This window comes from Shewanella sp. DW31 (assembly GCF_015767295.1).
GTDB classification, from domain to species: Bacteria; Pseudomonadota; Gammaproteobacteria; order Enterobacterales; family Shewanellaceae; genus Shewanella; species Shewanella oncorhynchi.
The window spans coordinates 1-57671 of the sequence record NZ_JADWMP020000009.1 but is presented as its reverse complement, the minus strand read 5'-3'; the positions used below and the strand labels follow the sequence as shown (position 1 = coordinate 57671).

Annotated in this window: 46 protein-coding genes and 1 tRNA gene (1 of these 47 running past the window's edge); 24 read left to right on the top strand and 23 right to left on the bottom strand. The window is 45.5% G+C overall.

What is annotated here, in order from left to right; translation table 11 throughout:
- The 3 genes from GWI56_RS09660 to GWI56_RS09650 form a co-directional block, all read left to right on the top strand.
- Window positions 1-703 carry the final stretch of an insulinase family protein gene (locus GWI56_RS09660; protein ID WP_198572772.1) on the top strand. It extends 2087 nt beyond the left edge of the window, so the window shows 703 of its 2790 coding nt (coding positions 2088-2790); its start codon lies off the left edge, out of view; its stop codon occupies window positions 701-703.
- Window positions 704-987: 284 nt separating this feature from the next.
- Window positions 988-5220, top strand: a complete 4233-nt coding sequence (locus GWI56_RS09655; RefSeq protein ID WP_198572771.1) for an EAL domain-containing protein — start codon at window positions 988-990, stop codon at window positions 5218-5220.
- Window positions 5221-5329: 109 nt separating this feature from the next.
- The gene (locus GWI56_RS09650; protein WP_198572770.1) at window positions 5330-5737 is read left to right on the top strand and encodes a hypothetical protein; all 408 of its coding nucleotides are present in this window, start codon (window positions 5330-5332) and stop codon (window positions 5735-5737) included.
- A 332-nt stretch (window positions 5738-6069) separates the two neighbouring features.
- Here GWI56_RS09650 and GWI56_RS21710 read toward each other — a convergent pair whose 3' ends face one another.
- The 3 genes from GWI56_RS21710 to fadI all read right to left on the bottom strand — a co-directional run bounded on the left by GWI56_RS21710 (window position 6070) and on the right by fadI (window position 10086).
- Entirely contained in the window at window positions 6070-6270 is a 201-nt protein-coding gene (locus tag GWI56_RS21710) for a hypothetical protein (RefSeq protein ID WP_212601698.1), read from the bottom strand.
- A gap of 379 nt (window positions 6271-6649) precedes the next feature.
- Window positions 6650-8770, bottom strand: coding sequence for a fatty acid oxidation complex subunit alpha FadJ (gene fadJ, locus GWI56_RS09645; protein WP_198572769.1), 2121 nt, complete (start codon window positions 8768-8770; stop codon window positions 6650-6652).
- Window positions 8771-8775: 5 nt separating this feature from the next.
- Window positions 8776-10086: an acetyl-CoA C-acyltransferase FadI gene (gene fadI / locus GWI56_RS09640; RefSeq protein ID WP_198572768.1), complete on the bottom strand. Its 1311-nt coding sequence runs from the start codon at window positions 10084-10086 to the stop codon at window positions 8776-8778.
- A 262-nt stretch (window positions 10087-10348) separates the two neighbouring features.
- Here fadI and GWI56_RS09635 point away from each other — a divergent pair, with 262 nt between their 5' ends.
- The 16 genes from GWI56_RS09635 (at window position 10349) to GWI56_RS09560 (ending at window position 28903) form a co-directional block, all read left to right on the top strand.
- A complete protein-coding gene (locus GWI56_RS09635) occupies window positions 10349-11305 on the top strand; it encodes a MoxR family ATPase (RefSeq protein WP_028761051.1) in 957 nt (318 codons plus the stop codon).
- Between the two features lie 24 nt (window positions 11306-11329).
- On the top strand, window positions 11330-12283 hold the full coding sequence (locus GWI56_RS09630; RefSeq protein ID WP_198572767.1) for a DUF58 domain-containing protein: 954 nt from the start codon (window positions 11330-11332) through the stop codon (window positions 12281-12283).
- A 2-nt stretch (window positions 12284-12285) separates the two neighbouring features.
- A complete protein-coding gene (locus GWI56_RS09625) occupies window positions 12286-12930 on the top strand; it encodes a DUF4381 domain-containing protein (RefSeq protein ID WP_198572766.1) in 645 nt (214 codons plus the stop codon).
- On the top strand, window positions 12924-13943 hold the full coding sequence (locus tag GWI56_RS09620; RefSeq protein ID WP_198572765.1) for a VWA domain-containing protein: 1020 nt from the start codon (window positions 12924-12926) through the stop codon (window positions 13941-13943). The genes GWI56_RS09625 and GWI56_RS09620 overlap by 7 nt, the downstream gene beginning before the upstream one ends.
- Entirely contained in the window at window positions 13943-15955 is a 2013-nt protein-coding gene (locus GWI56_RS09615; RefSeq protein WP_198572764.1) for a VWA domain-containing protein, read from the top strand. The genes GWI56_RS09620 and GWI56_RS09615 overlap by 1 nt, the downstream gene beginning before the upstream one ends.
- Window positions 15949-17670, top strand: coding sequence for a BatD family protein (locus GWI56_RS09610; RefSeq protein WP_198572763.1), 1722 nt, complete (start codon window positions 15949-15951; stop codon window positions 17668-17670). Before GWI56_RS09615 ends, GWI56_RS09610 begins: the two co-directional genes overlap by 7 nt.
- Before the next feature lie 72 nt (window positions 17671-17742).
- Complete coding sequence (locus GWI56_RS09605; protein WP_006085483.1) at window positions 17743-18306, top strand: sigma-70 family RNA polymerase sigma factor; 564 nt, start codon at window positions 17743-17745, stop codon at window positions 18304-18306.
- Window positions 18299-19003, top strand: coding sequence for a DUF3379 domain-containing protein (locus GWI56_RS09600; protein WP_113940703.1), 705 nt, complete (start codon window positions 18299-18301; stop codon window positions 19001-19003). The genes GWI56_RS09605 and GWI56_RS09600 overlap by 8 nt, the downstream gene beginning before the upstream one ends.
- 157 nt (window positions 19004-19160) lie before the next feature.
- Window positions 19161-20612 carry a sodium/proline symporter PutP gene (gene putP / locus GWI56_RS09595; protein WP_105253092.1) on the top strand — a complete coding sequence of 484 codons (1452 nt, stop codon included), beginning with the start codon at window positions 19161-19163 and terminating at the stop codon, window positions 20610-20612.
- Window positions 20613-20964: 352 nt separating this feature from the next.
- Window positions 20965-22281 (top strand): porin, encoded by a 1317-nt coding sequence (locus GWI56_RS09590; protein ID WP_198572762.1) that lies wholly within the window; start codon window positions 20965-20967, stop codon window positions 22279-22281.
- 101 nt (window positions 22282-22382) lie between these two features.
- A complete protein-coding gene (locus GWI56_RS09585) occupies window positions 22383-22769 on the top strand; it encodes a VOC family protein (RefSeq protein ID WP_028761061.1) in 387 nt (128 codons plus the stop codon).
- A gap of 143 nt (window positions 22770-22912) precedes the next feature.
- Window positions 22913-23629 carry an SIMPL domain-containing protein gene (locus tag GWI56_RS09580; protein ID WP_131525290.1) on the top strand — a complete coding sequence of 239 codons (717 nt, stop codon included), beginning with the start codon at window positions 22913-22915 and terminating at the stop codon, window positions 23627-23629.
- A gap of 176 nt (window positions 23630-23805) precedes the next feature.
- The gene (locus GWI56_RS09575; RefSeq protein ID WP_198572761.1) at window positions 23806-24819 is read left to right on the top strand and encodes an efflux RND transporter periplasmic adaptor subunit; all 1014 of its coding nucleotides are present in this window, start codon (window positions 23806-23808) and stop codon (window positions 24817-24819) included.
- A 35-nt stretch (window positions 24820-24854) separates the two neighbouring features.
- Entirely contained in the window at window positions 24855-28121 is a 3267-nt protein-coding gene (locus tag GWI56_RS09570; protein ID WP_198572760.1) for an efflux RND transporter permease subunit, read from the top strand.
- A 43-nt stretch (window positions 28122-28164) separates the two neighbouring features.
- A complete protein-coding gene (locus tag GWI56_RS09565; RefSeq protein WP_105252075.1) occupies window positions 28165-28377 on the top strand; it encodes a DUF2892 domain-containing protein in 213 nt (70 codons plus the stop codon).
- Between the two features lie 109 nt (window positions 28378-28486).
- Window positions 28487-28903 (top strand): rhodanese-like domain-containing protein, encoded by a 417-nt coding sequence (locus tag GWI56_RS09560; RefSeq protein ID WP_198572759.1) that lies wholly within the window; start codon window positions 28487-28489, stop codon window positions 28901-28903.
- Window positions 28904-29476: 573 nt separating this feature from the next.
- Here GWI56_RS09560 and GWI56_RS09555 read toward each other — a convergent pair.
- A complete protein-coding gene (locus GWI56_RS09555; RefSeq protein WP_198572758.1) occupies window positions 29477-31390 on the bottom strand; it encodes an alkyl sulfatase dimerization domain-containing protein in 1914 nt (637 codons plus the stop codon).
- A gap of 1369 nt (window positions 31391-32759) precedes the next feature.
- On the opposite strand from GWI56_RS09555, the gene GWI56_RS09550 reads away from it, so the two are divergent.
- Window positions 32760-35216 (top strand): S8 family serine peptidase, encoded by a 2457-nt coding sequence (locus GWI56_RS09550; protein WP_198572757.1) that lies wholly within the window; start codon window positions 32760-32762, stop codon window positions 35214-35216.
- Window positions 35217-35299: 83 nt separating this feature from the next.
- Here the strand turns inward: GWI56_RS09550 and GWI56_RS09545 are convergent, their stop codons facing one another.
- From GWI56_RS09545 to GWI56_RS09500, 10 genes are all read right to left on the bottom strand, one after another.
- Window positions 35300-35845, bottom strand: a complete 546-nt coding sequence (locus GWI56_RS09545; protein ID WP_028761068.1) for a YaeQ family protein — start codon at window positions 35843-35845, stop codon at window positions 35300-35302.
- A 176-nt stretch (window positions 35846-36021) separates the two neighbouring features.
- The gene (locus GWI56_RS09540) at window positions 36022-36933 is read right to left on the bottom strand and encodes a bifunctional precorrin-2 dehydrogenase/sirohydrochlorin ferrochelatase (protein WP_168824282.1); all 912 of its coding nucleotides are present in this window, start codon (window positions 36931-36933) and stop codon (window positions 36022-36024) included.
- Between the two features lie 19 nt (window positions 36934-36952).
- A complete protein-coding gene (locus GWI56_RS09535) occupies window positions 36953-37312 on the bottom strand; it encodes a rhodanese-like domain-containing protein (RefSeq protein WP_131523169.1) in 360 nt (119 codons plus the stop codon).
- Window positions 37313-37440: 128 nt separating this feature from the next.
- Entirely contained in the window at window positions 37441-37758 is a 318-nt protein-coding gene (locus GWI56_RS09530; protein ID WP_028761071.1) for a DUF2007 domain-containing protein, read from the bottom strand.
- 234 nt (window positions 37759-37992) lie between these two features.
- Window positions 37993-38940 carry a protein translocase subunit SecF gene (secF, locus tag GWI56_RS09525; RefSeq protein ID WP_198572756.1) on the bottom strand — a complete coding sequence of 316 codons (948 nt, stop codon included), beginning with the start codon at window positions 38938-38940 and terminating at the stop codon, window positions 37993-37995.
- A 12-nt stretch (window positions 38941-38952) separates the two neighbouring features.
- Complete coding sequence (gene secD, locus GWI56_RS09520; RefSeq protein ID WP_173496405.1) at window positions 38953-40803, bottom strand: protein translocase subunit SecD; 1851 nt, start codon at window positions 40801-40803, stop codon at window positions 38953-38955.
- Between the two features lie 17 nt (window positions 40804-40820).
- Window positions 40821-41153: a preprotein translocase subunit YajC gene (yajC, locus tag GWI56_RS09515; RefSeq protein WP_007649452.1), complete on the bottom strand. Its 333-nt coding sequence runs from the start codon at window positions 41151-41153 to the stop codon at window positions 40821-40823.
- A 27-nt stretch (window positions 41154-41180) separates the two neighbouring features.
- The gene (gene tgt, locus GWI56_RS09510) at window positions 41181-42305 is read right to left on the bottom strand and encodes a tRNA guanosine(34) transglycosylase Tgt (protein ID WP_006082277.1); all 1125 of its coding nucleotides are present in this window, start codon (window positions 42303-42305) and stop codon (window positions 41181-41183) included.
- 161 nt (window positions 42306-42466) lie between these two features.
- A complete protein-coding gene (queA, locus tag GWI56_RS09505; protein WP_198572755.1) occupies window positions 42467-43504 on the bottom strand; it encodes a tRNA preQ1(34) S-adenosylmethionine ribosyltransferase-isomerase QueA in 1038 nt (345 codons plus the stop codon).
- Window positions 43505-43566: 62 nt separating this feature from the next.
- On the bottom strand, window positions 43567-43776 hold the full coding sequence (locus tag GWI56_RS09500; RefSeq protein WP_131523167.1) for a hypothetical protein: 210 nt from the start codon (window positions 43774-43776) through the stop codon (window positions 43567-43569).
- Between the two features lie 208 nt (window positions 43777-43984).
- On the opposite strand from GWI56_RS09500, the gene GWI56_RS09495 reads away from it, so the two are divergent.
- Window positions 43985-44608 (top strand): acyl carrier protein phosphodiesterase, encoded by a 624-nt coding sequence (locus tag GWI56_RS09495; RefSeq protein ID WP_198572754.1) that lies wholly within the window; start codon window positions 43985-43987, stop codon window positions 44606-44608.
- 75 nt (window positions 44609-44683) lie between these two features.
- Window positions 44684-45355 (top strand): pseudouridine synthase, encoded by a 672-nt coding sequence (locus GWI56_RS09490; RefSeq protein WP_028761077.1) that lies wholly within the window; start codon window positions 44684-44686, stop codon window positions 45353-45355.
- 98 nt (window positions 45356-45453) lie between these two features.
- Here GWI56_RS09490 and GWI56_RS09485 read toward each other — a convergent pair whose 3' ends face one another.
- Complete coding sequence (locus GWI56_RS09485) at window positions 45454-45894, bottom strand: hypothetical protein (RefSeq protein ID WP_131523165.1); 441 nt, start codon at window positions 45892-45894, stop codon at window positions 45454-45456.
- Between the two features lie 352 nt (window positions 45895-46246).
- On the opposite strand from GWI56_RS09485, the gene GWI56_RS09480 reads away from it, so the two are divergent.
- Window positions 46247-47626 (top strand): Gfo/Idh/MocA family oxidoreductase, encoded by a 1380-nt coding sequence (locus GWI56_RS09480; RefSeq protein ID WP_198572753.1) that lies wholly within the window; start codon window positions 46247-46249, stop codon window positions 47624-47626.
- A 171-nt stretch (window positions 47627-47797) separates the two neighbouring features.
- On the opposite strand, the gene GWI56_RS09475 is transcribed toward GWI56_RS09480, so the two are convergent.
- From GWI56_RS09475 to GWI56_RS09445, 7 genes are all read right to left on the bottom strand, one after another.
- Window positions 47798-48322: a CIA30 family protein gene (locus tag GWI56_RS09475; protein WP_198572752.1), complete on the bottom strand. Its 525-nt coding sequence runs from the start codon at window positions 48320-48322 to the stop codon at window positions 47798-47800.
- Between the two features lie 75 nt (window positions 48323-48397).
- The gene (gene sstT / locus GWI56_RS09470; RefSeq protein WP_028761081.1) at window positions 48398-49624 is read right to left on the bottom strand and encodes a serine/threonine transporter SstT; all 1227 of its coding nucleotides are present in this window, start codon (window positions 49622-49624) and stop codon (window positions 48398-48400) included.
- A gap of 171 nt (window positions 49625-49795) precedes the next feature.
- Window positions 49796-50695 (bottom strand): chemotaxis protein CheV, encoded by a 900-nt coding sequence (locus GWI56_RS09465; protein ID WP_028761082.1) that lies wholly within the window; start codon window positions 50693-50695, stop codon window positions 49796-49798.
- A 139-nt stretch (window positions 50696-50834) separates the two neighbouring features.
- Entirely contained in the window at window positions 50835-51305 is a 471-nt protein-coding gene (locus GWI56_RS09460) for a dual specificity protein phosphatase family protein (protein WP_028761083.1), read from the bottom strand.
- A 72-nt stretch (window positions 51306-51377) separates the two neighbouring features.
- Window positions 51378-52661 carry a DEAD/DEAH box helicase gene (locus GWI56_RS09455; protein ID WP_113941008.1) on the bottom strand — a complete coding sequence of 428 codons (1284 nt, stop codon included), beginning with the start codon at window positions 52659-52661 and terminating at the stop codon, window positions 51378-51380.
- Window positions 52662-52708: 47 nt separating this feature from the next.
- Window positions 52709-53266, bottom strand: coding sequence for a methylated-DNA--[protein]-cysteine S-methyltransferase (locus tag GWI56_RS09450; RefSeq protein ID WP_198572751.1), 558 nt, complete (start codon window positions 53264-53266; stop codon window positions 52709-52711).
- A gap of 45 nt (window positions 53267-53311) precedes the next feature.
- Window positions 53312-55009, bottom strand: coding sequence for an Ada metal-binding domain-containing protein (locus tag GWI56_RS09445; protein WP_198572750.1), 1698 nt, complete (start codon window positions 55007-55009; stop codon window positions 53312-53314).
- Between the two features lie 172 nt (window positions 55010-55181).
- On the opposite strand from GWI56_RS09445, the gene GWI56_RS09440 reads away from it, so the two are divergent.
- Entirely contained in the window at window positions 55182-57011 is a 1830-nt protein-coding gene (locus GWI56_RS09440; protein WP_113941006.1) for an ABC transporter ATP-binding protein, read from the top strand.
- Between the two features lie 584 nt (window positions 57012-57595).
- Here the strand turns inward: GWI56_RS09440 and GWI56_RS09435 are convergent.
- Window positions 57596-57671 (bottom strand) — tRNA-Glu (locus GWI56_RS09435).

Here is a 57671-nt window from a genome sequence, read left to right as displayed (position 1 = left end):
CTTAGTTTCGACGCCGAGCGCCGAGTCCACCAGAGAATTAGTGAATTTAACAGGCCAAGGCACGTTACTGAGAGAACTCGCAGTAGATCATCAAGATAGCGCAATTATTGTGTATTACCAATCTGCCGTGGCAACACCCGAAAAAATGGCGCTATTTAGCTTACTAAATCACACTATGTCGTCCACCTTCTTCCATGAGCTGCGTACTGAAAAACAGCTGGGCTATATGGTAGGCACAGGTTACCTGCCGCTCAATCGTCATCCTGGACTTATTTTCTATATTCAGTCACCCACAACTGGGCCACTGCATTTATTAGAAGCCATCGACGAGTTTATTGCCGACTTTAATTATGCAGTGATGCAAATCACCAACGAAGAATGGGAAAGCACAAAGGTAGGTCTGATTAATCAAATCATGGAGCACGACGCGAACCTCAAAACTCGCAGTCAACGTTATTGGGTCAGTGTCGGCAATAGAGATTATCAATTTAACCAAAGAGAACTCGTCGTAGACGAAATCACTAAGCTCACCCGCACTGATTTACTCAAATTCATGATGCGTAAAATGCGTACTAAGCACAGCGATCGCTTAGTGTTATTTAGCACAGGTGAACAACACAGAACCCAAGCAGCGCTGATGTCAGACAAAATGATCACGGATCTTAAAGTTTTTAAGCAAACGGCAGAAAAGTTTAATTTCTAAACAAAAAACACTTTTGCTCACACATTTGTGAGCAAAGTTAGGTAAACAAACAGAACCGCTACAAATCAGTCCAACTATAGTCGTATCTTTCAGTGTTGGACGTAATCCTGATGTAAAACATGGCTAGCCCATGTTCTACCACTCCATCACTGAACAATTTTACTGCATCTACATGCTGTTAAAAGGATTTTCTGCAGACTCCACTTTGACAAACCGCTCACTTTCTGGAAAAGTGATGTAACACAATTGTTTCATGGCATCCTCGGATAATAAGAACAAACACTATGCCTAAAGCACTCTTGAGAATTTTCTTTCTTCTAGCTATTTTCCTATCGACCGCAGAAGCGCAACAATTACCAATCGCTTTAAAAACTGAGTCTTATGGCGTCCCAGAAGGCCTATCCCAGAGTACAGTCACATCAGTCATTGAAGATAATGATGGTTACATCTGGATTGGTACTTTGAACGGATTAAATCGATTCGACGGTGAAGAATTTAAGCATTTTTTTGCACATGATCACTCTGGTCTCTCTAGTTCATTTATTCAAAGCCTATTATTTGACAATAAAACAATGTTAGTTGGAACTGACAATGGTTTAAATGTTTACGACTCAGAACTTGAATCCTTCAAAAAACAGGAACAAATAAATGAAGCCATATGGTCTATAAATGACAATGGTGAAATTTATACTATAGGTACTAAAAACAAGATCATTGATATTAGAAAAGATAATTTAGAAATAATAAAAACATATCAAGATGAAAGCTTTAGCTTCATAAAGAAAGCAATTAAGACTAATAACGGCTACATTGTAAGAAATCATGATGGTAGAATTATTCATTATCACGAAGATTCAACAACTACTATTTTATCCCTACAATCTGTAGACATAGTAAAAGGCAAAAGTGGAGTTTATATTTTAACATCAGATGGTATTTATAAAAAAATATCAGAAGACATACCGAAATTTCTTGCTGGTGAGTATACAGGTCTAGCAGTGATTGATGGTCAAGTAATACAAACAAACCTTGAATCATCAGAGGTTACATCAAAAGGTTATGTATTAGAAAAGAAAGAAATCACTAATCAAGTTCAAGCCTATAGGACGAATAACTATACAATAATTCCTTCATTAAATATGGGATTCATTCTAATCAGAGACAGCAGCAATGTTGTAAAGTCCCTAATAAACCCTATCGGAAACATCTGGTCAATAAGCTTATTAGACAATGAACAAATTGTGACATCTGATGATAGTAGTGAAGTAGAAATATATAATTCAAACTTTATCTTCAAGGATAAAATAGACACAGAAATATCAGGACCTAAATATATTATAAGGAACAGAGACTCTTTCATCATTGGAGGTAACAATGGCCTTTATGAGTTTAATGGGGATTTAAAAACAACACTATTAAGCGATAGTATTGTCACTCTATTTAAAAACCAAAAAAGAACCGAGTTAATTGTAGGAACAAGTAAGTCAGACATATACATAATTGATCTACTAGATAGAAAAAAAATTCGTAAACTATCACTAAAGAATAAGCACCCAATATTCCAAATTCAACAGACTCTGGATGGCACACTTCTACTTGCTACTCAAGGTGGATTGGTAAGTATAGATACTAACGGCAACGAAAAAACAATTTTTGATGATGATTTTGTTTATTGCATAACTGAGACACCAAATGAATATCTTTTTGGAACTAGAACTTCAATCTATTCGACTAATAAAGAAACGTTAGAAATCAATAAAATTTATAACTCAAACAAACCAATTTACTCAATCGCAATTGATAATAGTAATGACTTTATGGCATCTTCCATAAATGAGTTAATTTTAAGCAGAAATGGGAAATTACTAACACTAACGACTGACTATGGTAGTCAAGAAGAATACAATAATCAGAGTGGGATATTCTGGAATGGCAGTTTCTTTTTTGGTGGAATAACTGGCGTTAGTGCCATAAATAAAGCCAATGCAATATCTTATATTGAAAACAATGTTATAAACACCAATATCAGTGAGCTTTTAGTATTTAATAAAACTGTTAATATAGGCGATAACCCACTAGAAAAAAGTATATCAAAATCAAAAATAATTGAATTAAAATATTCAGACTATCCATTTACATTGAAGTTCAACTCTCCGAAGTCAAGTCATAAAAATATTGAGTACTTTTATAACCTAAATGGCCTATCTGATACATGGATTACTGCAAAAGGTACAAACTCTGCAACCTACACAAACCTCTCACCTGGTCATTATATTTTTAATGTATTTGGTGAAAACCCTGTCACCGGAGCAAAAGGTCCAGTAAACTCCCTTAACATTTATATATCGCCTCCATGGTGGCTATCTTATTGGGCAAAATTAATTTACTTCATAACTACATTGCTAATAACTTTTTTTATTATTAAAGCTATATTACGAAAAAGAGAAGTGCAACGCCAAATAGCGCTCAGCGAAGAAAGATTAAAACTTTCCCTTTGGGGAAGTGGTGATGAAATGTGGGACTGGGACATAGAAACTGGCAATATTTTTCGCTCCAATATCTGGGGAGCTCTTGAATTTCCCCGTGATGGGCATCGTTCTGGAAAATCGGATGAAGAGAGTAATATACATCCTATGGATCAGGAACGTGTTCGTGAAGCGCTTAATAAGCATTTTTATGGTGAAACAGATCATTTTGAAGCCGCATATAGGGTAAAAGGCAAAGACGACAATTGGGTATGGATCTTAGACCGTGCCAAAATTGTAGAGCGGGATGACAAAGATAATGCCCTGCGAATGACTGGAACGATTAAAAATATTAGTCAGTTTAAACAAAAGGAAGAACAACTAAAACTCTTTGAAAAAGCAATTGAAAACATTTCGGAAGGCATGTTTATCCTCGACAACGAATACCGTTTTGTCGAAGTCAACGAAGCTTGCTGTAAAATTTCATTACGTAACCGAACTGATTTTATTGGCAACTTACTCACATTTGATTTATATCCAGAAACCTTCTCCACCCAAATTAGAACTATGTTAAAACAGCAAGGTCGCTGGGCAAATGAAGTCGAAGCAGCCAGAGGAGATAACAGTCACTTCCATATGGAACTCACTATCGATGCTATCTATGATGAGTTAGGCGAATTATCACACTATGTCGGTGTTTTTTCTGATATATCAAGACGTAAGCAGCAAGAAGAAGAACTTAGAAAATTAACCAATAACGATCTCTTAACCGGACTACCTAATCGATCCAACTTACAAGTGACCTTAAATAACCTAGTGAATCGAGAAATAGCTCATGCGCTTATGGTGCTTGATCTTGATAATTTTAAACGTATTAATGACTCCTTAGGCCATCAAATTGGGGATGCATTATTAAAGCTCGTTGCTACCCGCATTAAGTCCTTACTTCCTAAAAATACCAGTATTTATCGTCTAGGCGGAGATGAATTCGCCATTGTATTAGACAAGAGTTCAGATATAAGCGCCAGCGCTGCGATTGCTAACCGTATTATTGAGGGATTAAAACCTGCATTTGACGTTAGCAATGAACAGCTAGTCCTAGGATTAAGTATTGGCATAGTGCTATTCCCAGAAGATGAGCAAAGCGAGCAAGCACTACTGAGAAAGGCTGACATTGCTATGTACCATGCTAAGTCTGCGGGAGGTAATTGCTACCAGTTTTATTCTGAGTCCTTGAACCAACATGCAATTAGGCAATTAGAAATAGAAAATCTTATCCGTGAAGGCTTAAAAGATGATCTATTTGAAGTTTATTATCAACCTAAGGTTGATCTTAAAAGCGGTAAAATTGCAGGTATGGAGGCTTTAGTCAGATTAAATCATCCAATACATGGTTTAATTCCCCCCAATGACTTTATTCCACTTGCTGAAGAAAACGGTTTGATTGTTGAAATTGGTGAAATTGTCTTACGCAAGGCCTGTTTCGCAGCGCAAAAATGGCGTGAACAAGGCATATTCAGCGGCAGAGTCGCCGTCAATTTATCGTCACGTCAATTTGCACTGCCTGATATTCAACAGCGAATAGAGTCAATATTAAGACTCACTAAACTCCCCGCATGTCATCTTGAATTAGAAATAACTGAGGGAACCGTCATTAAACAGCCTGAAACGGCAATTATTGTCATGCAGCAATTGGCTAAAATGGGCGTCAGTTTAGCACTCGATGATTTCGGCACTGGGTACTCGTCCCTTTCATACTTAAAACGCTTTCCTATTCATACTTTAAAAATTGACAAAGCCTTTGTTGACGATATAGATAAATCTGATCGCGATCTCAAAATGGTCGATTCTATTATCACCATCGCCCATAACATGGGGCTTTCTGTTGTGGGTGAAGGCGTAGAACAAGCAGCACAATTGAACATTTTACGGGCACTTAACTGTGAAGAAATTCAAGGCTATATTTTTAGCAAGGCCATAAAAGAGACCGAATTTACTCAGCTACTTCAAGAAGACATGGTAAAGCCAAACACTAATAGCAACATTACCTAATCATTTAACTCTCAATTTGATTTTGATTTACAACATTGGCACAACAAGTGCAACAGCGCTATTAGTGTCAATAATAAATCAATATTAACTACCCTGAGAGATAATTAGAATGATTAAAGGAATATTAACTGTTGTAGCATTAACATCATCGCTTGCTGCTGTAAGCAATCTTACTTCCTTAGATAGCATAGATACCTTCTCAGCAGTACCAAATGTTCGCTTCAAACAAACTGAAGTTGCTGCCGTACCAAACGTTCGCTTCAAACAAACTGAAGTTGCTGCCGTACCAAACGTTCGCTTCAAACAAACTGAAGTTGCTGCTGTACCAAATGTTCGCTTCAAACAAACTGAAGTTGCTGCGGTACCAAATGTCCGCTTCAAACAAACTGAAGTTGCTGCGGTACCAAACGTTCGCTTCAAACAAACTGAAGTTGCTGCAGTACCAAATGTTCGCTTCAAATCAATTGATGTTGCTGCGGTACCAAATGTTCGTTTTACCGAAACAACTTTTGCTTAATAAAAATTTTTATTAAGGAACTAAAATGCTGAATTCAATCAAAAAAGCACTTGGTTTATCCAAGCCAGCGCGTAAAAAAGTTAAGTTGCCTGAAGGCTTGAATCACCTTGAAGTGATTTCTGCAAAAGGTTGGTGGAACTAATTTAAGTTCTGTAGCCATGAGTCTAACTCATGTACAGTGATAGTGAATTAAGTTAGCGCAGCTTAGAAACAATAAAGGGAGCATTGACTCCCTTTAGTTTTAAGTGAATATAAAAGTACTAACTAATAGTCATGTAGTCATGTAGTCATGTAGTCATGTAGTCATGAAAATTACATAAAATATTGATAAATTAGCTATTTAATATCCCTTCCTCACTACAACGGATTTTCCTCAAAGCTAAATGGCGGTGTGTCGTAAAGAGTGGATAAGCCAGAGGCCCGAGCACAAAACCCAGTAATGCCCAATACGTAACAGAAAGGTCTGCGGTAAATGCAGCCAAGCCGAAGTACCAAGCCGAGATTAATGCGATAAAGATAACCAGCAAAGCCACAAACCACCTCTTTAAAAACAACTAAATAAATCATAAATGTAGAGAAATTAATTCCTCATTAAAATGCGGATGCTACTAGCGTAGTCTTGGTGATTGATGCACATGTTAAATACGCCATTTTAACGCCAGAATAAAAGGTTCTCCGCATTATGCATAAACGAGCAATACTCATTCCTCGCTGCGCTCTCAGTACAGAACACGTAACACTGAACTCTCGATAAAGGGCTCGGATTATACAAAATCCACATCCCCAATGTGAACACTTTTTAGGCAAAAACATGCCTTGTGGCAATAAAAAAAGCGGCAACAAACTGCCGCTTTTTTGTTCAATTTTGATTAACTAAGACCTAGATTAACTATGACTTAGATTCACTGAAACTTAGAAAAAGTGCGCGTTTTCTTGCGCCATGGTTTTTAAGCGCTCACAAGGTTCGAATCTGTTACCGAATTGACTTTGATAACCTTCAAGGATCTTCACTAAGTTCGCGGCGCCTAAAGTGTCAATATAATGGAATGGGCCACCGAGGAATGGCGGGAAGCCAATACCGAAAATGGCGCCAATATCGCCATCTCTTGGCGATGCGATAATACCATCATCTAAACAACGCACCGCTTCATTGAGCATTTGTACGACACAACGCTCGGCAACCGCTTTTGTGTCTTTATTGGTGCCAGGCTTAATGCCTAACACGCCATAAACACTCTCATCAACAGCTTTAGCTTTCTTGCTCGATGCGCCGTATTGATAGAAACCTTTGCCATTTTTGCGGCCTTTACGATCGTCACCTAAAAGCTTGTCAAATGCGGCTGGCGCTTTAAAACGTTCACCCAATTCTTTCTCAAGGATCGGTGAAATTTTTGCGCCCACGTCGATACCCACTTCGTCGAGCAAAGTAATAGGTCCCACAGGGAAGCCAAATTTCACTAAAGCTTTATCCAAATGCTCAACACTTTGGCCTTCGAGTAGTAATTGCGCTGCCTCATTCATATACAGAGCCAGAATACGGTTCACATAGAAACCCGCGCCATCCTGCACCACTATCGGTGTTTTACCTTGCTTACGGGCAAATGCGACAGTAGTCGCAATGGTTTCTGGCGACGTTTTAGCATGGGCAATCACTTCCACCAGCGGCATTTTTTCTACTGGCGAGAAATAATGCAAACCAATCACATTTTCAGGACGCGTCGCCGCCTCGGCGATTTGGCTAATAGGCAAAGATGAGGTGTTTGACGCAAAAATAGTGTGCTCACCACACTCACGCTCAATGTCTTTCACCATTTGATGCTTAAGCGCTAAGTCTTCAAATACCGCTTCCACAACGATGTCGGCATCTTTAACGCCTTTATACTCAGTGGTTGTAGTCATCAGTGCCATTAAGTTGTCACGGGCAGCAGGCGTCATATGGCGGCGCTTTACCCCTTTATCCAACAACTTATAAGCGTAGGCTAATGCATTGCTTAAACCTTTTTCGCTGATGTCTTTGACCCGAACAGGGATTTTAGCCTTAGTGGTAGTCACAGAGGCGATGCCTCCGCCCATTAAACCGCCACCTAAGATCACCGCTTTCTTCACTTTACGCGGCGTAGCACCCTCAGCGCCGGTTTCTTTCTTCATTTCTGTGGTAGCGAAGAAAATACTGCGCAGCGCTTCAGATTCTTTTGATACCACTAATTCGGCAAAGTGACTCGCTTCGACTTCTAGCCCTTTTTGCATCCCCTTCGCAATCCCTTGACGCACGCAGTCAATAATCTTGGCTGGTGCTGGATAATTACCTTGGGTTTTCTTTTCGACTTGTTTAGTCGCTTGATCGAAAATAATGTTACGGCCAAAGCTCGTGCCTTCAAGCACTTGATTAACGAGTGACTTTTTAACAGGTTTCGGTGCACGTTTACCAGCAAGCGCCATCTCAACTGCGGTTTGCAGCAAAATGGTCTGCGGTACAACATCATTCACTAAGCCCATTTTCAAGGCTTGTTTAGGACGAATTTGTTTGCCGGTTAGCATCATATCTAAGGCGGTGGTAATACCGACTAAATGAGGCAAACGTTGAGTCCCACCGCCGCCAGGTAATAAGCCAAGTTGAACTTCCGGTACGCCGAGCATGGTTTTACCATCGTCGCTACATACCCTTTGATGACAAGCTAAGGCTAACTCTAAACCACCACCTAAACAGGCACCATGGATTGCCGCAACCACAGGAATAGTTAAGGCTTCTAACTCATTAAAAACCACATGCCCTTGCTGGGATAAGGCTTTGGCATCGCCCGCCGTTTTACAGGCATCGAGCATGGAAATATCCGCGCCCGCGACAAAAGAATCTTTCTTGCCAGAGATCAGCACGAGTCCACGAATATGAGGATCGCTTTTAATCTCAGCCAGAATCTCACTGATTTCAGGGCCAAACTGTGCTTTTAGGGTGTTCATGGTTTCGCCAGGAACATCCATAGTCAAAATGGCAATGCCGTCGTCGCGGCGGGTTAAATTAAAGGTCTTTTCCATGCCGATTACTCCACTTCCACTATCATAGCCACGCCCAAACCACCGGCCGCACAGGCCGTCGTTAAGCCAGTTCCACCACCACGGCGCTTAAGCTCACGACACACTTGGGTGATTAAACGGGTTCCCGTTGCCGCAAAAGGATGACCATAAGCGAGCGAGCCACCGAGCACGTTAAACTTGCTCATGTCGATTTCGCCAATCGCGCGGTTGCGGCCGAGTTTTTCTTCGGCAAATTTTTTCGAAGCAAACATCTGCATATTCGCTAATGTCTGCGCCGCAAAGGCTTCGTGCATTTCAATCAGGGTAAGATCTTCTAATTCCATTCCAGCACGTTTTAACGCCAGTGGCGTCGCGTAGGATGGTCCCATCAGCATATCTTGCCAGACATCAATGGCGCTAAAGGCGTAACTCTTAATGTAACCAATCGGTTGATAACCTAAGGCTTTGGCTCGACCTTCACTCATCAAGATAATCGCTGAGGCACCGTCCGTCAGTGGCGTACTATTGGCCGCCGTCACAGTACCGTGTTGTTTGTCGAATGCAGGGCGCAACTTAGCATATGACTCCAATACTGAGTTTTCGCGGATATTGTTATCGCGATCGATAAACTGCTTATACGGCGGTATATGCGCGACCATAACTTCGTCACGCAAATGGCCCGAAGCCCAAGTTTCACTCGCTAAGGTGTGTGAGCGGTGCGCTAAGGCATCTTGATCGGCACGGCTAATATTGTAGGTTTTTGCCATCTGCTCGGCGGTTTGTCCCATAGACAAGCCCGTTGAGTACTCTGCCACCGCAGGCGGCACAGGTAATAAATCCTTTATGCCTAAACGGCGGAAAATTTGTAATTTTTGCCCAAAGCTACGGGCTTTATTCAGATCGACTAACGCATGGGCTAATTTTTTCGACACACCGATAGGCAATACAGAGGAAGAGTCGGCGCCGCCCGCAATACCGATTTCGATATTGCCTGTCATGATAGATTCGGCCACGTTTACGGCAGATTGGAAGCTAGTCGCACAGGCGCGAGTGACACTATAGGCATCGGTCGACACATTCATGCCAGTACCGAGTACGATTTCACGGGCAATGTTAGGTGCAGCCGGCATTTGCACGACTTGTCCATAGACTAATTGCTCAATCAGCTTAGGATCGAGTTCTGAGCGCGCCAATAATTCATTGACCACCATTTTGCCCATATCGAGCGCCGATACGCCGTGGAATGCTGTGGCTTGCTTTGCAAAGGGCGTTCTTAAACCCGCTACAATGGCGATACGTTCACCCTTGGCGTTCGTAACCTGTTGTCTATCATTCATTTGTCACCCTCTTTATGTGCGCAATCGCTGAGAGATTTCAGGCGGCGCTATCGATTTCCGTATTTGACCCATTGTTTTACGGCGAAAAACGCCCAATAACAGGTCTGACCATTAAAGTGTGATCTGATTCTAACTTCTTGTCAGCAAGTTTTAAACACCTGTTTGTTTTTTTAACACTAGCCAAACCCTAAGGGAATTCTTTACCATAGCTGTTGTCTATAGCCCACACACGTATTTTTAACATAATAAAACGAGTAGCATCATGCCTTTGAGTCGCTTCCACGCATTACGCACTTACCTAAATAAGGTTGTTTTAGGGCAGCCAGTATTGACCGAAAATCTGCTCATTGCCTTAATTGCCAATGGCCACTTATTAGTTGAAGGACCACCGGGACTGGCAAAGACCCGTGCAGTGAAAGCCTTATGTGACGGGGTTGAGGGCGATTTTCACCGCATTCAATTTACCCCAGATCTGCTACCCGCCGACTTAACTGGCACAGATATCTATCGCTCGCAAACTGGCACCTTCGAATTTGAAGCCGGACCGATTTTCCACAATTTAATCTTGGCGGACGAAATTAACCGTGCCCCAGCCAAAGTTCAGTCAGCCTTATTAGAAGCCATGGCCGAAGGTCAAGTTACCGTTGGTAAGCACAGCTATAAGCTACCGCCGCTGTTTTTAGTGATGGCCACCCAAAATCCATTAGAAAACGAAGGCACATATCCCCTGCCCGAAGCACAGCTTGACCGTTTTTTAATGCACTTAAACCTTGATTACCCGAGCGGCGAGACTGAAATCGAAATTCTGCGTCAATCCCGTAAAGAAGCGCTGACCCACGAATTGCCAACCACTGAGCCGATTGCACAAGCAGATGTGTTTGCCGCCCGTGACGAAGCCATGGAAATCTATCTTGCCGAGCCGCTCGAAAAGTACATAGTCGAAATCGTGATGGCGACCCGTGAGCCTTTACGTTACAGCGAAGACTTAGCTAAGTGGCTTGAGTACGGCGTCAGCCCGCGCGCAACTATTTCATTAGAACGCTGCGCCCGCGCCCGTGCTTGGCTGCACGAGCGAGACTTTGTTTCACCAGAAGACATTCAAGCTGTTGCGCCAAATGTATTACGCCATAGACTCCTACTTAGCTACCAAGCACAGGCCGAAGGTGTCAGCCGCGATCACGTGATCAACCACATCTTAAGTCAAGTTGCAGTACCTTAACGGTGAAGATAAAGGTGAAATAAGATGAGTGACACAGCGCGACTCTCAGCCTCGGTCGATGGCTTGCCGCTTTTTGCCGATGGCTTGCATTTAACCGAGCAAGAGCTGCTGGCGTGCCAAAATATCGCCCGAGCTATGCCTGAGCGTTATAGCCGTGCCCGCGCTAATTTAGCGGGCCATCGCAGCAGCTTAATCAAAGGCCGCGGTATGGAGTTTGCCGAGGTGCGCCACTACCAACAGGGCGACGATGTGCGCACCATTGATTGGCGCGTTACCGCTCGTACAGGCACAACTCACACTAAGTTATTTGTCGAAGAACGTGAGCGCCCTATTTTATTGTTAATCGACTTGAGCCAAAGCCTCTATTTTGGTTCGAGTTTATTGCTGCAATCGGTGCAAGCAGGACACCTTGCGACCACCTTAGGTTGGAATGCGATTAACCATGGCGATCGGCTCGGCGCCTTGATCGCATGCGAGTCTGAGCATTTAGAGCTCAAACCCCGCAGCCGTCGTCAGGGCATATTGCAATTGATCTCAGGCCTGCGCCGTGTGCACGAAAATCAGCTCAATCATGTTGGCACTGGCCAGCGCGATCCTGACCATATCCTGCGTGCCTGTCAGCGATTACAACGTATCGCCAAACCCGGCTCCTTAGTTTGGATAGTGACAGATGGCAGCCATTTTAGTCCCCAATGTATCGCGCCTCTCACCGAGCTTAAGCGTCATTGCGATGTGGGTGCCTATCTTATTACCGATCCTCTGCGTCAAGGCACACTGCCGTTACCGCACAACTTTAATTTGCCGGTACGGGATGGGGATGAGGACTTAGTGCTTACCCGCCACAGTTATCAGGCTTGGCTCGACATTCAGTTGCGTCAGCAAAACGATTTTATCGCCATGATGCAGCAACTGCGCGTTCGCACCCAGCTCATAGATGCGGGTGCTCCCCTAGCCCATCAATTGGAATTATTGCGTTAACTATGGATCCAGCAACAGTGAATTCAGAAATAGCAAATCCACAGGCAACAGTACCTATGCCTTCTACGGCGCCAAACCCGGCTCTTGCACAACTGCAGGATATTATTCATCCCGAACCGATCGGCGCTTGGCCTTGGGCAATCGGTTATTGGCTGGTTTTAGCACTTGTGATTGCCCTCATCACACTCTTAGTTATCTGGCTAAGACAACGCGCCCGTGACTTAGCGCCGAAAAAAACCGCTAAACAGTTACTTAATCAGCTCGATAAACAAGCGACGTCCTATGCCTCTGACGTCAACAGCCTATTAAAGCGCACCGCCATGAGTTACCTCAGCAGAGAAGCGATAGCCTTCTTAGATGGCGAAACTTGGGCGACTTGGTTAGACAGCTATTTACCCGAGCATAAACGCCAACGTATCGGCCCTTTGCTAGCCAAACGCCATCAGGCTACGCCATTGACCTTAGCTGAAGCCAATGAATTGCATCAACTCACACAGGCTTGGTTGGCATCGAAAGCAAAACTGAATGCGCCTGAGCCGAATCTTGTTCAAGCCAAGGGCTACGTTCAAGCTAGTGGCGACGCTCAAGCTAAGAGCAAAGCGCCAACCCAGCAAACTGACACTGAAAAAGCGGAGGCACAATGTTAACAATTGCATGGCCTTGGCTATTGATATTATTGCCTTTACCTTTGATTTTTTGGCGCCAACACACATTACAAGTGGATGGTGGCCGGCTGCAATTACCCGGAATAAGCCAAACAGGTAAACAAAGCTTAGCGGCCAACACACGCCAGAGTCGCAAACGCTACTGGCTGATGTGGTGCCTGTTAGTGCTCGCTATTGCTCGTCCTCAATGGCTTGGTGAACCTATCGAACTGCCAAGCCAAGGCCGCGATTTGATGATGGCGGTGGATTTATCCGGCAGTATGCAGATTGAAGACATGGTGGTGAATGGCAAAACCGTCGACCGTTTTACCTTGATCCAACACGTGGTCAGTGACTTTATCGAGCGCCGCAAAGGTGATCGTATCGGTTTAATTCTCTTCGCCGATCACGCCTATTTACAGGCGCCGCTGACCCAAGACAGACGTTCAGTGGCGCAATTTTTAAAAGAAGCACAAATTGGCTTAGTCGGTAAGCAAACCGCCATAGGTGAAGCTATCGCTCTAGCGGTAAAACGCTTCGATAAAATGGACGAGAGTAATAGAGTGTTGATTTTATTGACCGACGGCTCTAACAACGCTGGCAATATCGAACCTGAACAAGCAGCGCAAATTGCCGCTAATCGTAAAGTTACTATTTATACTGTTGGTGTGGGCGCAGATGTAATGGAGCGCCGCACACTCTTTGGCCGCGAGCGGGTTAATCCTTCGATGGATCTGGATGAAAACCAACTTAAGCATATCGCCGACGTCACCCACGGCCGTTATTTTCGCGCCCGTAACAGCCAAGAGCTAGACCAGATTTACCAAGAAATCGATAAACTCGAACCTGTGAGTCGCGATCAATTAAGCTATCGTCCGCAGGCAGATCTGTTCTACTGGCCGCTGGCACTGGCATTACTGACAAGTCTGTGGATTGCCTTAGGTCAATTGCCACTCTTTGCAGCGCGCCGCGTTAAACCCTCTGTCGCAACCACTTCACAGGGGAACATCAAATAATGAGCCTACATTTTATTCGTCCCGAATGGCTACTCGCCCTAGTGCCGCTAGCCTTAGCCTTGTTGAGTTTATGGCGGCAACACGAGAGCCACAGCGCTTGGAATCGTTATATTGCGCCGCACTTAGCCAAGATATTGGTCACCCAAGGTAATAAGAAATCCCGCCGTCCGTTGCATTTATTAGCCTTCACTTGGCTGATTGCGACCTTGGCACTCGCCGGACCTGCCGTTAATAAACAATCCTTACCTGTGTTTGCCGCCGAGCAAGGCCGCGTACTGGTGATGGACATGTCCGTATCTATGTTCGCCACCGATCTTGCGCCGAATCGGTTAACCCAAGCCAAATTTAGGGCAACGGATCTTCTGCGTAATCTTAAAGAAGGTGAAACTGGTTTAGTCGCCTTTGCAGGCGATGCCTTTACTATCAGCCCATTAACCCGTGATACCGGCACATTACTCAATTTACTGCCGACCTTAAGTCCTGAGATCATGCCCGTTCGTGGCTCAAACTTAGCGGCAGGCTTGACCCAAGCCAAAACGCTACTGGCTCAAGGTGGGCATATTCGCGGTGATATTATCGTGATGACAGATGGCATAACTGCTGCCCAGTTTGATGAGGCTAACTCGGCATTAAGTGGCACCCAATATCGCCTCGCCGTCGTCGCTTTTGGCACTAGCCAAGGTGCGCCAATCCGTCTACCCGATGGACAATTACAACGCGACAGCAGCAACGAAGTCGTTGTGGCCAGCACTGATTTCGCTCTGCTGCAAAAACTGGCCGCGAATAACAAAGGTGTGTTGATCCAGAATCGCACCGACGGTAATGATCTCGCCCAATTACAGCAATGGTTAAGCGATGCTGGCGATGCGAAAGCCACAGATCTTGATGGTGAAACTTGGCAGGATCTCGGTCCTTACCTCGCCTTATCATTACTGCTACCCGCACTTTTCAGCTTTAGACAAGGAATCGTGGCCAGTGTTGGATTTATCACTCTTGCTGGCAGCTTACTGCTCGCGGCTGTGCCTCAGCCAGCCCATGCCAGTGTGTGGGACAATGTGTGGAAAACCACAGATCAACAAGCGATGCAGGCCTATCAATCCCAAGATTACGCAAACGCCGCTAAGCAGTTTGAGTCGCCCCAATGGCGTGGCAGCGCCCAATACAAAGCCGGTGATTTTGCGCAAGCACTGAAAACCTTCGAGCAAGATAGCTCAGCCCAAGGCCTCTACAATCAAGGCAATGCGTTGATGCAACTCGGTAAACCCGATAAGGCCAAGGAGCGCTATCAAGCCGCGCTTGAGAAACAAGCTGATTTCCCTACGGCGAAGGCCAATCTTGAACTGGCTGAAAAGTTATTGCAGGAACAGCAACAACAGCAAGGTAAAAACGAGCAACAGGATAAGAACCAAGATCAACAGTCTGGCGACCAACAATCCGGTGACCAAAAGTCGCAGAATAAACAGCAATCTGACCAAGATAGCACTCAGAAAGATAAGCAAGATCAAGCGGGACAAGAGTCTCAGGATCAACAGGACAATGCCAATTCTGAGCAAAGCCCTGAACAGCAAAAAACGAATGAGCAACAGTCTGAGCAAGATAAGCAAAATGGCAATGCACAGGACAAGCAGAATGAAGCTCAGCAAGATCCCGCTGAAGATAAAGCGCAACAGGATCAACAAGCTCTGCAGGAAAATGAGCCGGTAGATAATGAAGCTAAGATGCAAGCGCAGGCTAAAGCCGATGCTGAAGAGCAAAAGTCAACTGAGCAAGAAAAGCAAAGCGTTGCCGCCAAAGAAGCTCCAGAGCAAAATACGCAAGATAAACAAGAGGCTGCTATGAGTGAATCGGTCGAGGCATCGCCAACCAATAGCGAGCCACTGCCCGCAGAAATGCAACGAGCACTGAGGGGCGTGAGTGAAGACCCGCAAGTGTTACTGCGCAACAAGATGCAGTTGGAATATCAAAAACGCCGTCAAAATGGCCAAATATCAAAGGATAACGAACAGTGGTGACGAGACAATTTTTTATCCTGCTACTCCTTGCCATCGGAGTGGCTCATCCCGCCTTTGCACTTAGCAAAATTGAGGCCTCGGTCGATCGCAACCCTGTGATGGAGGGCGAATACTTTGTGCTCAACATCAGTGTCGATGACGAAGTCGATACCGGTAAGCTAGACACATCCGCCCTACTGAAAGATTTTATTGTCGGCCGTACTAGCGTGAGTCGCAGCACGCAAATCATGAACTTCGATGCAGTCAAAGAAACCCGCTGGCAAGTGCTGCTCGCGCCAAAACAACAAGGTCAGTTAACCATTCCGGCCTTTAGTATTGACGGCGTCAGCTCATCGCCTATTCCTCTCAAAGTGGTCGAAACCGGTAGCCAGCCCGCGCAAATGAACAATCTGTTCATTGACGCCAAAGTCTCGACCGACGAAGCCTATGTTGGGCAGCTCATTACCTACAAGGTGAAACTCTATCTGGCGGTAGAATTACAAAGGGGCGTATTGAGTGCACCTGTAATCGAAGGCGCACAGATCAAACAAATCGGTGAAGATAGGGATGGTTCAGAGATAGTCGATGGCCGACGTTACCGCGTGATTGAACGCACCTATGGCATCATTCCCGATTTGCCCGGCCAAGTGAATATCAAAGGTGCAACCTTTGCTGGCGATGTGCTGGTAGAATCCCAACGCCGCGGCGGCATGTTTGGCTTTAATGAAAGCCGCCCAATGCAAGCAGGCGCGCCCTCACTGACAGTTCAAGTGAATCCCGCACCAGCAAGCTTCCAAGGCCAATGGCTGGTTGCCGATTTAGTAGCGCTAAAAGAAAACTTCCCAGAGGATATTAAAAAGTTTACCGTCGGTAGCCCTATCACCCGCACTATTACGCTGTTGGCTTCCAATGCCGATGAAAATAGTCTGCCTGATATAGTGCAAACTCTGCCCGATGAGCTTAAGTCATACCCAGAAAAACCTCAGCGGCAGACCTTTGTGCGCGATGCACAAATTGTTTCGCAGTACAGTATTACTTCGGCAATCGTTCCCAGCAAAGCGGGCACCTTTACCTTGCCCGAAATCAAAGTGCCTTGGTGGAATCCGCGCCTTAAACGTCAAGAAACTGCAACGCTGCCCGCGCGTACCATAGTCGTTGAAGGCGGTGCTGTCAGCGATACGCCTGCTCAACCAACATGGGAAACCAACTCCGCGGCCGATAAGGGTTGGTCTTGGCTAACCACGGTTTTTGCTACGCTATGGCTGGTCACTCTAGTCGCTTGGATTATCACCTTAGTCGCTTGGCGCCGCGCCTTAAAAAATCAAACGGCCGCCCCAATTGCAGTAAACTCTTCAATCAGTTCAGCACAATCAGTGACTGCCTCCGGCTTGAAAGGATTAGAGCAAGCCTGCGCCAGTGGCGATGTGAGTCGAATTATGTTGCAATTGCAGCGATATTTCAGTGAGTTACAGCAAACGCCTATGACATTAGATAAGATTGCCGAGCAGTCACCGCAACTGGCTGCAGCGATACAGCAACTGCAAATCAAAGCCTACAGTGCGAAGGCCGATAAGAGCCACCATACTGACAGTGCTAATACGAGCAGTGCGAATTCTAACAATACAAATAGCCACTTAAGCGCCGAATGTACCGCCTTACTTAACGCGGTTAAGGCCTGTGAGCATAAACATTCAAACCCAAAATCAGCGCCATTAAGCCCACTAAATCCTAAATAAATGATGGGGTTAATGACAAAGAAGCGAGTGCTACTATGCTAAATATTCAGCCAAAAAGCCCAAAGATAAAAAATGTTTGCTAACTGGCGCAAGAAATCCGTCGAGCCTGCGGTCTCTTCTGACATGCTAAGCAAACAACGACGATACAACAGCCTAGTCAAGGCGCTACATGCAGACATTTTCCGCTATGCCTATTGGTTATGCGGCGATAAGCACGTGGCTGAAGACATTACCCAAGAAACCTTCTTGCGGGCGTGGCGCTCTTTGGATTCCCTCAAGGATGATAAAGCGGCGAAAGCTTGGCTGATCACGATTCTTAGGCGTGAAAATGCGCGGCGTTTCGAGCGTAAACAGTTCGATTATTCCGACGTTGAGCAAGATACCTTAGAGGACAATATCTCCAATAGCAGTGAAGAGCAGACCGAGCAATATCTGATCCGTCGACAAATTGGCAAGCTGGATATCGAATACCGCGAACCACTCTTACTCCAGCTCATTGGTGGCTTTAGCGGCGATGAAATCGCCGAGCTGATGGAGCTCAATCGCAACACCGTAATGACGCGTTTATTTCGGGCGAGGAGCCAATTGAAAGAATTACTTGAGAAGAATGATGTGAGAGGTCAATCCAATGGATGAGCTTAAATTTAGACGTCAAGCTTATGAAGATCCTCATAATCAAGATGCTGACTTTCTGGCGCAGATCAATTCAAAGCCAGAAAACCAAGCCCTAATCAATGAGCTTAAAAACCTTGATGCCAAACTGAGCAACGCATTGAAAGTGGATGTGGCGGAGGATCTCGCCGACAAACTCATTTTGCGTCAGCAGTTACAACAGCACCATAAACAGCGCCGGCAAACGTTTTTTTTAGTGGCCATGGCAGCCTCGGTCGCGTTTGTGGTAGGGATCAGCTTCAGCCTATTACGCTTAGGGCCTATTGATTTGGCTGAACATGCACTGGCCCATGTCTACCATGAAGATATTGCCTTGCATGTCGATCAAAATGTCAATTTTAGTCAAGTCAATGCCCAGCTTGCATCGATAAAAGACTTTGGCAATGCCAAATTTACCCAACAACCGGGCAAAGTGTATTACACCTCTTATTGCGATTTTCAAGGGGTAAAAAGCCTACACTTAGTACTTCAGGGCGAACAAAGTAAGGTGACGCTCTTTATCGTGCCACTCGAGAAACGTATGGTGTTGGATAAAACCTTCGCCGACGGTAAATATCAAGGGATGGGCTTTGAAACGCCCGATGCATTTATTTTGCTCATAGGTGAGGATCAAGCTGACCTTCGCTATATAAAAGACGAAATCAAGAATATATTTATTTAAGCTATTGTTATAAATTGCATTTAAAAATCAATCTCCGATATTTTCATGTTATCGGAGGTTAGATTTCAATCACACTTACATCTGCTAATGGGCGCACGTTCAAACATCTGGTAGCATGCTTGCCACTTTTAATAATAAAAAGATGGGAAAAGGCAAGATGACGATTGAAACCCCGATTTTAATCACATTTGTTGGTTACTTAGTATTGATGATGGGCATAGGTTTTTGGGCTTACCGTGCTACCGATACTGTTGATGATTATATTTTAGGTGGCCGCAAAATGGGCCCCGCAGTGACCGCACTCAGCGTGGGTGCATCTGACATGTCAGGTTGGCTGTTACTGGGATTACCCGGCGCAGTTTACTTAAGCGGCTTAGGTGCAGCCTGGATTGGCGTAGGATTAATTATTGGTGCTTGGCTAAACTGGTTATTTGTTGCCAAGCGACTGCGCATTTATACCCAACTCGCTGATAACGCCCTCACTTTACCGGATTTTTTCGAGAAACGTTTCCACGATACCCAAGGCTATCTCAAGCTCGTTTCCGCAATCACTATTCTGGTGTTTTTTACTTTCTATGCCTCCTCTGGCATGGTCGGTGGCGCGATTTTGTTTGAGAAAGTCTTTGGGCTTGATTACACCGCAGCCCTCGTGATTGGCTCGGCCATCATAGTCGGTTACACCTTTATTGGCGGTTTCTTTGCCGTGTGTTGGACTGACTTTTTCCAAGGCAGTTTAATGCTCATCGCCCTATTGATTGTCCCTTTCGCCGTTTTCGCTCACCCCGAAAGCCATGCAGGTATTGAAACGATCGATCCCGCGATGTTGGCATTAGTCAATGACAAAACCACTGCCATCGGCATGTTATCTTTGCTCGCATGGGGCCTAGGTTATTTTGGTCAGCCACATATTTTGTCGCGTTTTATGGCGATAGGCAGTGCCGATGCCCTGCCCTTGTCACGCCGTATTGCCATGAGCTGGATGGTGTTATCTCTCATTGGCGCGTTAGCCACAGGTATCGCAGGCTCGCTCTATTTCGCCAAAGAGCCATTAGCCAATTCTGAAACTGTGTTTATCCATTTAGCTCAAGCGGCGTTTAACCCATGGATTGGTGGGCTATTAATCGCCGCTATTTTATCGGCAATCATGAGTACTATCGACTCACAACTCTTAGTCTGCTCAAGTGTCATCACCGAAGATTTCTACCGTAAATGGTTGCGCCCAAAGGCCGATGATCGTGAGCTAATGATGGTAGGTCGTTTAGGCGTACTCGCTATCGCTGTGATTGCAGGTGTGATTGCCCTCAATCCTGAAAGTAGCGTGCTTAGCCTAGTGAGTTATGCTTGGGCAGGCTTTGGTGCGGCCTTTGGTCCCGTAGTCTTGTTATCCCTGTTTTGGAAGCAATATAGCCGTAATGGCGCTATCGCCACTATTATTGTCGGTGCATTAACCGTGGTGATTTGGAAGCAACTCACTGGTGGCATTTTTGAAGTATACGAAATCCTTCCTGGGTTTATATTCGCGACTATTGCGGGTATTTTAGTCAGTAAATTCTCTGCTCCAAGTGAAAAAGTAACGACAGAATTCGAACAATTTAAGTCTGCACTCTAATCTAGATATGTTTCCATATGTTTAAAAGCGCACAAGTGTGCGCTTTTTACATTTTGTATCCTTTTAAATACCCTAGCACCATTACAAACCGTTAACTTCAATTGAAACCCATAGCAGCACCCAAAGCCCTTCATATCAAGCATCTGGCCAGACCATTCAAGCATACTAAAGTATCACTCTTGTTTTAAAGACTTTCAATTAACTGAAAATTAACATATTTCACTTCTGGTCGGACTTGTTGAGGGTACATTGAATCCATAAGATGCCGGAGACTAATAAATGGATTTAAATACTTTCGGCGGACTAGGACCGAATAAAAATCCAATACTTATAAAAAATAGAGAGAATAATAATGAAAACATTCAACAAGACACTCATTGCCGTTTCTGTCGCATTAGCAAGCACACAAACCTTAGCTTCAGGTTTTCAACTAAACAGCCAATCAGCAACTGGTATGGGTCGTGCATTTGCGGGTGATGCGGTTATTGCCGATAACGCTTCTGTGTTATCACGTAACCCTGCTGCTATGGCATTATTCGATAAAGATGCGATCTCCTTCGGCTTAACTTATGCCGATATTACTGTTGATGTTAAAGACGTTAACTTTGCCGGTGGTGCCGTTGACTTAGGCAGCATCGATGACGCGGGTAGCTCTAAAATTATCCCTAATATTTTCTACATCCACCCCATCGACGATAAGTTCGCCGTAGGTTTTGCCGCTTTCTCTAACTTTGGTACCGGTACCGATGCCAGCTCACTTTCAAAGAGTTTGCCAGCAGGCTCACCAGCACCTTATGATCTGCTTGGCGAAACAGAAGTAACAACGGTTAACTTTAACACCAGCCTTTCATACCGTATTAATGACATGTTCAGTATCGGTGCTGGTATTGATGCCATTTACGGTGAAGGTCGTTTAACCCGTAATGCGGGCGCGACACCTCTGGTTGACGTCGATGCTGACGGCTGGGCGTTTGGTGGTATTGTGGGTGCCACGATTGAATTAGATAAAGATAACCGTTTCGGTATCAGTTACCGCTTCAGCCCAACAGTGAATGTTAAAGGTGATATCAACACAATCAGCACTAAAGATCTATCTGCCGTTAGTTTAGGTTCAAAAACAGCACTAGCGACAAGCTTTGACAGCTTAGACGTACCCCTTGCGGATATTTTCCAAGTTGCTGGTTTCCATCAGCTCACACCTAAGTTTGCAGTGCACTACACTGCGCAGTACACCCAGTGGAGCAACTTTGAACAAATCACGGCTAAAGATGGCGTAGCCACTATTATTCCTGGTCAAGCGGGTGCAGGTACTCAACTGCAAGCTGGCGACGTTGCGCTGAAAGAATACCAATGGAAAGATTCATGGTTATTCAGCCTAGGTGGTACTTATACTATCAATGAGCAATTTACTGTACGTGCAGGTTATATGCATGACCAAGGCGTTGTGGACGAAATTAGCTCAATTTCATTCCCAGACTCTGACCGTAACTGGTATACAGCGGGTATGAGCTACCACATCAACCCACAAAACACTGTTGACTTTGGTATCGCTTATATTAAAGGTGAAGAAGTTCACCTGATCGAAAACAGCGCAATCGCAGGCCCTGTTAATGCTATTACTGAATCAAGTGGTATGTACTACTCAGTTCAATACAGCTACCAGTTCTAAGCTAAACGCTTCCCCAAAAGCCGCATTTTTTGCGGCTTTTTTGTATCTTAAGCATTTATTGCCTAAAGTTAATTCATACTCCTGTAAACGCAGCTACGGCTATGGCTAAAGTCATTGGACTCGGTGGAATTTTCTTTAAAAGTGTCGATCCCGTTGCCTTGGCAACTTGGTACAAAACCCATCTTCAAGTCCCCATTGAAAACTGGGGAGGCGCCGCGTTTTATCACACAGATAAATCAACTCTTGGCTACCATGTTTGGACCCCTTTCGCCCATAGCACGGACTATTTCGCCCCCTCAGATAAAGGGTTTATGTTCAACTTTGTCGTTGACGATCTAGAGCAAGCCCTCGTACAAGTAGAGCAAGGTGGCGGTCAACCGATTGGTGGTATTGAAGATTCAGAATTTGGCCGCTTTGGCTGGTTTATTGACCCTGATGGCAATAAAGTCGAATTATGGCAGCCAAGCGCGATTCCTCCTGAAAAATAAATGCTTTAAACAGATATTTCCAAACTCATCTCTCAACATAATCCCCCCTACCTTAAGCGGCATCTATTCCGAATAAACCCAGTGCATGACTGAGGTTTATTCGGTATCGTAGACTAAGTTCATCTAATCAAGAGATTCTTTTTATGGAAAAAAGTAACATCATTCCTGCCCTACTGTTAGGTGGTTTCCTTTGCGCTGGACTTGTTTATGTAGGCCAGACAGCAAGCTCAGCACTATTGCAAATGAAAGCCATGGAACGCACTGTCACGGTAAAGGGCTTAGCGGAAAAAGAAGTCAAAGCCAATGTGGCAATTTGGCCAATCAATTTCACTGAGGTCGATAACAATCTGCCTAAACTCTACGAGACGGTTCAGCAAAAAACCGATCGTGTTGTGGCGTTTTTAAAGGAACAAGGCTTTAGCGACAGCGAAATTACTGTCTCTTTGCCCTCAATTGAAGATCGCCAAGCCCAAGGTTATGTCGATCCCAACGTCAGATACCGTTACTCGGCAAAAGTGAACCTATCGGTTTATACCCCACAGATTGATCTTATGCTAAACACCCGTAAGCAAATGATTAACTTAGTAAAAGAAGGTATAGCGATTGCCAGCCAGGATTATGATAATCGCACTGAATTTCTGTTTACCGACCTCAACTCAGTCAAACCTGTCATGGTGCAAGAAGCGACTCAAAATGCCCGCGAAGTGGCTGAAAAATTTGCTAAGGATTCGGATTCTCGCCTCGGAAAAATTAAAAGTGCGAGTCAAGGCCAGTTCACCATTTCAGACCGCGATAGCAGCACGCCTTACATTAAACAAATTCGCATAGTTTCCACACTAACCTATTATTTAAATGACTAAATTTTAGGCTTAATTTGAAGCTCTGAAGCATAAGGAATAAGGCGCTATAGGCCTTATTCCTTATTCCTAAATTAGGTAAAAACACTACATTAAATTTTTCTAATAAATATTAATTGCCTATTGAAAACAACTCCATTAGAATTTTCTCATAAATTACATCTGGGGTGATATAAGTTATGACATCAATTTCTCGTGCTTTTTTCTTACTGCTGGCACTTTCCAGTACTCAAGCTCAGGCAGCCTCAGTCGAAACCATCGAAGTCTTAAATAAACCCTATCCGAATTGGGTCACCTTAGACGCCACCATTGAAGCAGTAAAAGCGGCGACGGTATCGGCGCAAACCTCTGGCCGTATTGTCAAACTCAACTACGATGTTAACGATGTCGTCCCCGAAGGAGCCGCCCTACTGGAAATTACCAGTAAAGAGCAAGGCGCTGAACTGGCAAGCTTTGAGGCTGATCTAGCCAAAGCGAAGGCTTTAAATGTCGAAGCTCAGGCACAATACAAACGTTATAAAGAGCTATTTCCCCAAGGCGCGATTTCTAAGGGCGCGATGGATGAAGCCACCGCCAATGCTAAAGCAACAGAACAAGCCGTCAGTGCAGCACAAGCCCGTGTCATCAAAGCCAACGAATCCTTAAAATACACTGTCGTTTCAGCGCCTTTTAGTGGCATAGTCACTGAGCGTTTTGTCGAACTTGGCGAAACCGTAAGCCCAGGACAAGCACTACTTTCAGGGTTTTCCGCGAGTCAAATGCGCGCCATTACCCAAGTGCCACAGCGTTACATTAACCAACTTAAAAATTCCCCCGAATTTCTCGTCCGTTTAAGTGATGGGCGCGAGTTCACCTCAACTGACCTCACGATTTTCAGTTTCGCCGATCCTGTCAGCCACAGTTATCAAGTGCGAATTAATCTGCCAGAAAATGAAGCCAATCTTCAACCCGGTACTTGGGCAAAAGCTTCCTTTAAAAATGGCGATCGGGAAAAAATCCAACTGCCCGCCTCTGCACTACTCACAATGAACGAACTGAGCAGTGTTTACCTTAAACAAGGCGAAGCCTTTGTGCTGACCCAAGTCCGTATCACTGAGCCCTTAGATGGCGAGGTAGAAGTGCTTGCGGGCCTTAAGTCGGGTGACAAAGTGGCCGTTGATGCCTACCAAGTGTTGCTCAGCAAGAAGCAATAATTCCCTAGCGACTTAAGCTTTGTCGAGGTTGTTTTATGAAACATGCCCCAGTACCACAAACCACACTTGGGATTTCCGGACGAATTGCCGCTGCCTTTCAAAATAGCGCCATCACGCCACTATTAGCACTTCTTGGGCTCTTACTTGGCTTATTCGCTATTTTGGTCACGCCAAAAGAAGAAGAGCCACAAATTGATGTCACCTTTGCCGATGTGTTTATCCCTTTTCCCGGCGCGACACCCACGGAAGTTGAAAACTTAGTCACTCTGCCAGCAGAACAAGTGATCTCCGAAATCAAAGGCATAGATACTCTGTACTCGTTCTCCCAACCCGATGGCGCGCTGATCATCGTCATCTTTAAGGTCGGCGTCGGGCGCAATGATGCCATCGTCAGCCTATACAACCAGATTTATTCCAATATGGATAAATTGCCAAGGGGCGCTGGCGTGGGCGATCCGCTAATTAAACCCCGCGGCATCGATGATGTGCCCATTGTCAGTTTGACCTTGTGGTCTAAGGACAGGCAAGTGTCGGCTGAGCAGCTAACCCATGTCGCCCTTGGATTAGAAACCGAAATTAAGCGTATTCCCGGCACTCGCGAAATAGATACCGTTGGCCAGCACGATATGGTGGCCAACATACGTATCGATCCCGCCAAGATGAACAGCTTTAATCTGACCTACGATAAGTTAAGACAAAGCCTGAATGACAATAATATGGTCTCTATGCCTGCATCCTTAGTGCAAGGCAATCAAGAGATTAAAGTTCAGGCTGGGCAGTTTTTACAATCCATCGACGATCTCAAGCAATTAGTCGTCAGTGTCTATCAAGATAAACAAGGCAAAAATATTCCGATTTATTTGGCGGATATTGCTGAAATCAGCTTAAAAAGTGATATCCCTAAACAGAGCGTTTGGCACGCAGATAAAACCGACATTTATCCCGCTGTCACAATCGCAATTGGTAAACAAGCAGGCCAAAATGCCGTCGACATCGCCGACAGTGTGATTGAGCGGATAGCTAAGGTCGACAATGTGTTGATCCCGGCAAATGTCGAAATCACAGTGTCACGTAACTATGGCGAAACCGCGGCGGATAAATCTAACACCCTTATTTTAAAACTGATTTTTGCCACCAGCGCTGTAGTCGTGCTGGTATTTTTAACCATGGGCGCACGCGAATCCTTAGTCGTGGGCGTGGCCATTATTATCACGCTAGCGATCACCCTTTTCGCCTCTTGGGCGTGGGGATTTACCTTAAACCGCGTGTCCTTGTTCGCCTTGATTTTCTCCATCGGCATCTTGGTCGACGATGCCATAGTCGTAGTAGAAAACATCCACCGGCATATGGCGCTCGGCAAAAAGTCCTTCAGCGAGCTTATCCCAGTGGCGGTCGATGAAGTCGGTGGCCCGACGATTCTGGCGACATTTACTGTTATCGCAGCCTTGCTGCCGATGGCTTTTGTATCGGGCTTAATGGGGCCTTATATGAGCCCGATCCCCATCAACGCCAGTATGGGCATGTTAATTTCCCTCGTTGTGGCATTTGTGGTCACTCCTTGGCTCAGTCGTAAACTGCTGAAACATAATGACCAACACGATACTGCCCAAGCCTCGCACGAGGATGAAGCTGAAACTAAGATGGTGCGCCTCTTTACTCACTTAATTGGTCCTTTCCTGCTGGGTAAAAATGCCCGTAAGGCAAGAGTGGGACTGGCTGCCGGCGTATTTGTGTTAATCGGCATCGCCGTCGCGCTCCCTGTGGGTCAGCTCGTGGTGCTGAAAATGCTGCCCTTCGATAATAAGTCCGAGTTTCAAGTGATGGTGGACATGCCAGAAGGCACTCCCGTAGAGCAAACACAAAGAGTATTGCAGGATTTGAGTCGCTATCTAACAACCGTCCCTGAGGTCGAGCATCTGCAATTGTATGCGGGCACTAACGCGCCAATGAACTTTAACGGCTTAGTGCGCCACTATTTCCTGCGTCACAGCCAAGAGCTTGGCGACATCCAAGTGAACCTAGTGGATAAGAAACACCGCAAGCGCGACAGCCACAGCATAGCGGTATCGGTGCGAGACGAACTGCAGCAAATTGGCGAGCAATATCAAGCCAATATCAAAGTGGTTGAAGTGCCACCAGGGCCGCCAGTGTGGTCGCCGCTGGTTGCAGAAGTGTATGGCCCAAGTCCCGCTATTCGCGAGCAAGCCGCTTACGAGATGCAGGCGCTGTTCCATGAAACCAAAGATGTGGTCGATATCGATATTTTCTTGCCCGCTGCCCAGCAAAAATGGCAAGTGATGATCGACCGCAGTAAAGCCAGCCTGATGGCCGTGCCCTACAGCAATATTGTCGACTTGATTGCCACCTCCGTTGGCGGCAAAGATGTGAGTTATTTACATCAAGCCCAGCAAAAACAACCGATACCGATCCGCCTGCAATTAAACGAAGGCGCGAAAGTCGATTTAGATCAAGTGCTGAATATGAAGTTACTGAGCCAAACGGGGCAATCCGTGCCTGTGTCTGAGCTGGTAACCATCAAACGCGGCAAAATCGATGCACCGATTATCCATAAGAATATGATCCCTATGATCATGGTCGTCGCCGATATGTCGGGACCACTGGACAGCCCGCTCTACGGCATGTTCGATATGGCGGGCAAAATCGATGGCGTCGATGGCTTAGGGTTTGATCAGCATTATATTCACCAACCCACAGGGTTAGACTCAGTCGCCGTGCTCTGGGATGGCGAATGGAAGATCACCTACGAAACCTTTAGAGACATGGGTATCGCCTATGCGGTCGGTATGATTGCGATTTATTTATTGGTGGTCGCGCAGTTTAGATCGTATCTGGTGCCGCTTATCATCATGGCGCCAATTCCACTGACTGTGATTGGCGTAATGCCTGGACATGCCCTGCTCGGAGCACAATTCACCGCGACGTCCATGATAGGCATGATAGCGCTGGCGGGGATTATTGTGCGTAACTCGATATTATTGGTCGATTTTATTAATCAAGAAACCGCATCCGGCGTGCCCTTTGAGCGGGCAGTGATCCACTCTGGTGCCGTGCGAGCTAAACCTATCATGCTGACTGCATTTGCAGCCATGATAGGGGCATTGTTTATTCTTGATGATCCGATTTTCAATGGCTTAGCGATCAGTCTGATCTTTGGTATTTTTATCTCGACCATACTGACGTTAGTTGTCATCCCAGTGCTGTACTACACGGCCATGAAAAACCGTATGAATACTGTTCAGATACAAACACAAACACAAACACAAACACAAACACAAAACTAACCACAACAAAGGCCATCACCAAGATGGCTTCAAGGAGTAAGGTATGTCATTAGAACGCAGTATTATGGCTTTTGCCGGATTGATGGTGTTACTGTCACTGGTGTTAACCGCCTATGTGCACCACAACTTTCTGTGGTTAACCGCATTTGTTGGCGCTAACCTATTCCAAAGTGCTTTTACCGGTTTTTGCCCTGCCGCCATGGTTTTACGAAAATTGGGTGTAAAATCAGAGGCTGAAATTGCTAAACAAAGCTAAGCCACATACAGTCACTGCTTAAGAGTTAAAATAAGAGATAAGAGTTAGGTGAGCAAGTACACGCTTGGCCTAATACAAGCGTGCCAAAAAGCCGTCAAGGAGAGATAAAGTGACCCACAACCTCGTAACCCGTGGCCAAAGCCTAATGCGCTTAGCCCTATTAAGCTTACAATCACTGGTACTCATGCCACTGCTGCTAATGCCCATGATAGCCAGCGCCGCCGACCAAGATCCTGCAATCGCATGGGATAAAATTGCCGCAGGCGCTATGGTGCTCGATGTTAGAACGCCTGAAGAATTTGCCGAAGGTCATTTAGCGAATGCGGTCAATATTCCCTTTGAGCAAGTGACAGAGGAGTTTGCTAAGCGTGGCATCGCCAAAGATGCTCCCGTCGTCTTGTATTGCCGCAGCGGTCGTCGTAGCAGTATTGCGACCGAAGCCTTAGTCGCTGCCGGATACACCCAAACCTATAATGGTGGCGGCTATTCCACCTTAGTTGAAGCGCAAAAAACGCCCGCTAAGTAATTCAAAACCATCAAATTGGCTCTAGTGTGGGGAAGTAAGAATAAATCACTTTAGTACTCTCACCTCGCTCTAGTCATTCAAGGTTTTACGGCTAAAAGCGCCCTAGGGCGCTTTTTTATTGTCTAAATAGAATATCGAAATTAAGCAGAGGTAAATAAGTAAGCACCTACCCACAATCATTTTTGAAGAGACACATAATCCATCCTAAAAATGAGTGGCAGATTTAAAAACACAAAAAGATGTCGTTAACCTGCAGTTGGCACAAAAATAAATCACCTTAAGGTTGCAGCACTGGCGTATTGACACCGCTGCAACCTATTGTAAGCAGGGGAAGTGAACCTCAACGCTCTACATTCTTGCAAAAGGATGAGAGAAAAGACGCATTAGCCCCCCGAAGTATTACCGGGCTCTTGAACTTCAAACGGGTCTTTAACAAGATCTTGATGAGGTTTAACGGCCTTGGTACCAGGCAATAGTTCAAAACTAGGAGTAAATCTAACCAAAGAACTCCGCAGCAAATCAAACGGCTTGCGGTCACCTTCAAGCTTAGCTTTACCTTCCTTAATCAACTGGTCAAATGTTGCTTTCCCCCCCCATAACGGTTTCTAGGTCTACACGGTTGACTCTAATAGTCAGATCCGGATTCTTAGCCAACTGTCCCTTGATGTTCGTCAGTGTTGAATTGCTTAGCTCAACGATAAACATCTCACCATTATCAGGCGTGATCAGATTAATGACTGCCTTGACTCCCTCCACTTTGGTGCTATCCATGCTGATACCCATAAAATTCAACCAAAGCTCGGTGGTCATACCGCGAATGGTATCCGGACCGCTAGATTTGGGTGGTACACCACTTGGCAGACCATGGCGCAGTTCATAGGCTGCAGCCAGGAAGCTGTTACGCACGCTCGGGCTTTCCTTCTGATAGCCTATCTGCTCATAGACATCTGCCAACAAGTCTTTGGCAGAAACATTCTCAGGTTCGGCATAGACTAATTTATTGAGGATCTCAACAGCTTCGAAATACTTGCCCTGATCCTGCAGTTGCTTACCCTTAGTCATTATCTTCTTAGCGCCACCCATCATCTCGACATAAAGCGGTGCTGATTCTCTGGGTGAAAGCGGCATCAGAGTCGCGGGGTTTGCATCCCAGTAACCAAGGTACCTGTTCATCACAGCACGGCTGTTATGCTCGATAGAACCGTGGTAGCTATGGGCCGCCCACTGTACTTGCAGGCTCTTAGGTTGTTTATAGACGTTGTGGATTTCGTTTATCGTCACACCTTTGTTCGCATGGTGCAGTACGTTGTTGTTAAGGTGACCATAAGCATCACGCTGGGTGCGCATTATTTCCTGTATGCGTCCGTTACCCCAACGTGGCCAACTATGTGCAGCGAACATGTATTCGGCCTCAATACCGTAACGATACAGTGCCACATTGATGTGCTTGGACCAAGCCAGTGCATCACGCACTAATGCGCCACGCAGGGTGTAAATATTGTGTATGGTACCGGTGATGTTCTCTGCAGCCCAAAACGCTTTTAGCTGCGGGAACCAAGTATTCATTTCAGCAGGCGCTTCGGTGCCAGGAGTACTTTGGAACTCCATAATGACCCCATCGACGGTCAGCGTCTCGAAGTCTTTTTCTATATAGCGTGACGGTTGAATTAGACCTGTATTACCCGAAGCGGTATTTTTCCCAATTGATTGATCAACATGACCAAACGGGCTACGTGGAAGTAGCACGCCGTATTGAAAGAATGAACGGCGGATCATTGCATTGCCTGCGTAAACGTTCTCGGAAACAGCATGTTCCATAAAGCCACTCGGCGCGATCACTTGCACCTTGCCACTCTTGACATCAGCCTCGTCAATTACACCGCGTACACCACCGTAATGGTCCAGATGTGAGTGCGAATAGATCACCGCGACTACTGGCCGAGGACCGAGTTTTTCGTTGATTAACTTCAACGCTGCTGCGGCAGTTTCCTTCGCTGTCAGCGGATCAAACACGATCCAACCCGTGTCGCCCTTGATAAAACTGATGTTGGCAAGATCGAAACCACGGACCTGATAAATCTTGCCCGGAACCACCTCATAAAGGCCATAAGCCATGTTCAAGATGGCCTGGCGTTGCAACGAAGGGTGGATGCTATCGAAATCCTTACCCTGCAGTAGGTATTCGTAACTACCCATATCCCAAGCCACGTTGCCAGCCTCGGCCATAATTTGCTTATAGGATGGCGCGACAATGAAGCCCTTCTTGGCTTCCTCGAAATCACGCTTATCTTCAAAAGGCAGGGTCTTGCGTAGGCCATTCTGCAGTTCGACCGTAAACGTCGACGGCATTTTACCTTTGGGATCGAAATGCTTACCTTCCATGGCACCAGGGTCTACCAGCACGCCTCCGCCACCTGCTGCTAAAGTGTCACCGCAGATAAAGAGCGTTCCGACCAAAAACAGGCTAAACACATTTTTATGTCGCATATGATTTCCTTTCAAGTTTGAAGAGTAAAATAGCAAGCAGACATCTTGTAAAGTACTCATACGCGTTTATCCCATGAGACCTATGCAGTCTTTAAGGCCAGTAAAAATGCGTATTTTTAACTACATATTAGTTATCAGCTTCCTAAAATATAACATCCGACAAAACGCGCATGTGCGGGTTCCAAACCTATTGTTTCAAGCTGTAAAACATAAGTTATTTGTCATAAATGTTAATCGAATGTAAGGATGGCACAGGTGCACTAGTATTTTTATTTTTTCCTTTGAAACTTGATCAAAGTCATTAATTTAGCGCAAATAAACAGTATAAAAAATCGGATATCATGAATATAAAAAACCCGTTTCTACACCTAATTCAAGAATAAATGCGTATGCAGGATTAGAGATTAGAACTGAAAAAACTACCTGCATTGGATCAAAAAAATTATTAACGTTCACCACGAGTATCATCCTGAAACGATGGAAACTGAAGTGGCCATACAATACTTAACCTTCCTTATCCATAAATAAAATATGGCTCTCAATACGCAAAAAGTTGTGCTCAACACATTAATCTATTTGTTACGGAATCATCTGTATCATAAGCTTGGAAATTTAATTTTTTTGCTATGCCCTAAGCAGTGATATTCATCCACCGTTTTATCACTTTCAGAAGTCTTATAACGATTAAATGAACTTATTAGCCATAACAAACAAATAATAGAGCAGTGCTATAACGGACGATTGTGGATCTCAAAATACCTAAGATTACCTATGCAAAATATTGATATTCAAAAATACTTAGTAACACGGTACATAAAGCCCAAATAGCTAAACGTCTTACCAACGTACTTTAAAGTACAATGTTGCAATCCAGTTATTTCAAACTGACCGAGATATTAGCCGTCGTCAATCCATTGGCAACTGCCACCCTATTGACAGTCTTTTGCAACAATTTCGCATAATCAATCACTTGAGAAAATCTTATCATTATGATGAAAACTTAAAGTTTGTTTTTGTTATTTTTAATTACAAAAAAATATATATATAAATTTCAATGCATTGCTAACAGCAAAATCAATCAAAAACCCGTATATGAAGTCGTAAATTCGCATTCACTTATTCACGTTTATCACATAAAAAAACAAATATTTTAATAGAATTTGGTTACAACTCGTTACAATTTGAATTTATATGCACTATAAATGCCTATTAAATCTAAATACTTACCAACCGCCATACTGTTAACAAATCATTTACAAATACTGTGGTCGCAGATAAATTCACTAACCGAGTAGCATCTGAGTCGTAGTTATTCTTATGAAACATAAAATAATAATGATTAACACTAAATTGACCATGGAAGAAGAACATGACAATCAACAGAACCACTAAAATAGCGTTAAGCCTTTCAAGCTTAGCTATTGCGATCTCAGCCGGTGTACAAGCAGCACCACAAGCCCCAGGTTTTGCCGCAGCATTACAAGCACAAACCTCCCCACTGCCAAAGCGTTACATTGTGAAGTTTAAAAACACTGATGCCGCGGCCATCATGTCAGCCAATAGTGTGCAATCAACGAGTGATCTGCAGTCACTCAATGACGCGACAACAGATACGCTACCAACCACAATGAATTATCAGCCACAAATGGCTGAAATCAGTGCCCAACATACCGCATTAAATAAAGTACAAGCGAAGGAAATGAAGCGTATCGGCCGCAGTAACAGCTACTCGGTGAAACTCGATGCCAAAGGGATCAATGCCTTAAAAACCCGTGCTGATGTGGAATATGTCGAAGAAGATATGCCACGCCGCTTTCTAAGTGAAAGTACGCCTTGGGGCCAAACTTTTGTGGGAGCAACCCAGCTAAGCGATAGCCAAGCGGGTAACCGCACTATTTGTATTATCGACTCAGGCTACGACCGTAGTCACAGCGACTTAGGTGGCAACAATGTCACAGGGACCAATAACTCAGGCACGGGTAACTGGTTTGAGCCGGGCAATAATAACGCCCACGGTACCCACGTTGCGGGGACGATTGCGGCGATTGCCAACAATGATGGCGTGATCGGCGTTATGCCAAATCAAAATGCCAATATTCATGTGATCAAAGTGTTTAATGAATCTGGCTGGGGCTACTCTTCATCCTTAGTCGCTGCCGTAGACACTTGTGTCACCAACGGCGCCAATGTTGTCACTATGAGTTTAGGTGGTTCAGGTTCTAGTACCACTGAGCGTAACGCTCTGGCTGCCCACTATAATAATGGTGTTCTCCTGATTGCTGCTGCGGGTAACGATGGGAATAGCACTCACAGCTACCCAGCATCCTATGATGGCGTCATGTCTGTCGCCTCTGTGGATAACCATAAAGACCACTCAGCATTCTCCCAATACACTAACCAAGTGGAAATATCAGGCCCTGGTGAAGCCGTTCTATCGACTGTTACCCGTGGCGAAGGCCGTTTAGCCGATATCACTATCGGCAGTCAGTCTTACTTTGACTCAGGTGTCGTGCCGCACAATCGCCTGATATCCTCTGGTGGCAGCTATGTCCCCGCACCATTTAACGGTACCAGCACTGCAACTTTGGCAGAATGTACCGTTAGCGGCACAAGCTTCAACTGCGGCAACATGACCAATAAGATTTGTTTAGTGGAACGTGTTGGTAATCAAGGCACTAGCTACCCTGAAATTAACGCAGCTAAAGCCTGTAAGAATGCGGGTGCCAGTGCGACGATTGTTTACAGTAACGCGGCATTACCCGGCTTACAAAACCCCTTCCTTGTCGATGCTAACAACGAAATCAATATGGTTTCTGTATCTGTTGATCGTGCAACAGGTTTAGCATTGCGCAATCAACTGGGCGCCACAGTCACTGTCAGCAACCAAGGCAATAAAGATTACGAGTACTACAACGGTACATCAATGGCGACACCGCATGTGTCAGGTGTTGCGACCTTAGTGTGGAGCTACCACCCAGAATGTAGTGCGGCTCAAGTCCGTAACGCATTGAAAATGACCGCCGAAGATCTTGGTACTGCGGGTCGTGACAACTACTATGGCTATGGTTTAGTTAATGCAGTTGCAGCAAAAGCATTCCTAGACGCATCTTGTACTGGTCCAACGGGTCCTGTCGATCCAACCGAACCGGGCGATAGTGTTCTCGTGAACGGTGTGGCGAAAACAGGTTTAGCAGGCGCAACAGGTGAAGAATTACATTTTTCATTTGAAGTTCCAGCAGGTGCAACTAACCTAGGCTTTGTGATGAACGGTGGCACAGGTGATGCGGACTTGTATGTGCAATATGGCGCGGCGCCAACCACCACTAATTACGATTGCCGTCCGTATAAAAGTGGCAATAGTGAGTCTTGTCCAATCACCAACGTACAATCAGGCACTTACTATGCCATGGTAAAAGGCGATTCGGCTTTCACTGGTGTGTCGTTAACGGCGAACTACACAGCGTCTAATGACGGTGGTACGCCAACGAGCTATACCAATACTGATAACTATAATATTCCTGATAACAAAGCGGCGGGGATCACTAGCCCAATCACGGTTACTCGCACAGGTGATTCAGGTACTGTGACTGCAGTCGTGAACATAGTCCACCCTTACATTGGTGACTTAAAAGTGCAGCTGATCAGCCCTTCAGGAAAAACGGTCACCCTGCATAACAACACAGGTCTTGGTGCAGACAATATCAACAAGAGCTATACCGCAGATATGACAGGTGCAAATTCGAACGGCGTATGGAAGTTAAAAGCCGTAGACAGTGGCCGTGGTGATGCAGGTTATATCGATAGCTGGGAACTGAGCTTCAAATAAATCAAAATCGATACTCTTACTGATACTTAAAAGTGATAAACGGAAAGAGCCTGCAATTGCAGGCTCTTTTTTTACAAAACATGTTATTCAATATCTTTGAGAATTTCAGGCTCAATCAACACGCTGGTTTCATTATCCGATAACCAAATTTGGCCTTCACTAATCGAAACTTGCAATGCCATATTACGCCCAACAAAGGCTTCCATCGCCGTGACGGACTCTTCGGCAATATTCCACACTTTTAAATTCTGATAACGCTCTAACGCCTGCTGATTCTGTTTCCACCAAATCGGTACACTGCGGCCACCATAGGTAAAGAGCTGCACGACTTTGGCACGGCCGCTGGCCTTTCGCAGCCATTTTTCATCGGCCTGACCAAACTCAACCCACAACTCAATTTCACCGGATAGGGTTTTGTCCCATAGCTCTGGCTCGTCATCGACGCACAGACCTTTACTAAAACTTAAGGTTTCGCTGGCATTCACAATAAACGCGAGTAAACGCACCATCATGCGGCCATCGGTTTCGGAAGGATGCTGTGCAAGCGTCAATTGATGGTCTTGGTAATAATTCCGATCCATATCGGCTATCTGTAAATTGACTTTAAACACGGTCGCCTTGAGGGCCATAGTCATCCTAAATGCAGAGTGAAATCCTGAAACAGCGAAATCCTAAAATAAGGCTGCCGAGTCTACCTGAGACTCGGCATTAGCTCAAACGAACAATAGGGTACGCCCATGAAATCGAACAAAACGTGCAATCGAACAGAAGGTTAAATCGAACCCAAGGCTGAATCGGTAAGAAATTAAATCGCTCCGGGTCGCAGATGTTTAGCCATGGGGAAATGGGCTTTCAACAAGCTGATTTTTTGCGTATCCGCTACCAGTAGCATACGCGTACCCAACTCATACTGTTGACTCAATTCACTGAAAGCGGGTAAAAAACCACGATCTGCGTCGCGGCGAACAAGTTCAGCGAGTTCGACGCTCAAATCCCCTTGGCTGTATATCCAATCGAGGCGCTGTAATAATGGCATGGCGGCGAGCGGCAATAAGTCCACAGACGTTGCATCATCCAACAAAAGGATTTCGCCGCGGCTGACTAAGTTATTAAACGCATTATGGTAATGCTCGGTGGTACGACTATCAAAACGGTCGCCATTGGTATCGAAAAAACGCTCCCAAAATAAGCGGCGTTTCGAGGTTGAATCGAGCTTATCTTGTACTTCGACGCGTCTATCGGCGACAAAATCGAATAACGGTTTGAGTGACTGCGGTAGGCTAGATTCTAAACGCGAGCGAATCGTGCGTGCAAATACCGGTGCTGCGCCCGCAGTGCTGATCGCGACCACTAAACGACCTCGATCCACAATAGAAGGAGTGATAAAACGGCAAAAGGCTGGATTATCAACAGCATTAACCCAGATACCACGTGCAGTAGCTAAGGTCGCTAACTCGGCATTAAGACTGTCGTTTGCCGTAGCTAAATACACCAAATCATAATTTTGAATGTCGGCATGGACGACTTCACGCTGGGATAACAAAATGCGGCCAGCATCTGCATAACGTTGCACTTCAGGGTTCACCTCTGGCGCTACCACGTGGATATTGGCTTCAGTACGTGTCAGCAGTGCTAACTTACGGCTCGCCACATCCCCCGCGCCCACCAGTAGAACATTCAAATTAACCGTATCGACAAACAAGGGAAAATATTGCATTAGATGAGATCCTGAACGCTTAGTCCTGCACGACAGGCAGTTGACGCTGTACCCAGCCCTTATAGCCACCAATCATAGATGCAACGTGGGTGTAACCCATAAGTTGCAGATTATGGGCAGCCAAGGCGGAGCGCGCACCACCCGCGCAGTAGAGTAATATGGGTGTATTTTTATCGGGGAAACGCGCTTCGATATCACGCTCTAAAATACCCCGGCTTAAATGTTTCGCTTGGGGTAAATGATCTTGCAGCCACTCACGATCCTCACGCACATCAACAAGGTGCCAGCGGTCATCGGCCTGATAAGCTTCGATTGTCACTTCGGTGATATTAGGCAGAATAGCGTCAACAAGGGCGGAAAATGCATTGGGATGCTGCATCACTAACTCCTAGATAAGATATTGAATGACATAATGAATGTCAGCTTATCAGCAAAGTGTAATCTTCTCATCCTGCAGACGCAATCTTTCAGCCTCACCGCAAAGCTGAGAAAGTTGCCAGTGAAAGGCTAGTTGTGGCTTTCGCTGCGCTCTGAGCTACATTGCCAGCAAAGCTCAAAACTGCCTTCATTAGTCTCATGGCATTGCACACACTGCCATTGCGGACTTTCAACATCCAACGCATTCAATTGAACTTGTGCCGACGCGTATTGGGACTCACCTACCCATAACTCGACGTTTTGCATCCCAGTAGGGAGTTCACCAATGCCGCCTAATAACGCTTCACCTCTGAGTTCAACATGAATGCCACAGGCCTCCAATAAACCTTTCCATGTATGGGCCTGCAATAAATTACCACCAGCAACTAACACTTTACGTTCTTCCATGCGACATCCTACGGCTACAACTCTCTAGAATATGGGTTGCCGACATCCTACTGCTAAATAGCCGAGGCTGTCGAGCGCTGATTTTTACATCAGTTGTTAAATAAATTAACATTCACTTTTTACAGCATAACTGACTATAACTTTGTGAGTTTGCTAGCAGAATGTCAGATACGTCTCAAAATCGATGCAAAAAAAAGCCACCTCGTCGGTGGCTTTTTAACTCTAAATTAACCTTTAAGGCATCATAGGAGGTTGGTCTGCGCCTTCTTTCTCAATCTCAACTGGCATCATGTGTTCACGATTGATACCCAGTTTAACGGCCAAGAAGCTCGCCACATAGATAGAGGAATAAGTACCCACAAAAATCCCCAACAGCAATGCAGTCGCAAAGCCATGGATCATAGTGCCGCCCTTAAGGAACAAGGCCACAACAGTCACCAAAGTCGTGCCCGTTGTAATAATGGTACGGCTCATAGTTTGAGTGATTGAAATGTTAACTATTTCTTCAGGATCGCTCTTACGCAGCTTAAGGAAGTTCTCACGGATACGGTCAAATACCACAATAGTATCGTTGAGTGAGTAACCCACCACCGTCAACAAACCCGCCAATACGGTCAAGTCAAATTCCAATTGAAATAACGAAAACACCCCTAAGGTCACGATGACATCGTGCGCCAGTGCCGCTACAGAACCAAACGCTAAGCGCCATTCGAAACGAAACGACACATAGATCATGATACAAATCAGCGCGACTAATACCGCCAATGCACCTTGCTCTGCCAGTTCTTTACCCACTTGTGGGCCAACAAACTCAACACGCTTCTGCTGCACTTGTGGGTCAACTTTCTGCGCGGCTTCCATGACAGACTTAACCTGCACATCGCTCTTAACGCCTTCTTTCACCTGTAAACGTACAAGTACGTCACGGCTAGAACCGAAGTTTTGCACGATCGCACCTTCGGAATCTGGCGTCGTCAGTTGCACACGCAGTGCATTCAAATCAACCGGCTGAGTAAACTCCATTTCAACAACAGTACCGCCAGTGAAATCAAGACCCCAGTTAACGCCATTAGTTGCGAGCGATACCAGCGAGCCCAGCACTAACACTGCCGACATAATGCTAATAGGCAGTGCATGGCGGAGGAAGTTTACTGTATGTTTTAAGGATAAAACTTCAATCATTGTCACTTCCCCTTAGATAGACAGAGTCTTCACGCGCTTACCACCCCAAATCGCGTTAACGATTGAGCGAGTACCCACGATGGCGGTAAACATAGAAGTCGCAATACCTATCATTAAGGTCACAGCGAAGCCTTTAATCGCACCAGTACCTACGGCAAACAAAATGAGCGCAGTGATGAAGGTGGTGATGTTTGCATCGGCGATAGTTGAGAAAGCATTACCATAACCTTCATGGATTGCCTGCTGTACGCTACGTCCGGCACGAAGCTCTTCACGAATACGCTCATAAATCAGCACGTTGCCGTCAACCGCCATACCGACCGTCAATACCATACCGGCAATACCAGGTAGGGTTAACACAGCGCCAGGGATCATAGACATAACGCCCACAACCATGACTAAGTTTGCGGTTAAAGCCAAGTTAGCAATAAGCCCAAAGCTACGGTAGTAAACCAACATAAAGAGTAAGACAACCGCCATACCCCATACCATAGCTTGCACACCGCTTTGAATATTTTCAGCACCTAAGCTTGGACCAATGGTACGTTCTTCAACAATTGATACAGGAGCAATCAAGGCACCCGCACGCAGTAATAACGCAAGGTTTTGTGCTTCACCATGACTTAAGCCAGTGATCACAAAGTTACGGCCTAAACGGGCTTGAATGGTCGCAACAGAAATCACTTCTTGGATTTTCTGCATCTTAACGCTGCCATCGGCATTGCGATCACCACTGTCTTTATATTCGATGAACAAAGTCGCCATAGGCTTGCCTATGTTGTCTTTAGTCACGTCAGAGAAAATGGTACCGCCTTTAGCGTCGAGGTTAATACTGACCTGAGGACGACTGTACTGGTCAAAGCTAGGTTGCGCGCCAGTGATATGATCACCCGTCAACATCACTTCTTTCTTCAATATCACAGTGCCACCTTCGCGGCGCTGATACACTTCAGAACCTGCAGGTACACGGCCTGATTGCGCAGCATTCGGATCGGCTTTGTCATCCACCATGTGGAATTCAATTGATGCGGTTGCACCTAAGATTTCCTTAGCGCGAGCCGTATCTTGCACACCTGGCAGCTCAACGATAATGCGCTCGGCGCCTTGACGTTGTACTACAGGCTCAGCCACACCTAACTCGTTAACACGGTTACGAATGGTAGTAATGTTTTGTTGCAGTGCTTCTTCTTTAATCTGCTTTAGATAAGCTTCACTCATCACAGCTTGCAGCGCGAAATCTTCGCCACGGCTAGCGTCGGTGAACACCATATCTTTATTGCGAGTCTTAAGAAAACGCTCGGCAGTCGCTAAGTTTTCAGCATCACGGAACTTGATTTCAATTCCAGTGGCATTAACACGAATACCAGCATAACGAATGGTTTCTTCACGTAATTGTGAACGGAAATCAGCGACTTTAGCTTCTTCCATCTTACGAATCGCTTCGCCCATGTCCACTTCCATGAGGAAATGCACACCACCGCGAAGGTCAAGACCGAGTTTCATTGGGCTACCACCCATGGACTCGAGCCACTTAGGCGTCGCAGGCGCTAAGTTAAGTGCCACAGTAAACTTGTCACCTAAGCTGTCAGCAATCAGTTCTTTCGCCAGTAGCTGTTGATCCGCATTTTGCAAACGGACCAACAACTGACCTTTTTCAAGCTCAGAGCGCTTTACCGCAATGCTCTTACTGGCTAACAGCTCGTTCACACTGGCTTGGGTAGATGCTGTTACTTCAGCACCTCGAGTCGCCACCACTTGCACCGCATGATCTTCACCAAAAAGGTTAGGTACGGCATAGAAACAACCTATGGCGATGACGAGCATCACCATAATGTTTTTCCACATTGGGTATTTATTTAACACGCCTGAGCCCTCTTGGCTTACAACGACTGGATAGAGCCCTTAGGCAATACAGCTGCAATATAGTCTTTTTTGATCGTGATTTGTGTTGTGTCGTTCAAGCTCAGTAACACGTAATCGCTTTCGTCGCTGATTTTTGCAATCTTGCCTAAAATCCCACCACTGGTTAACACTTCATCGCCTTTGCCTAATGAAGACATCAGATTTTTGTGCTCTTTAACGCGTTTTGATTGCGGACGGAAAATCATGAAATAGAAAATCAGGCCGAAAATCGCCAGCATGAAAATCAGTTCCATCGTGCCGCCACCTTGTGGTGCGCCGGCAGCGCTTGCATATGCATTTGAAATAAACATAGTTTTTCTCTTCTTATTAGCAAAAAATCAATCGACTAACTCTGGTACTTCGCGACCTTGACTGGTATAGAAGTCCGCCACAAAGGCGTCTAATGTACCCGTCTCAATCGCACCGCGCAAACCTTCCATTAACATTTGATAGTATCTCAAGTTGTGAATGGTGTTTAAACGCGCACCCAGAATCTCATTACAACGATCTAAGTGGTAAAGATACGCCCGTGAATAATTTTTACAGGTATAACAATCACACTTAGTATCAAGTGGTGACGTGTCATCTCTATGACGCGCATTGCGTATTTTGATCACACCTTCACTCGTAAACAGATGACCGTTGCGGGCATTACGGGTTGGCATCACACAGTCAAACATGTCAACACCACGACGTACACCTTCAACTAAATCTTCTGGTTTACCGACCCCCATCAGATAGCGAGGTTTGTCTGCAGGAATTTGCGGGCAAATATGCTCAAGAATGCGATGCATATCTGCTTTAGGCTCACCTACGGCCAAACCACCGACGGCATAACCGTCGAAACCAATATCGACTAAGCCTTTTAAGCTTTCGTCGCGTAAATCTTCATATACACCGCCCTGAATAATACCGAAGAGTGAGTTAGGGTTCTCTAAACGGTCAAATTCATCACGCGAACGTCTCGCCCAACGCAAAGACATCTGCATTGACTTGCGCGCTTCATCTTCGGTGGCAGGATACGGGGTACATTCGTCAAAAATCATCACCACATCACTGCCCAATGCATCTTGAATTTGCATTGATTTTTCAGGATCTAAGAAGATTTTTTCCCCATTAATGGGCGAACGGAAATGCACACCTTCTTCGGTGATCTTACGGATATCGCCAAGACTAAACACTTGGAAACCGCCCGAGTCAGTTAAAATAGGACGCTGCCAGTTCATAAAGTCATGCAAGTCACCGTGCTTACGCATGATTTCTTCGCCTGGGCGCAACCATAAATGGAAAGTGTTACCGAGCAAAATATCCGCGCCAGTGGCACGTACTTCTTCCGGTGTCATGCCTTTCACTGTGCCGTAGGTTCCTACCGGCATAAAAGCGGGGGTTTCTACTGTGCCACGATCAAAAATTAACCGACCACGGCGCGCACGCCCGTCGGTAGTGTCTAATTCAAATTTCATAATTCACCTCGCCAGATAAACAGTCTGACTACATTTTTAATGGCTAATGCCATTTTGATTAACAATAGAGATGGGGACAGTGTTAAAAGGTTCAATCTTTTAACGAAAAAAATTGCCGCACCATCTCACTTTGGGCGGCTATTTTAAAACAAAATCTTGGTCTAGTGGGCTTTTTTCGTCACAAACATCGCATCGCCATAGCTAAAGAAGCGATATTTTTGCGTGATAGCATGTTGATACGCCGCCATAACATGATCAAAACCGGCAAAAGCACTAACTAGCATGATCAAAGTTGATTCAGGTAGATGAAAATTTGTCACCATAGCATCGACCACTTGGAATTCATAACCTGGGTAAATAAAGATATCGGTATCGCCGCTAAAAGCTTTGAGCTCGCCAAGGCTTGCGCGTGCCGCACTTTCTAAGGAGCGCACTGACGTCGTCCCTACGGCCACCACACGTTTACCCGCAGCTTTGGTTTGCGCGATTAAATCAACCACATCCTGCGGCACATTCGCCCACTCGGAATGCATCTTGTGTTCAAGAATAGTATCGACACGCACTGGCTGAAATGTTCCCGCGCCCACATGCAAGGTCACAAACGCGACATTCACGCCCTTGGCTTTTAATGCATCGAGCATGGCATCGTCAAAATGCAAACCCGCCGTTGGCGCGGCAACTGCACCAGGGTTTTGGTTATACACGGTTTGATAGCGCTCTTTGTCGGCATCTTCATCGGGTCTATCGATATAAGGAGGCAAAGGCATGTGCCCTACTGCTTCAAGCACTTCTAAGATGGTTAACTCTGATAACAGCTCAAGTTCAAACAAGGTATCGTGGCGGGCGACCATCTTCATCTGATAGCCACCATCGAGATGGATTAACGAATCCACTTTAGGGGATTTAGAGCTACGAACATGAGCGAGGATGCGCTTATCATCGAGCATACGCTCAACTAAAATTTCTAACTTACCGCCACTGGCCTTTTGACCAAACATGCGCGCGGGGATCACTCGGGTATTGTTGAACACCATTAAATCACCGGGATTAATCATCCCCAGCAAATCGGTAAACTGCTTGTCACCTAACGCGCCAGAGTTGCCGTCTAAGGTTAACAGACGGGATGCATTACGCTGCGCCATAGGATAACGAGCGATCAGCTCATCGGGGAGATCGAAAGAAAAGTCTGCAACGCGCATATTGGCCTCTAGATAGCTTAGAACGGCGGCTAGTCTATGGTTAGAGGCCAATAAGATCAAGATTACTTATTGCCAGTGTCCACTTCTTGCTCGGGTTCCACTGGATTGATGCCATCTTGGGGCAGATTGCCATCGGCATCGAATTTTAGCCGCGAGCGACTAAAGTCATCCATGCTGAAACGGTGTTGTTCAAAGGGGATTTCTATTAGCACTTTTTTGCGCTTCTGCTGCTCGTCTTTACCAAGCATTTTGGTGAACCAGTTCCACATCATCCATGATCCTAAAAAAGGTTATTGATTTTATTTCACTTTTCCCATATTGATTACTATGTCAACGTTGAAGTCAGCCATAATTATTCACGGCGAATCAAATGTCATTATCAATAAAAAGTGAAAAAATACTGCATTTTTAGCTTCGGCGCTTTCCTAAGCGCGCTTGTGCATGATACCGTGAACCGACGTGGTTAACCAAGCACAAATAATGAACTTTCTTACACACTTACATCTCGCCGACATCAGTAAAACCCACCTTGCTGCCAACGTAGCAGGTAACTATATTCAAGCGCCAATTGCACAAGCTCCAATTGAGTTACGCCAAGCCTTATGGCTAAACCAAGAGATTAATACCCTTTGCGCCAGCCATGAATTGACGATTGAATTAATGGAAGCTTTCCCTGCGCCCTTAAGAAGCATAGCAGCAGAACTCATGGCGGTGAGTTTCGATCACTATTTAGCTTACTATTGGGAAGAATATCACCACCAACCCTTGGATGAATTCAGCAGCAAGGCCTATGACGCGTTAGATGCTTTCGCCACGCAAGGCGTTGATCCATACCATCCAGAGGCATTATGTACACTCTTGCCCACAATGCGCAGCGCCGATTGGCTAGGCAGCTACACCACCGAAAAAGGATTACAACAAGCCTTAGCACAGGTGGCCAAACAGCATCCGCAAGCCGCACTGTTTAAAGATGCCCATAAAGTCGTCAATAAAATGCAGATAGAAATCGAAACCGCGTTCCGCACTTTTTATCCGCAGCTGATGGCTTATACCCGTATTTGGAGCCGTAAGACACCTACAGAATATTTGCCCTCACCCCTCTAAGAATAAGCAAGCATGAGATTATGCTGTGTGCCTGCGTAAATTTTGCTAGTATGGCCGCGCAAAAATGAGGACAAGATGCAGATATTTGATTACCAGCCCCCAGCAGTTCCTTGGCTAGACATACGCTATAAAGATAGAGATCTGATTATAATCAATAAACCTTCGGGATTATTATCTAATCCGGGTCGAGCGGCTCACACCTTCGATTGCGCGTTAACCCGCTTACAAGCCCTTTATCCAGAAACGATTTTAGTGCATAGGCTCGACTGCGCGACCTCGGGAATTATGGTGTTCGCCCGTAATAAAAAAGCGGAGTCGCATTTAAAAACACAGTTTCAAGATAGACAGAGTAAGAAAGTCTATATTGCCGAAGTGATGGGACATGTGCTGCAAGATCAGGGGATTATTGACCTCGCGATAGTGCCAGACACTGAACATCCGCCCTATCAAAAAACGCTACAGGCGGGAGAGACTGGCGGCAAAAGCGCCCTCACTCACTACCGTGTATTAGAGCGCCGAGAAAACAGCACCTTAGTCGAGCTTTCGCCAGAAACAGGCCGCACCCATCAATTGCGTGTGCATATGCTTGCCCTAGGCCATGCGATTTTGGGTGATGAGTTTTATGGTGATGCCGAGGTTATCAAGGCCAAACCGCGTTTATGTTTACATGCACAAAGCTTAAGTTTGACCCATCCCTATTCGGGTAAACCGCTGTTTTTTAGCAGTAAACATCCATTTACTGAATAACTTAAGCCACTCGCTACAATTCCATAAAAGCAAAAGGTCGCGACTTAGCTCTTAGCTATCGTGCGACCTTAGTTATTTACAGATTCGACTGTCGTCGTTTAAGCGACGCGTATACCTTGACCAAAATCGACATCAGCCGCTAATTTTTCTGCTTGGAAATAACAGCCCTGCTCATTACAAAATTGTAATTGCTGCGACGATGTCACGATAAAAAATTCACCAAAGAAATTGCCGCCAACATCTTCCAGCTTATGGCCCTCAGGAGTTTGCGTCATATAGACTTCATCTAAACTATGGCAGCCATCGCTAAACCAAGTTTCTAAAAAATATTTATCGTCTTCTTTATAGAGGGTAATTTTGTCACCCAATAAAGGACGCCCATCTAACCAACGACCTATAATTTCACGATTTTGCATATCTGTCTCCCGCCAATGAAGGCGACGGCGTTTTTCAATCCCAGACATCCTGATATCCTTATGCAATACCCAATCACCTAAAGTGAATGTCAGTTGTGGTAGTACATTAAGCATAGAACCCATTTAACTCTTTACTCCCCACAGCAGCAAATTACTTCAAATCGCCCGTCAAATGTAATTTTTTGGTTAATTTAAATTTGCTAAATATTTAAAATATAAAAGATAAATACCTTTGACTAATTAATCGGCAGTGTAGCTCAATCTAAAAATAAAAACGCGATCTTTATCACTATTTACTTATCGCTAAAGTAAAGGCAGCTAAAAGACTTATCCTCCTAGATGAATGAGGTTTGTTACATCTTTTATTGCCAATTTTAATAGGGTTTCTGATATAACCCATAAGTGAATTACCGCACAAATAAGACCAAGTGATATTTCAATATCCCTACAAAACAAAAATAAAGCAGGAAGCGCTATGCATAACATTCATCGTCGTCACTTTCTTAAAGCAGCGGGTGCAGCTACCGCCGGACTCGTCACAGCCAATATTGCCCTCAACGCCTACGCCAGTAGTGTTGCCCCTAAACCGCAAGCGGGTAAATCCGTTATCGGACTCATAGCACCCAAGATGGACGTGGTTCGAGTTGGCTTTATCGGTGTTGGCGAGCGTGGCTTTAGCCATGTCGAGCAATTCTGTCATTTAGAAGGCGTTGAACTTAAAGCTATTTGTGATACTCACCTAGCGGTGCTGGACAGAGCCGTGGATCATATCGTTAAACAGAATCGGCCAAAACCGGCTGTCTATACAGGTAATGACCTGAGCTATCGCGATCTCTTAAGCCGCGATGATATTGATATTGTGATCATTTCTACTCCATGGGAATGGCACGCACCTATGGCGATAGAGACGATGGAAAGCGGTAAACATGCCTTTGTCGAAGTACCGTTAGCACTCACAGTAGAGGAATGCTGGCAAATTGTAGATACCGCCGAACGCACTCAGAAAAACTGCATGATGATGGAAAACGTCAACTACGGCCGTGAAGAACTTATGGTTCTCAACATGGTACGCCAAGGTGTGTTTGGTGAGCTGCTCCACGGTGAAGCCGCTTATATCCACGAGCTACGTTGGCAGATGAAGGAAATAGACCATAAGACGGGCTCATGGCGGACTTATTGGCATACCAAGCGCAACGGTAACTTGTACCCGACCCACGGTTTAGGGCCAGTATCCCAGTATATGAACATCAACCGCGGTGATAGATTTGATTATCTAACCTCGATGAGTTCACCCGCTCTTGGCCGTGCGCTCTATGCTAAACGTGAATTCCCCGCCGATCATGAGCGTAATCAGCTCAAGTACATCAATGGCGATATCAATACCAGCCTGATTAAAACCGTTAAGGGCCGGACCATCATGGTACAGCATGACACGACGAGCCCAAGACCTTACAGTCGCCACAATTTGATCCAAGGGACAAATGGCGTGTTTGCCGGCTTCCCGAATCGTATCGCCGTCGAAAATGGTGGCTTTGGTCAAAGTTACCACGAGTGGGATATGGACATGCAAAAGTGGTATGACAAATATGATCACCCTCTGTGGCAGCGCATAGGCAAAGAAGCTGAGATTAACGGCGGCCACGGCGGCATGGATTTTGTGATGTTATGGCGCATGATTTATTGCCTGCGCAATGGCGAGGCCTTAGATCAGGATGTGTACGATGGTGCGTCTTGGTCGGTGGTGAATATCTTAAGTGAACATTCAGTCAATGACCGCAGTAACTCAGTCACCTTCCCAGATTTTACCCGCGGCGCGTGGCAAACGGCCAAACCCTTAGGGATTGTAGGCGCATAAGTAGCAGCTTTCGCCAAACTCACAACTTTGCCCTGCCCACCATAAGGATAAGTGCCTCGGCCTTATCCTTTTTCTTAAATGAAGCCTAGAGATGCCCGCACCATCAATAGCAAACAATAAGGGACAAGCAATTAGGGGCAAAAAATCATGATAAGAAACCAACTATAAACGCTAATAGTAGCCAATTTCTTTGATTTTCAAAGAAAAATCACCACTCTGCTGGGCACCAATCACTAGTCCTAGACTACAGACTTGGCTTAAATCTATTGCCACTCGGGAAATCGGTTTACCCCGACATTGGGGCAAGAAGTCACTGAAGGGAATTTCTATCCGCTGCCAATTCAAGACTCTAGCGCCACTCACGCCAAACGTTTGATGACTGGGCGCGGGCATAGGCGCTTGATAAACCGTGCTTTGGGGTGTGTCGATATCCTTTAAATTCACTTTATAGTCTTTAGGTCGGTCGCCATCGAGTTCGACATAGATCCCAGTAAACCCACTGACATCTATAGGGTTAAACTCACAACGCACTGAAGCAAACCCACCGCCATTTGCCAGTGACACATGACCGCTAAACTCACCATAGCCTAAAGGTGACACCGTCATCTTACTGCGGGACAAACCACCCATCACAGTGTCATTTATTCCATACCAGGGCTTTGCGGCATCTAGCACTCTAAAATCAAAAAAGATCATAACGACTCCCATAAAAAAAGCAGCCACCTAAGTGACTGCTTCCATAATACTTTTCAATACGAATAACAGCACTCGTTAACTCAGTTTAGCTTTATTCTCAGCGGCTTCACAAGCAGCAGCGGTAAAGATAACGTCAGTTGAGCTGTTCAATGCGGTTTCGGCAGCATCTTGAACCACACCAATAATAAAGCCGACAGCGACTACTTGCATGGCGACATCATTAGAAATACCAAACAAGCTACAAGCCAGTGGGATCAACAGTAATGAACCACCCGCCACACCCGAGGCGCCGCAAGCCGAAATAGCGGCTACAACGCTCAATAACAATGCGGTGAGTAAATCGACTTGAATGCCTAAGGTATGCGCCGCAGCTAAGGTCAATACCGTAATAGTGATCGCCGCGCCGCCCATATTGATGGTGGCACCTAAGGGAATAGAGACTGAATAAGTGTCTTCATGCAGATTTAATTTTTCACACAGCGCCATATTCACCGGAATATTCGCCGCACTCGAGCGGGTAAAAAATGCCGTCACGCCACTTTCACGCAAACAACGAAATACCAACGGATAGGGATTACGTTTAATCTTCACGTAAACAATTAAAGGATTAACGATTAACGCAATAATAGCCATCGCACCTAATAACACAGCCAATAACTGCGCATAACCCGCAATTGCGGCAAAACCGGTTTCAGCAAACGTCGCAGCAACTAAACCAAAAATACCAATAGGTGCTAAACGAATAATGAAATGCACCATTTGCGAAATGCCGTGGCTCATGTCGGCAAATACTTGCTTAGTCGAATCGCTAGCATGATGTAAGGCTAAACCTAAACCCACACCCCAAGCAAGAATACCAATATAGTTGCCCGTCATTAACGCATTCACTGGATTATCAACCAGTTTAAATAATAAGGTATTGATCACTTCACCAATACCTTGTGGAGGACTTGTGCCTTCCACACCAGCAACCAAAACTAAAGTTGTGGGGAAAATAGAGCTTAAAATCACAGCAGTTAACGCCGCGGCAAAGGTCCCCAATAAATACAGGATCACAATTGGGCGCATATTGGTTTGCGTATTTTTCTTTTGATTGGCAATCGACGATGCAACTAAGATAAATACCAGTATTGGAGCAATCGCTTTTAGTGCTCCAACAAATAAACTGCCTAAGAAGGCGATATCTTTTGCGCTATCGGGTGAAAAACTCGCTAACACCACACCAGCGATAATCCCTAATAAGATTTGTAATACGAGACTACCATTAGCCAACTTAGCTAATAATGATGATTCTTGTTTCATGGTTTAACCTGTCGTTATTATATTTCGGTTGAGATCCCCAACGCGCACCTTCGGAAATGAGGCCAATAAGGTTTTTATAGGATGTGACTAGACTTGTCTAGTTTTGCGGGGAAATAAGCTAACTAAATTACCCTTGTCCCGCAAAAAGCATACAAAAAACTAACAAGCGCCTTATTGGCGCTGCTTCATGGCTAAATCGGCACCACGCAACATGGCATCAATCAACTCGTGGGCATCGAACTTAGTCAGCGCTTCATTTGCCCCCACTTGGTGGGCCTGACTCACGCTTATTTCGCTGGATAAAGACGTGTGTAAAATGATGTATGCCTTGGCAGTCAGTGGATTATCACGCACCTCAAATGCCAGTTCGTAACCATCAAGTCCCGGCATCTCGATATCACTCACTAGAATATCTATGGGGTGATGCTCTAGTGCCGCTTGTTCCATCATGACTAAGGCTTCTTTACCGTCGGCGGTCACTCGATAAGGGATGTTGATCATATCAAGGGCGTCGGATAACTGTTTACGTGCCACCTTAGAATCATCCACTAACAGGATATTCATGGGTTTGAGTTTCTCACGCTGCACATCGGTCAAGATTGCCCGATTTGCCTGTGGGTTATTCGGGAAAATTTTCGACAGCAATAACTCAACATCGAGTAATTGTACTAACTGGTCCTCAAAACGAGTCACGCCAGTCAAGTAGGCATTCTTACCCAAATTGGCAGAAGGCGCCTCAATATCGCGCCAATTACATTCAATAATCTTATCGATACCACGCACTAAAAAGCCAATGATCATCCGCTGACAGTCAGTGATGATGATGTAGCATTTTTCGCGCTCTTCAGGGGCTATCGGCCGATAGCCAATCGCAGCCGCCATATCTATGATAGGAATCGTATGGCCACGAATCGTTGAAGCGCCAAGAATCGTCGGATGAGATTGGGGAATTTTGCTTAGCTGTGTGTACGGCACCAGCTCACGCACTTTCAACGTGCCTAAGGCAAACACTTGAGTCTGTGATAACCGAAACAGTAGTAATCCCTGTGACTGACTTGCCTTACTTTTCATAATTAGATAAATAACTCACTAAAAACAACCTTCGGATAGCTTAACCTTAACACAGTAAAATTTTGATGACTAAGGTCAAACGAATGAAACTATTATTACCTATTTATTAATAGGTTCGACGCCAATCGCCGACAAGTGCTTAGTCTTGTAATGCATACAAGACATCAAAGGCAAATTGATCCCAACCTTCGGCAGTAAAAGCGATATCGCGAATATTACGAACTTGGCTCACCGCATGTAATGGCGCAGCACCATTGACCATCAAGTAATAGGCCATGATAAGACTGGTGCGATCCTTGCCAGAGCGACAATGGATCACTACAGGCAGCTCATCGGCTTCACATTGCTGAATAAAAGCGAGTGCCTTGGGCAACTGAGCGACACAAATCGCCACATCCCCATCTTGGGGCGGCACATTGCGCGAAAAGGGAATACATTCGTAACGTAAATCAAGCTGCTTAAACGCACTCGGCTCGCAGCCCTCGCCCCCATTGACCGACAGAATGGCACCAATACCGGCCTCTTTGAGCGCTTGTAAATCCCAAGGATCTTTATTAGGGCCACTGCGCCCTGCGACTTTACCTTCAACTAACCAGAATAAGTGTTGCATAAACCTTACCTACGACAAGTGAGATGACAAGGAACGCCAGAGATAAGCTAAGAATAGCTTGTTTCCAACGACTTAAGATTTTTTACCCCAAAATTCAGCATTGGCAGGCGGTAACTGTTTACGTTTTTTTTTACCCATACCTTCAGGCTTGGCGACAGGTTTAGCTTGTTCTAACAGTTCGGCTGGCATTTCATCATCGGCTTCAAAACCGACAATTTGCTCACGCACTAACTTAAGTTTGTTCTTTTTCTCTATCACGCCAAAGTGGTGATAATCCTCATGGGAAATCAAGGTCACGGCCAAGCCTGCTTCACCGGCGCGGCCACTACGGCCAATACGATGCATATAATCTGCAGGGCTTCGTGGTAAATCAAAGTTGATCACCACAGGCAGTTTATCGATATCGATACCACGGGCGGCAATATCGGTCGCAATTAACACACTGATCTCACCATTTTTAAAGCCATCGAGCACCCGCGTACGCGCACCTTGGGCTTTATCGCCATGGAACACTTCGGCTGTGATCCCACGTTTAGACAGCTTTTGCGCTAAGTGATTACAAGTATTTTTAGCACTCACGAAGATCAACGCCTGTGACCACTGATGTTCTTTAATCAGATGCGCCAATAATGCGGTTTTCATCGGACGATTAACCGTAATCACCCGTTGATGAATCGTGCTTTCTTGCTCACTTTGCAATTGATATTCAAGTGGATTATTAAGCAGTTTTGCCGTTAACTCACGGACTTCTTCAGGGAATGTCGCAGAGAATAATAAGGTTTGTTTCTTGACGGGCAAAGCGTCGAGCACTTGAGCTAATTCTTCAGTAAAACCAAGGCTTAACATGCGGTCAGCTTCATCTAGCACTAAGGCGCTGACACGATTGAGTTTGATGGCATTACTGGACAACAGATCTAACAAACGACCCGGCGTTGCTACGAGTACGTCGGCACCAGAGCGTAGACTCTGCATTTGCGCATTCACCGACACACCGCCAAACGCAGCCACAATTTTTAGCTTGCCATTGAGATGTGAGGCATAGGATAAAAAGCTGTCAGCGACTTGTTGTGCTAATTCACGGGTTGGGACTAAGACCAAACAACGAACACAAGCGCCTGTCTTATCCTCTGTTTTTGCGTCAACAAGTTGTTGCAACAGCGGCACGGCAAAGGCTGCCGTTTTACCCGAGCCCGTATTAGCACCGGCTAACACATCGCGCCCCGCAAGCACAGCGGGGATCGTCGCCGCCTGTACTGGTGTAGGCGAAACATACGCTAATTCGGTTAATCGATTTAGCAAAGGTGCAATAATGCCGAGTTGGGCAAAGCTTGCCGCAGAGGAAGAAGCCTGAGTCATAGAAAGTTTAACTGCTCACCAATATCTTAATAGGCGGCTATTCTAGCTTAAATATCGAGGCAATGCTTGGCAGTTTCCAGCGTTAATAACTGCTGTTTCATCGCAAGCCCATAGGCGTAACCCGTTAACTTGCCATTTTTGCCTATCACTCTATGGCAAGGCACGATAATCGCAATCGGATTCGCACCATTGGCCGCGCCCACGGCGCGCACCGCCTTAGGCCGACCAATTTGCTCGGCAATCTGCCCATAGCTGCAGCTCTGACCATAATCTACATTGAGCAAAGCTTGCCAAACTTCACGCTGAAATTCAGTGCCTTTAGGTGCGAGCTTTACATTAAATTCAATCAGTTCACCTGCAAAATAACGCGCGAGCTGCACTTGAGTTTCACTAATATGCGCCTTAGCTTGATTGAGGACATCCTCACTCACCTTAGCAAGCTCAATCTCAGTGCGATCCGAGCCGACAACCGTTAAATGACTCAGCCCATAGGCATTGGCATTTAACTGCAATATTCCGGCAGGACTCATAAAAGTATCTACGGCACAGGGCTGATACGCAGCAATACTCGGCGCTTGGCTCAATTGACGAATCGCATGTTTCATAATTTATCTCTCTATTTATGTCTTCAACTTAGATCGTTTTAGTCGCTATTGATGCCAAAGCTGAAAAGTTAAATAACTGCCCCAAGGCGCGATTTCTTGACTCAGTTGCTGGCACAGCTGCGGGTAGTTGACTGCACCCGCAGCGGCTTCTTCTAGCCTATGGGTCTTGCCATACAAAGCAAGTAAATGCTTTTTAACAATCAAATCGGTATGCAAAAACACATTGGGATCGCCCAAACCACGGAGCTTAGCATACGCGATTGTCCAAGGACCTATGCCCTTAACGCTGAGCCAATCATCGACACTCGCCTCAGGATGATCACAGATAAACGCCGCGAGCGCATTGAGGGCTAACTTACGAGCGCCGGGCATTTTTAGCTCTGTTAGACTCGCCTCACGAATGACCTCGGGTGTAGGAAATAAACGATACTCGCAACCATTGAGACTAAAGCGCTCGCCATAGGCTTCAACTAATTGATTAAGTAGCTTAGTCGCCTGCACTACCGTCACTTGCTGGCCTAAAATCGCACGGCAGGCCGCCTCAAATAAGGAGCCTGCACCGGGAATGCGTAATCCCGAAAACGGTGTTAATCCTAAACTTGGTAGCGCACTTAAGCCTTGTTCAATCTGCAGCATATCCGCATCGAGATCTAAAATGCGTCGCACTTCAGTGACCAGCAATTGCAGCTCATCGACAGGAGAGTCTTCGGTCAACATTATCGCGAGTTTGAAGCGATTTAGCTTAGGCTCATGGATAATGTGCACTGTGCCGCGCATCTTACCTAGGGCAAAACAGCGACCATATTCGAGCCCATTATCGCCAGCTTTGGCTTTAGCGGCAACGTGGGTATCATCAGTAACCTGAGCAGCATCGCTCACTTGTGGATGACTCGTCTGCAGCGCGAACCATTCCATCCCTGTTACCGCACGTAATCGATAAAACGCCAGCTGTGATGCCCAATCCAATGGCGGCCGATAATACTGATACAAGGTTAATCCATAGTGCGGCACAAATTCACCCATAGTATCAATCTCACCTAATCCTGTTGATGGCTCACTCATGGACTCCTTTGCCGCTTTGGTTAATGCACTCTTTCTTAACTGCGTCGGCGTCAATTGCAAGGTTTGCTTAAACGCCTCATTGAAACGGCGAATACTGTTGAAACCCGCCGCCATCGCGACTTGAGTGATGGGTAATTGGGTTTGGTGCAATAATTGTTTAGCAAACAGTAACTGCCGATATAAGGCATATTGTTTTGGCGAAGTGCCAAAGCCTTCGGTAAAGAGCTTATTGAGATAACGACTGCTGATCCCTAATCTGTCAGCCAATTGTGTTACTGTCGAGGCTGGCTCTCCCGATGATTTTCCCGCTAAGGCGCCCGCTTCGATTAAACTAATGGCCCTCGCTAATGTTGTGCCAGTCCCCTTCCAAGGATTCGATCCCGGCGCACTGTCGGGCCGACAACGTAAACACGGGCGTAATCCTGCCTGTGCAGCTTTCACGGCCGAATCAAAATAACGCACATTTTGCTCTTTTGGCGCGACGGCGGGACACACAGTTCGGCAATAAATGCCCGTTGTTAAGACGCCCACAAAAAACTTACCATCAAACCGCGGATCACGGCTCATCCTCGCTTCACGGCAAATGGACGCAGAAAGTTGCCCCGAACTGGACTCCAGCGAATGCACCGAATCTATTTCATCACGCTTATTTGCACTCTCAGACGCTCTATCTGTACTCATTTTTCATCACGCCCGACAATATTCGCTCACAATTAATTTCTTGTTCATTACTTTACGTAAAACTAGCATATAGCACTAGCGGAAAACGGAACTCAATCATTTCAATGCTTTTAGGGCATGAAATCCTATATGCTAGAGCCGACTATTTTTTATCTCACCATAGAGTTAATTCATGTTTAAACGATTTGAATCCTGGGTTGAAGCCCTACCCGATGATGAACCCACTAAACCACCCACAGGGGTTTATGCTTTTTGTCGCCACTACACTAAGGGCTACGAACTGCCGCTGATCTTAATGTCAGTGCTGACCGCCATGCTGGCCATGCTTGAAGTGTCACTGTTCGGGTTCATGGGCCAATTAGTTGATTGGCTTGTGAAAAAAAATCCCGAAACGTTATTCCAAGACGAAGGCACGACCTTAATGCTGATGGGAGGTATGGTGATAATTGTGATGCCAATATTGGTATTACTGCATGCGCTTATCATGCATCAAACCTTGCTCGGCAATTATCCTATGTCGATCCGCTGGCTTGCACACCGTTATTTGCTAAAACAAAGTGTATCGTTTTATCAAGATGATTTTGCTGGTAGAATCGCCACGAAAGTGATGCAAACATCCTTAGCCGTGCGCGAAACTGTGATGAAATTGCTCGATGTGTTGGTATACATTTTAGTGTATTTCACCTCAATGCTGGTGATGATTGCCAGCGCTGATCTGCGCTTAGTCATACCTATGCTCGTCTGGCTTGCACTGTATGTTGGTCTGCAATGGTACTTTGTGCCTAGACTAAAAAGTGTCTCTACCGAGCAAGCCGATGCGCGCTCAACCATGACAGGCCGTATCGTCGACAGCTATACCAACATCACCACAGTGAAGCTATTCGCCCACACGCAAAAAGAAGCCGAATACGCCAAATCCAGTATGCGGATATTTTTAGACACGGTTTATCGCCAAATGCGCTTAGTGACGGGCATCAGCGTCAGCGTGCAAATCATCAACTATCTGTTGGCCTTTAGTATTGCAGCAGTATCGATAGCCCTATGGACCGATAGCGCAATCACGGTCGGCGCCATCGCCATTGCGGTCAGTTTAGCACTGCGCTTAAACGGCATGTCACAGTGGATAATGTGGGAAATCAGTTCGTTATTCGAAAATATCGGCACGGTTACCGATGGAATGAACACCTTATCGAAAACAACGATCATCCAAGATGAGCCAAACGCCAAGGCGCTGGTCGTCAATCATGGCAAGATTGATTTCAACCAAGTGTGTTTCCATTACGGTGAGCAGACTGGCGTGATTGAAGATCTGAATCTGAATATTAAAGCAGGTGAAAAAGTTGGCTTAGTAGGGCGTTCTGGCGCGGGTAAATCGACCCTAGTGAATCTACTAATGCGATTCTACGATGTTGAAAAAGGTCAGATTAATATTGACGACCAAGACATCAAGATGGTTATGCAAGATTCACTGCGTTCGCAAATTGGCATGGTGACCCAAGATACCTCCCTCTTGCACCGCACCATTCGCGAGAATATTCTTTACGGCAATCCCAGTGCCAGTGAAGAGCAACTTGATCGCGCGATTAAACAAGCTCAAGCCTATGACTTTATTCAGGAACTCAGTGATCCTAACGGTAATCATGGCTTAGATGCCCAAGTGGGTGAACGTGGCGTAAAACTCTCTGGCGGCCAAAGGCAACGTATCGCCATCGCGCGGGTTTTATTAAAAAATGCGCCTATTTTACTGCTTGATGAAGCCACATCTGCGCTAGATTCTGAAGTCGAAGCCGCCATTCAAGAAAGTTTATATGAATTAATGCAAGGCAAGACAGTGATCGCGATTGCCCATCGACTTTCTACTATTGCCGCGATGGACAGGTTAATTGTATTAGATCAAGGCCGAGTCGTTGAGCAAGGCACGCACCATGAACTCATCGCCGCAGGCGGGATTTATGCTCAATTATGGGCCCACCAAACCGGTGGATTCTTAGGTGTAGACTAAACCAAAGGTTAAATAACGAAAAGCGACACTCAGCAGTGAGTGCCGCTTTTTTTATCTCAAATAAGTTTCCGCCTAATTCTGCCCTCTTCCCGCAAAGCTTCACTCTTCTCGCGCTCATATTCACCGCAACGATACACGATTCATCTATTACAATGGCTACCGTGTGAACGGCTCACTTCAAACTTCACTCGTTGAACGATTGGAAATAAGAGATAAATCGCGATTAACGATTCAACTTATCAGTATTGAAAGTGGCAGCATTCAAAGTGCCAACACACTGAACAATCCGAAAGGTGAGTTTTAGCTCTGGATTAGCGCAAGGTTAAGCAGGAAAACACTTAAATAATTCTTATCACACGATTGAACAGAATGACTTCACCACACTAAGTAAGCCTTTCGAAGCATTATTTATTTTTATTTAGGTGGTTTGAATTGGTGGGTAAATTCGGCAAATAACTCGGAGCGTATGACTCGCAAATGAATCGGGGAGATCTCGATTTAATATTCAAAATTCAGACACAAAAAAACCACCTTGAGGTGGTTTATTGTCTTTAATCAAAGTTTCGATAAACCTTGATTAAAATTGGTATCCCCTAGGGGATTCGAACCCCTGTTACCGCCGTGAAAGGGCGGTGTCCTAGGCCTCTAGACGAAGGGGAC

Excerpts from the sequence above, each read along its gene's own strand:
- GWI56_RS09620 (WP_198572765.1), top strand. The coding sequence starts at position 12,924 with ATGTTAACAATTGCATGGCCTTGGCTATTGATATTATTGCCTTTACCT.
- yajC (WP_007649452.1), bottom strand. The coding sequence starts at position 41,153 with ATGTTTATTTCAAATGCATATGCAAGCGCTGCCGGCGCACCACAAGGT.
- GWI56_RS09565 (WP_105252075.1), top strand. The coding sequence starts at position 28,165 with ATGTCATTAGAACGCAGTATTATGGCTTTTGCCGGATTGATGGTGTTA.
- GWI56_RS09605 (WP_006085483.1), top strand. The coding sequence starts at position 17,743 with ATGTTTGCTAACTGGCGCAAGAAATCCGTCGAGCCTGCGGTCTCTTCT.
- GWI56_RS09615 (WP_198572764.1), top strand. The coding sequence starts at position 13,943 with ATGAGCCTACATTTTATTCGTCCCGAATGGCTACTCGCCCTAGTGCCG.
- GWI56_RS09485 (WP_131523165.1), bottom strand. The coding sequence starts at position 45,894 with ATGGGTTCTATGCTTAATGTACTACCACAACTGACATTCACTTTAGGT.
- GWI56_RS09445 (WP_198572750.1), bottom strand. The coding sequence starts at position 55,009 with ATGAGTACAGATAGAGCGTCTGAGAGTGCAAATAAGCGTGATGAAATA.
- GWI56_RS09440 (WP_113941006.1), top strand. The coding sequence starts at position 55,182 with ATGTTTAAACGATTTGAATCCTGGGTTGAAGCCCTACCCGATGATGAA.
- GWI56_RS09480 (WP_198572753.1), top strand. The coding sequence starts at position 46,247 with ATGCATAACATTCATCGTCGTCACTTTCTTAAAGCAGCGGGTGCAGCT.
- GWI56_RS09490 (WP_028761077.1), top strand. The coding sequence starts at position 44,684 with ATGCAGATATTTGATTACCAGCCCCCAGCAGTTCCTTGGCTAGACATA.
- GWI56_RS09460 (WP_028761083.1), bottom strand. The coding sequence starts at position 51,305 with ATGCAACACTTATTCTGGTTAGTTGAAGGTAAAGTCGCAGGGCGCAGT.
- putP (WP_105253092.1), top strand. The coding sequence starts at position 19,161 with ATGACGATTGAAACCCCGATTTTAATCACATTTGTTGGTTACTTAGTA.
- secF (WP_198572756.1), bottom strand. The coding sequence starts at position 38,940 with ATGATTGAAGTTTTATCCTTAAAACATACAGTAAACTTCCTCCGCCAT.
- GWI56_RS09550 (WP_198572757.1), top strand. The coding sequence starts at position 32,760 with ATGACAATCAACAGAACCACTAAAATAGCGTTAAGCCTTTCAAGCTTA.
- GWI56_RS09600 (WP_113940703.1), top strand. The coding sequence starts at position 18,299 with ATGGATGAGCTTAAATTTAGACGTCAAGCTTATGAAGATCCTCATAAT.
- GWI56_RS09540 (WP_168824282.1), bottom strand. The coding sequence starts at position 36,933 with ATGCAATATTTTCCCTTGTTTGTCGATACGGTTAATTTGAATGTTCTA.
- GWI56_RS09455 (WP_113941008.1), bottom strand. The coding sequence starts at position 52,661 with ATGACTCAGGCTTCTTCCTCTGCGGCAAGCTTTGCCCAACTCGGCATT.
- GWI56_RS09465 (WP_028761082.1), bottom strand. The coding sequence starts at position 50,695 with ATGAAAAGTAAGGCAAGTCAGTCACAGGGATTACTACTGTTTCGGTTA.
- GWI56_RS09530 (WP_028761071.1), bottom strand. The coding sequence starts at position 37,758 with ATGGAAGAACGTAAAGTGTTAGTTGCTGGTGGTAATTTATTGCAGGCC.
- GWI56_RS09500 (WP_131523167.1), bottom strand. The coding sequence starts at position 43,776 with ATGATGTGGAACTGGTTCACCAAAATGCTTGGTAAAGACGAGCAGCAG.
- fadJ (WP_198572769.1), bottom strand. The coding sequence starts at position 8,770 with ATGGAAAAGACCTTTAATTTAACCCGCCGCGACGACGGCATTGCCATT.
- GWI56_RS09570 (WP_198572760.1), top strand. The coding sequence starts at position 24,855 with ATGAAACATGCCCCAGTACCACAAACCACACTTGGGATTTCCGGACGA.
- GWI56_RS09555 (WP_198572758.1), bottom strand. The coding sequence starts at position 31,390 with ATGCGACATAAAAATGTGTTTAGCCTGTTTTTGGTCGGAACGCTCTTT.
- GWI56_RS09580 (WP_131525290.1), top strand. The coding sequence starts at position 22,913 with ATGGAAAAAAGTAACATCATTCCTGCCCTACTGTTAGGTGGTTTCCTT.
- GWI56_RS09590 (WP_198572762.1), top strand. The coding sequence starts at position 20,965 with ATGAAAACATTCAACAAGACACTCATTGCCGTTTCTGTCGCATTAGCA.
- GWI56_RS09495 (WP_198572754.1), top strand. The coding sequence starts at position 43,985 with ATGAACTTTCTTACACACTTACATCTCGCCGACATCAGTAAAACCCAC.
- GWI56_RS09475 (WP_198572752.1), bottom strand. The coding sequence starts at position 48,322 with ATGATCTTTTTTGATTTTAGAGTGCTAGATGCCGCAAAGCCCTGGTAT.
- GWI56_RS09450 (WP_198572751.1), bottom strand. The coding sequence starts at position 53,266 with ATGAAACATGCGATTCGTCAATTGAGCCAAGCGCCGAGTATTGCTGCG.
- GWI56_RS09625 (WP_198572766.1), top strand. The coding sequence starts at position 12,286 with ATGGATCCAGCAACAGTGAATTCAGAAATAGCAAATCCACAGGCAACA.
- queA (WP_198572755.1), bottom strand. The coding sequence starts at position 43,504 with ATGCGCGTTGCAGACTTTTCTTTCGATCTCCCCGATGAGCTGATCGCT.
- GWI56_RS09545 (WP_028761068.1), bottom strand. The coding sequence starts at position 35,845 with ATGGCCCTCAAGGCGACCGTGTTTAAAGTCAATTTACAGATAGCCGAT.
- GWI56_RS09575 (WP_198572761.1), top strand. The coding sequence starts at position 23,806 with ATGACATCAATTTCTCGTGCTTTTTTCTTACTGCTGGCACTTTCCAGT.
- tgt (WP_006082277.1), bottom strand. The coding sequence starts at position 42,305 with ATGAAATTTGAATTAGACACTACCGACGGGCGTGCGCGCCGTGGTCGG.
- sstT (WP_028761081.1), bottom strand. The coding sequence starts at position 49,624 with ATGAAACAAGAATCATCATTATTAGCTAAGTTGGCTAATGGTAGTCTC.
- GWI56_RS09630 (WP_198572767.1), top strand. The coding sequence starts at position 11,330 with ATGAGTGACACAGCGCGACTCTCAGCCTCGGTCGATGGCTTGCCGCTT.
- fadI (WP_198572768.1), bottom strand. The coding sequence starts at position 10,086 with ATGAATGATAGACAACAGGTTACGAACGCCAAGGGTGAACGTATCGCC.
- GWI56_RS09655 (WP_198572771.1), top strand. The coding sequence starts at position 988 with ATGCCTAAAGCACTCTTGAGAATTTTCTTTCTTCTAGCTATTTTCCTA.
- GWI56_RS09585 (WP_028761061.1), top strand. The coding sequence starts at position 22,383 with ATGGCTAAAGTCATTGGACTCGGTGGAATTTTCTTTAAAAGTGTCGAT.
- GWI56_RS09535 (WP_131523169.1), bottom strand. The coding sequence starts at position 37,312 with ATGCAGCATCCCAATGCATTTTCCGCCCTTGTTGACGCTATTCTGCCT.
- GWI56_RS09650 (WP_198572770.1), top strand. The coding sequence starts at position 5,330 with ATGATTAAAGGAATATTAACTGTTGTAGCATTAACATCATCGCTTGCT.
- GWI56_RS09635 (WP_028761051.1), top strand. The coding sequence starts at position 10,349 with ATGCCTTTGAGTCGCTTCCACGCATTACGCACTTACCTAAATAAGGTT.